Annotated in this window: 37 protein-coding genes and 3 tRNA genes; 31 read left to right on the plus strand and 9 right to left on the minus strand. The window is 42.7% G+C overall.

Annotation, left to right across the window (positions count from 1 at the left end; genetic code table 11):
- Positions 1–125: 125 nt before the first annotated feature.
- From B5F91_RS12245 to B5F91_RS12270, 6 genes are all read left to right on the plus strand, one after another.
- On the plus strand, positions 126–551 hold the full coding sequence (locus B5F91_RS12245; RefSeq protein WP_343210842.1) for a glycosyltransferase: 426 nt from the start codon (positions 126–128) through the stop codon (positions 549–551).
- Positions 552–681: 130 nt separating this feature from the next.
- On the plus strand, positions 682–1,137 hold the full coding sequence (locus B5F91_RS12250; protein WP_239416428.1) for an acyltransferase: 456 nt from the start codon (positions 682–684) through the stop codon (positions 1,135–1,137).
- 5 nt (positions 1,138–1,142) lie between these two features.
- Complete coding sequence (locus B5F91_RS12255) at positions 1,143–1,967, plus strand: glycosyltransferase family 2 protein (protein WP_087429364.1); 825 nt, start codon at positions 1,143–1,145, stop codon at positions 1,965–1,967.
- A 34-nt stretch (positions 1,968–2,001) separates the two neighbouring features.
- Positions 2,002–3,108 carry a glycosyltransferase gene (locus B5F91_RS12260; RefSeq protein ID WP_087429365.1) on the plus strand — a complete coding sequence of 369 codons (1,107 nt, stop codon included), beginning with the start codon at positions 2,002–2,004 and terminating at the stop codon, positions 3,106–3,108.
- Complete coding sequence (locus tag B5F91_RS12265; protein WP_239416429.1) at positions 3,105–3,668, plus strand: DapH/DapD/GlmU-related protein; 564 nt, start codon at positions 3,105–3,107, stop codon at positions 3,666–3,668. Before B5F91_RS12260 ends, B5F91_RS12265 begins: the two co-directional genes overlap by 4 nt.
- A gap of 1 nt (position 3,669) precedes the next feature.
- Positions 3,670–4,428 carry a glycosyltransferase family 2 protein gene (locus B5F91_RS12270; RefSeq protein ID WP_087429366.1) on the plus strand — a complete coding sequence of 253 codons (759 nt, stop codon included), beginning with the start codon at positions 3,670–3,672 and terminating at the stop codon, positions 4,426–4,428.
- Positions 4,429–4,443: 15 nt separating this feature from the next.
- Here B5F91_RS12270 and B5F91_RS12275 read toward each other — a convergent pair whose 3' ends face one another.
- Positions 4,444–6,045, minus strand: coding sequence for an IS1182 family transposase (locus tag B5F91_RS12275; RefSeq protein WP_087429367.1), 1,602 nt, complete (start codon positions 6,043–6,045; stop codon positions 4,444–4,446).
- Between the two features lie 155 nt (positions 6,046–6,200).
- Here B5F91_RS12275 and B5F91_RS15225 point away from each other — a divergent pair, with 155 nt between their 5' ends.
- The 14 genes from B5F91_RS15225 (at position 6,201) to B5F91_RS12345 (ending at position 22,407) form a co-directional block, all read left to right on the plus strand.
- On the plus strand, positions 6,201–6,626 hold the full coding sequence (locus B5F91_RS15225) for a hypothetical protein (protein ID WP_158099919.1): 426 nt from the start codon (positions 6,201–6,203) through the stop codon (positions 6,624–6,626).
- Between the two features lie 5 nt (positions 6,627–6,631).
- Complete coding sequence (locus B5F91_RS12285; RefSeq protein ID WP_087429396.1) at positions 6,632–7,879, plus strand: glycosyltransferase; 1,248 nt, start codon at positions 6,632–6,634, stop codon at positions 7,877–7,879.
- Positions 7,863–8,948, plus strand: coding sequence for a hypothetical protein (locus B5F91_RS12290; RefSeq protein ID WP_087429369.1), 1,086 nt, complete (start codon positions 7,863–7,865; stop codon positions 8,946–8,948). Before B5F91_RS12285 ends, B5F91_RS12290 begins: the two co-directional genes overlap by 17 nt.
- Positions 8,949–9,045: 97 nt before the next feature.
- Positions 9,046–10,341, plus strand: a complete 1,296-nt coding sequence (locus tag B5F91_RS12295; protein ID WP_158099920.1) for an AAA family ATPase — start codon at positions 9,046–9,048, stop codon at positions 10,339–10,341.
- Positions 10,328–11,023 (plus strand): hypothetical protein, encoded by a 696-nt coding sequence (locus tag B5F91_RS12300; protein ID WP_087429371.1) that lies wholly within the window; start codon positions 10,328–10,330, stop codon positions 11,021–11,023. Before B5F91_RS12295 ends, B5F91_RS12300 begins: the two co-directional genes overlap by 14 nt.
- Positions 11,024–11,224: 201 nt before the next feature.
- A complete protein-coding gene (locus tag B5F91_RS12305) occupies positions 11,225–11,953 on the plus strand; it encodes a WecB/TagA/CpsF family glycosyltransferase (protein WP_087429372.1) in 729 nt (242 codons plus the stop codon).
- Between the two features lie 249 nt (positions 11,954–12,202).
- Complete coding sequence (locus B5F91_RS12310) at positions 12,203–12,865, plus strand: YjbH domain-containing protein (RefSeq protein WP_162611710.1); 663 nt, start codon at positions 12,203–12,205, stop codon at positions 12,863–12,865.
- An 11-nt stretch (positions 12,866–12,876) separates the two neighbouring features.
- Positions 12,877–14,109: a hypothetical protein gene (locus tag B5F91_RS12315; RefSeq protein ID WP_239416430.1), complete on the plus strand. Its 1,233-nt coding sequence runs from the start codon at positions 12,877–12,879 to the stop codon at positions 14,107–14,109.
- A gap of 37 nt (positions 14,110–14,146) precedes the next feature.
- Positions 14,147–15,373, plus strand: a complete 1,227-nt coding sequence (locus B5F91_RS12320) for a hypothetical protein (RefSeq protein ID WP_087429375.1) — start codon at positions 14,147–14,149, stop codon at positions 15,371–15,373.
- 132 nt (positions 15,374–15,505) lie between these two features.
- On the plus strand, positions 15,506–16,594 hold the full coding sequence (gmd, locus tag B5F91_RS12325) for a GDP-mannose 4,6-dehydratase (protein WP_087429376.1): 1,089 nt from the start codon (positions 15,506–15,508) through the stop codon (positions 16,592–16,594).
- A gap of 103 nt (positions 16,595–16,697) precedes the next feature.
- Positions 16,698–17,798, plus strand: a complete 1,101-nt coding sequence (locus B5F91_RS12330) for a GDP-L-fucose synthase (protein ID WP_087429377.1) — start codon at positions 16,698–16,700, stop codon at positions 17,796–17,798.
- Positions 17,799–18,311, plus strand: coding sequence for a UpxY family transcription antiterminator (locus tag B5F91_RS12335; protein ID WP_087429378.1), 513 nt, complete (start codon positions 17,799–17,801; stop codon positions 18,309–18,311). It abuts the gene before it with no gap.
- A 2-nt stretch (positions 18,312–18,313) separates the two neighbouring features.
- A complete protein-coding gene (locus tag B5F91_RS12340; protein ID WP_087429379.1) occupies positions 18,314–21,193 on the plus strand; it encodes a bifunctional fucokinase/fucose-1-phosphate guanylyltransferase in 2,880 nt (959 codons plus the stop codon).
- A gap of 5 nt (positions 21,194–21,198) precedes the next feature.
- Positions 21,199–22,407, plus strand: a complete 1,209-nt coding sequence (locus B5F91_RS12345) for a sugar MFS transporter (RefSeq protein WP_087429380.1) — start codon at positions 21,199–21,201, stop codon at positions 22,405–22,407.
- On the opposite strand, the gene pflA is transcribed toward B5F91_RS12345, so the two are convergent.
- Together pflA and pflB are read right to left on the minus strand one after the other, a co-directional pair.
- Positions 22,404–23,132 carry a pyruvate formate-lyase-activating protein gene (gene pflA, locus B5F91_RS12350; RefSeq protein ID WP_087429381.1) on the minus strand — a complete coding sequence of 243 codons (729 nt, stop codon included), beginning with the start codon at positions 23,130–23,132 and terminating at the stop codon, positions 22,404–22,406. The genes B5F91_RS12345 and pflA overlap by 4 nt on opposite strands.
- A 170-nt stretch (positions 23,133–23,302) precedes the next feature.
- Complete coding sequence (pflB, locus tag B5F91_RS12355) at positions 23,303–25,519, minus strand: formate C-acetyltransferase (RefSeq protein ID WP_087429397.1); 2,217 nt, start codon at positions 25,517–25,519, stop codon at positions 23,303–23,305.
- Between the two features lie 354 nt (positions 25,520–25,873).
- Between pflB and B5F91_RS12360 the strand changes: the two genes are divergently transcribed.
- The 3 genes from B5F91_RS12360 (at position 25,874) to B5F91_RS12370 (ending at position 26,156) form a co-directional block, all read left to right on the plus strand.
- A tRNA-Ser gene (locus B5F91_RS12360) sits at positions 25,874–25,960 on the plus strand.
- A gap of 23 nt (positions 25,961–25,983) precedes the next feature.
- Positions 25,984–26,056, plus strand: a tRNA-Glu gene (locus B5F91_RS12365).
- A gap of 13 nt (positions 26,057–26,069) precedes the next feature.
- A tRNA-Ser gene (locus tag B5F91_RS12370) sits at positions 26,070–26,156 on the plus strand.
- 103 nt (positions 26,157–26,259) lie between these two features.
- Here B5F91_RS12370 and B5F91_RS12375 read toward each other — a convergent pair.
- From B5F91_RS12375 to B5F91_RS12400, 6 genes are all read right to left on the minus strand, one after another.
- On the minus strand, positions 26,260–26,676 hold the full coding sequence (locus tag B5F91_RS12375; protein ID WP_087429382.1) for an amino acid-binding protein: 417 nt from the start codon (positions 26,674–26,676) through the stop codon (positions 26,260–26,262).
- An 88-nt stretch (positions 26,677–26,764) separates the two neighbouring features.
- Positions 26,765–28,078 (minus strand): phenylacetate--CoA ligase, encoded by a 1,314-nt coding sequence (locus B5F91_RS12380; protein WP_087429383.1) that lies wholly within the window; start codon positions 28,076–28,078, stop codon positions 26,765–26,767.
- A 96-nt stretch (positions 28,079–28,174) separates the two neighbouring features.
- Entirely contained in the window at positions 28,175–29,500 is a 1,326-nt protein-coding gene (locus tag B5F91_RS12385; protein ID WP_087429384.1) for a pyridoxal phosphate-dependent aminotransferase, read from the minus strand.
- Between the two features lie 177 nt (positions 29,501–29,677).
- Positions 29,678–30,271: an indolepyruvate oxidoreductase subunit beta gene (locus B5F91_RS12390; RefSeq protein WP_087429385.1), complete on the minus strand. Its 594-nt coding sequence runs from the start codon at positions 30,269–30,271 to the stop codon at positions 29,678–29,680.
- Positions 30,268–31,887: an indolepyruvate ferredoxin oxidoreductase subunit alpha gene (locus B5F91_RS12395; protein ID WP_087429386.1), complete on the minus strand. Its 1,620-nt coding sequence runs from the start codon at positions 31,885–31,887 to the stop codon at positions 30,268–30,270. The genes B5F91_RS12390 and B5F91_RS12395 overlap by 4 nt, the downstream gene beginning before the upstream one ends.
- 112 nt (positions 31,888–31,999) lie before the next feature.
- Complete coding sequence (locus tag B5F91_RS12400; protein WP_087429398.1) at positions 32,000–32,761, minus strand: amidohydrolase; 762 nt, start codon at positions 32,759–32,761, stop codon at positions 32,000–32,002.
- 393 nt (positions 32,762–33,154) lie between these two features.
- Between B5F91_RS12400 and lysS the strand changes: the two genes are divergently transcribed.
- The 8 genes from lysS (at position 33,155) to B5F91_RS12440 (ending at position 42,159) form a co-directional block, all read left to right on the plus strand.
- Positions 33,155–34,885: a lysine--tRNA ligase gene (gene lysS / locus B5F91_RS12405; protein WP_087429387.1), complete on the plus strand. Its 1,731-nt coding sequence runs from the start codon at positions 33,155–33,157 to the stop codon at positions 34,883–34,885.
- A gap of 13 nt (positions 34,886–34,898) precedes the next feature.
- Positions 34,899–35,894 carry an NAD(P)H-dependent glycerol-3-phosphate dehydrogenase gene (locus B5F91_RS12410; protein ID WP_087429388.1) on the plus strand — a complete coding sequence of 332 codons (996 nt, stop codon included), beginning with the start codon at positions 34,899–34,901 and terminating at the stop codon, positions 35,892–35,894.
- A gap of 14 nt (positions 35,895–35,908) precedes the next feature.
- Positions 35,909–37,258, plus strand: coding sequence for a glucose-6-phosphate isomerase (locus B5F91_RS12415; protein ID WP_087429389.1), 1,350 nt, complete (start codon positions 35,909–35,911; stop codon positions 37,256–37,258).
- A gap of 4 nt (positions 37,259–37,262) precedes the next feature.
- A complete protein-coding gene (locus tag B5F91_RS12420) occupies positions 37,263–37,991 on the plus strand; it encodes an HAD-IA family hydrolase (protein ID WP_087429390.1) in 729 nt (242 codons plus the stop codon).
- Positions 37,992–38,495: 504 nt separating this feature from the next.
- The gene (locus tag B5F91_RS14995; RefSeq protein ID WP_144025117.1) at positions 38,496–38,780 is read left to right on the plus strand and encodes a hypothetical protein; all 285 of its coding nucleotides are present in this window, start codon (positions 38,496–38,498) and stop codon (positions 38,778–38,780) included.
- Positions 38,781–39,194: 414 nt separating this feature from the next.
- Positions 39,195–39,416, plus strand: coding sequence for a DUF6140 family protein (locus B5F91_RS12430; protein WP_087429392.1), 222 nt, complete (start codon positions 39,195–39,197; stop codon positions 39,414–39,416).
- A 17-nt stretch (positions 39,417–39,433) separates the two neighbouring features.
- Positions 39,434–41,575 (plus strand): hypothetical protein, encoded by a 2,142-nt coding sequence (locus tag B5F91_RS12435; protein WP_087429393.1) that lies wholly within the window; start codon positions 39,434–39,436, stop codon positions 41,573–41,575.
- Positions 41,572–42,159 carry a DUF4112 domain-containing protein gene (locus tag B5F91_RS12440; protein ID WP_087429394.1) on the plus strand — a complete coding sequence of 196 codons (588 nt, stop codon included), beginning with the start codon at positions 41,572–41,574 and terminating at the stop codon, positions 42,157–42,159. The genes B5F91_RS12435 and B5F91_RS12440 overlap by 4 nt, the downstream gene beginning before the upstream one ends.
- The last annotated feature ends 188 nt before the right edge of the window (positions 42,160–42,347 follow it).

Below are 42,347 nucleotides of genomic sequence, written 5' to 3' on the forward strand. Positions count from 1 at the left end.
TATAGTTTGGTACCTTTAAAGATATAACATTTTTCCAATTGGCCTGCTGATTTCAAATTTTAAGGAGACTGTAACATTATTCTTGAATCAATTCAAAACAGTTTCTTAATGGCTTTGCCAATTACATAAAACATCTGATAGAGAAATATAAAATCCAAGATCATATCCAATTTTTAGGCTTATTAGATGAAACAAAAATGGCAACTCAATATGCTAAAGCACATGTATTCATTTGTCCATCAGCCATTGAAAACAGCCCAAATTCGGTAGGAGAAGCACAACTAGTAGGAACTCCATGTATAGCCTCTTATGTAGGAGGTACAATGGATATGATTACAGATGGCTATACAGGATTCCTCTATAGATTCGAAGAAACAGCCATGCTGGCAAAAAAAGTATGCAACCTTTTCAACAATGAAAAACTATGTAAACAAATATCTAAACAAGAAAAATCCGTTGCCCAAATCAGACATGACCAAAAGACCAATGACAAACGTTTGAATGAAATATACCTATCCATATTGCATCATGATAATAAACTTGATATATAAATCCTTACGGAGAATCTATAATTATATCTGCCAAATAACTGATCATTTAATCTGTTGGTGGCTGTTCAAGGGAAATAATGCTCACGTAAAAAGTTTCCGCACTATAGGTACCCCATATGTAATGGTAGCAATGGAAGGAAAACTGCTCATCGGAAATAATTTCTCCATGAACAATGGTATTAAAGGAAATCCCATCGGTTGTTACAGCAAATGTACATTTTTCGTAGACAGAAATGCTACACTTATTATTGGAAACAATGTGGGTATTTCACAAACAGCATTAATTTGCCATAAAAGCATTACTATTGGGAATTTCGTAAAGATCGGAGGAGGAGTAAAAATCTATGATACTGATTTTCATTCTTTAAATTCTAAGATTCGGAAAAGTAAAGACGATTTAAATAATAGGATTGAAAAATCTGTAATCATTCATGACAATGTATTTATAGGTGCCTATTCTATCATTCTAAAAGGAGTAGTAATAGGCGAAAATTCTATCATTGGTGCAGGATCTGTTGTGACAAAATCAATCCCCGCAAACCAAATTTGGGCAGGAAATCCGGCAAAATTCATTAGAAATATTTAAATATTATGCAAACCATTGCAATTCTACTTACCGTCTACAACCGCAAAAAAGAAACGCTAAGCTGTTTGGACTATTTATATAAGCAACAGTCTCTAACTGATTACAGTATCGATATTTATTTAACCAACGACGGATGTACTGATGGTACTCCAGAAGCCATTAAAAAGCAATATCCAAAGGTAATTATCATAAAAGGAGACGGCAATCTGTTTTGGAACAGAGGAATGTACACGGCTTGGAAGAAAGCAGCAGAAACCAAAGACTACGACTTCTATCTTTGGCTAAATGATGATACTTTTACATATCCCAACATGTTAGCAAGTCTACTAAAATCTTCCAAAAGCAAAAACGATAAAGCCATCATAGTAGGAGCTACACAATCAGTTAATCACAATAAAATCACATACGGAGGACGGTTGGATAACGGGAAAATTCCGATACCCAACGGAACATTGACCGAAGTCACTCATTTCAACGGAAACATTGTTTTAATTCCTCAATATGTATATCATATTTTAGGTAATCTAGACTATTACTTTACCCATAGTAAAGGAGACTTTGATTATGGACTGAGAGCCCAAAAGAAAGGAATCAAAATGTTTCAAGTTGGAGAAGTTCTTGGAGAATGTGATTTACATGAAACACTCGATAAATGGTGCGACCCTGATATTCCTTTCAAACAAAGATGGAAAGCTTTACATCGCCCTAATGGTATGCCACCCAAAGAAACTTTCCATTTAGAAAAAAGACATTATGGATTAATAACCGCCTTATTTCATTATTGCACCATTTATTTGAGATGTATATTCCCACAAATATGGATAAAATGATATTATCCTAAACTTTTAGTTTTATTACGATAATATGAATAAGCCTAAAGCGTTAGTTTTTTACCAATATCTTCCCCCATGGAGAATTGATGTATTTAATGAAATGGGGAAATATTACGATATGACAATAGCCTTCACTAATGCCGAATGTGAAGGATTTACCTATAATAGAAAAGAGTTATTAGGAAAGCTGAAAAACATAAAAACAATTTTCCTCAATAAAGGACTTAAGATTGGAAATCGCCCACTTAGATGGGGGATTTTCAAACTAATTAAGTCCGAAAAGCCCGATGTCGTTTTTTCTCATGAATATTCACCTACTAGTATTTTAGTTGCATTATATAAACAATTAGGAATCTTCCACTATAAATATTATCTGACAACTTCTGATAATACGCAAATGGCAGAATCATCATCTGGTCTGAAAGCTAAGGCTAGAAGTTATGTTTTAAATCATAGTGATGGACTTATCGTATATAGTGATGCTGTAAAACAATGGTATAAAAAACATTTCAAACAGTTAAAAATCGAAATTTGCCCCAATATACAAGATCCGGATTCATTATTATCATACAGAAAAGACTTCTCTAAAATACACGAGAGGTATAAAAGACAATTCAAACTAGAAGGTAAGAATATCATTCTGTTTATGGGGAGATTAGTTGAAGTGAAAGGGCTTGACCTATTATTAAATGCCTTTGCGAAGTCACAAATAAATGATTACGTCTTGGTGATAGTAGGGGAAGGCAGATTAAAAGAAAAACTGATAGAACAATCCCAGCAACTAAACATCCATAATAAAGTTATATTTGCCGGGTTCTATTCAGGAGTTGATCTATATGCATGGTATGACTTAGCAAACTTTTTCATCCTTCCAAGCAGGTATGAACCGTTTGGAGCTGTAGTAAATGAAGCTTTAGTTTATGGTTGCCCAGTAATTGCCAGTAAATATATTGGAGCTGTTGATTTTATTACACAAAACAACGGAAAGCTATTCGACCCACTGAATGAAAAAGAATTTATAACAACATTACAATCCATATGTAAAAAATACAAGACAATTCCTATGAGTAAAATCAACTTAATGCCTTGTACATTTAATGAGTACGTCTCAGCCTTCTACAAAATAAATCAGCAATGAAAATTGACTATCACAACATGCCGCAAGGCTCCAGCAAAACAAAATTTGCCTTACGATATATCATGAACATAATACGGACGTGGTATTTGTTCCACATAAAATACCCTTGGGTGAAATACAATGGTTTTATACGCGTGATGCCGCATACAACTTTTGCAAAGGGCATGAAAATTAAGATTGGACATAATGTGCAATTCGGACCTTATTGCAACATTGCTACAGATGTCACATTTGGGAACAATATTCTTATGGCAGGAAGAGTCTGCTTCGTAGGAAAAAATGACCATCAATTTCAAGTTCCAAGACTATTAATATGGAATAGCCAAAGAGGAAATAACGGAATAACAATCATTGAAGATGACGTTTGGATTGGTCATAACTCAACCATTGTAGGTGGGCTTACTATAGGCAAAGGCTCCATCATTGCCGCCGGTGCCGTAGTCACCCAAAACATCCCTCCCTGTGAAATTTGGGGTGGTGTACCAGCGAAAAAAATAAAAAATAGGTTTAAATCAGCGGAAGATACACACGAGCATTTGAATTTCTTAAATACTTTATAATATGAACTATAAACTAAGTATTATATTACCTTGCTATAATATAGGGAAATATATAGACAAATGTATTACGTCTATCCTTTTACAGGAATCCATTAACAAAAAAACGACACAAAGCATTATTAATCAATCATTTGAAATAATAATTATTGATGATGGAAGTACTGATAATTTACCCCAACTATGCCGCAAGTGGACACAAAACGAAAATATTACATTCATCCATTATGAAAATTCCGGTGTCTCAACAGCTAGGAACAGAGGTATTTATCACGCAAAAGGAGAATACATTTGGTTCATCGATCCAGATGATTATATTACGCCAAATGCTTTAAGTATAATATTTAAACAACTAGAAGACAATCCTGATTTACTGTTGTTCAACTTTAATATCTTGTTTGAGAAGAACAATTCAACAACTACTATAAAGAATTTTCTGACAAACAGTTCAGAAGTTAAAATTATAAACGACAAACAATTAATTAGAGATTACATTCCTTATATAATCGGTTACTCACAAGACAATATAAACCGAATGTATAAAGGGATGAAAATACAAACAAAAGATGGATTCATGCATGGTGCAGTATGGCATTACATATTCAAACGGGAAATTATCAATAAAGAGAACATTTGGTTTTCGAGGGTGTGTCAAAATGATGCATCCTCTTTTCGTTATATAATCATCGGTTTCTCATTTTTCATAGAGTATGATTTCTATATTTCCGTATTATCCCTATCTCCATGCTTTCAAGTAGTATAATCGGCTGTAGATGGCTTATGCCACTCTTATATTTTGATAATTTTTGTCTGTCATCTTCTGATTTTTGATTTTAGCACACATTTTCTTTATATTAAAAGCAATGGCAAAGAAGGCAAAGTCCATTGTGACCTTGTCTTTTCCAAAATGCCTGAACCTTTTGTATCCCATGTCGTATTTTATTTGTCCAAAGACAGCTTCAGGTTCTATGCATCTTTGCCTTCTATGTTTTATGCCTTTCTCTGAGGTAAGTCTTTCACGCGCTTTTTGTTTATATTCTTTCAGCCTGTGATTGACTTCTATGGTACGTCTTTGTGATTTTGATCTGAAACACATACATCTGAGAGGACATCCCTCACATCTTGCAACACTATAGGCGATACTTTCTGTAACATATCCACTTTCAGTTCTAGAATGCCGTACACCTGTCCGCTCCATGTGTTGCCCCATGGGACAAACATAATAGTCTTTCTCCTTGTTATAATACAGGTTTTCCTGTTTGAAAGGATTTGTCACATATTTGTCTGCTCTCTGCTCCTTATGAAAGAAATTGTACTTGACATATGCCTCTATTCCGTTTTCGTCCATAAAGCGATAGTTCTCTTCCGAACCATAACCGGAATCGGTAACATCTTCTAATGGGAAACGGTTGTAACGTTCATGAAACGAATTTTCGAACGGGATCAATGTAAGAGTGTCTGTAGGATTTGGGAAGAGTCCAAAATCGAGCATAAACTGGTTTTCGGTTCCGATTTGTAGGTTATATCCCGGTTTTAATTGCCCGTTCCCCATAGGGTCTTCCTTCATATGCATAAATGTAGCATCAGGATCTGTTTTGGAATAAGAATTCCGTTTGCCTAGTATTTTCATGTGCATGTTATATTCGGCAAGTTTGTCACGTTGTGACTCCAATTGTCTGATTTGCCTTGCCTTTTGTTTATTTGCTTTCTTCTCTTCCTTATCCGATGTGGTTTGGGCATTCTCAAGAGAGGCTTTTAACTCTGATATCATATCCGTCAGCATGGAAGGGGTAAACTCGGTAGCAGTATTTTCAATGCAGGCATTATCCTGTGCCACGACATCATCAATTTGTTGTAGAAGAATACGTATCTTCTCAAGAAGCCTGGTGCGGTTACGTTCTACGTTCTTACGCCATACAAATGTGTATCTGTTGGCTTTTGATTCAATCTTTGTGCCGTCAATATATTCAACATCAAGACTTATGAATCCTTTGGATGCAAGGATGAGGACTATTTGTGTGAATATTCCGTTTATCTCATCCTTGACACGGTTACGGAAACGGTTTATAGTCCGGTAATCCGGCTTCTCATAACCGGCAAGCCAAATGAAATGAATGTCACGCAGCAGGGATTTTTCTATCTTACGACAGGAATAGATATTGTTCATATAGGCATACAAAACAGCTTTAAGCATCATTCGTGGGTGATAGGGAGAACGGCCCAGCTCTTTGTATAACTTGTGAAAGGAACTGAGGTCAAGGTTATCTACCATAGCATTCAGGATGCGTACAGGATCGTCTGATGGAATATTTTCATCTATCCGCTGAGGAAAAAGGACGATTTGGTTGGGATTGTAAGAACGAAAATGTATCTTTGCCATATTAGTTTTGATTATGCTTAAAGATACAAAATCTTTAGGACATAACAAAGCCTCGGCTTGGGAAAGTCGAGGCTTTGTCATAAAAAAAAGAGGGCATGCATTTTGACACATCCTCCACAATGTTTACTCTACAATATTTATGCTATGTAAACAGAATGAAAGCACTCCCCTACAGTTTATACAACTATATGTTCAGATCATCAGGCTCCATGCATGGTATATTAGCAAATGCTGAAAACTTATTCCAATCTAAAATACATCTTGCTGAAGAAAGGGAGAGAATTAACTCTTTGTACAAAACAAAGCACCAAGTCGATTTGAGACGTTACTATGCAGGTTCATTATTACTTTCTGCTTTAGAACTAGGAATCAAGTTATCCAAACAATGGCGCAACATAAAATTATTCAAACAATACTCTAATAACCAAATTGTCAGAAAAGCAATTAATTCAATCACTACACAGCATGCCCCTTTAAAGTTTAAAATACCTATCATATTATTAAAGAAAAAACAATACAATATACTCTACGCTATATTTTTCTTATTAAATAAGATTGGTTATCAAACCAAAATTCATTAATGGCTATGCTATCCATCCTTATCAACGCATACGCCTGCTCCCCCAATATGGGAAGCGAGCCCGGAATGGCGTGGAACTGGTGCGTGAACCTTGCCAATCATTGTGAACTGCACATCATCACCGAAGGTGAGTTCCGTGACAAAATAGAAGCAGTACTCCCTGCCCTGCCCCAAGGTAAGAACATGCACTTCTACTATAATCCTGTATCGGAAGAAATCAGAAAAATGTGCTGGAATCAGGGGGACTGGCGGTTCTATAAGTATTATCGGGAATGGCAATGGAAAACGTATGAGATGGCAAAAGACATCTGCCAACATACGCACATCGACATACTACACCAACTGAACATGATCGGTTTCCGTGAGCCGGGATACTTGTGGAAAATTCCAAAAATTCCTTTTGTCTGGGGACCCATCGGAGGACTAAAGCAATTTCCGGAAGCATATCTGAAAGACGCAGGTTTGAAAATGAAACTGTTTAATAAGCTGAAGAACAGAATCAATATCTATCAGATAAAACATGACAAAAGAGTGACAGAAGCCCTGCACCATGCCTCTTTACTTATCAGCTCCATTCCCGATTCATATAAATCCATAAAGAAATACCAACATCTGGAATCTGTCATTATCCCCGAAACAGGATGTTTCCCTTCGGAAGACCTATCTGCCGAACGTTTCGACTCAAAAGAATTTCATGCAATGTGGGTGGGAAAATTTGATTTCAGAAAACAATTGCCATTAGCTTTACGGGCAATCGCTGAAACGAAGAACCATAATATCATATTGGATGTTTATGGTACGGGAAATGAAGAACAAATATTCTCAGCCAAACAGCTTGCTGCAGAACTTGGTATTGAAAAACAAATCGTATGGCATGGAAATCAGCCCAACCGCATAGTAATGGATGCGATGAGAAAGACCCAAGTCTTCTTCTTCACCAGCATAAGCGAAGATACGTCTACTGTGGTATTGGAAGCCATCAGTAACCGTCTGCCTGTACTCTGTTTCAATGCCTGTGGCATGGCAGCCGTCATTGACAAAAAAGTCGGACAAACGGTTGAACTTTCCAATCCGCAGCAATCCATCTATGATTTTGCAACAACCTTGAACTGCTTTGAAAAGGACAGGAATTTATTGAAAGAATGCTCACAAAACTGCAAAGCCAGACAACAGGAACTCTCATGGGAAAACAAAGCCAAACAAATGGTGGAACTTTATCAAAAAACAATAGAACAATATGACCAAAAAAAATAATTCAAAAATAACAACTATACTAATCTATTTATCCTTCATTCTTGTCGTATTTAGCTTTATAGCTCCTGTCATATTCACCCGTGATAGCATTTTCCCTGAAATAGATTTTACAAATAAAGGAGAAATTGGTGATACGATAGGCGGTATCATGAACCCATTTATAGCTATAGCAGGAGTCATAACTACCTTTCTTGCTTTTTTAATGCAAGTAAGAGCCAACAGAATTCAAAGAGAACAATTTTTGGTTTCACTACAAAATGAAAACAGGAAAGAAGAAATGGATAGTTTTTATAACCTGCAAATCTTAAAACTTGATTTAGATAATATCATCAATAATATTACCTCAAACATCAATAGCCTGGATGAATTCATTCAAGAGACAAGACAGAATCCTTATGCAATGTGTAGGCTGAACAGGACTTCACTTAAACATTATGACAGAATAAGGCAAATCCCTAGAAAGATGGTATTCAGAGGTTTTCAACTTTACATAAGTCCCATTAATAAAGAATGGACAAAAAAGTTTAATCAATTATACAACGCAATAGATTTTGCTTCAGATGGTTTTGAGAATATTTATGCTATTGAGAAACATCATCAAGATGAATGTTTCAGCATAAAAATTCAAATAAAAGAAGAACTTATTGAAGTTGAAAGAAAAGGTGAAATAATCCTTAGTTCTATGGATAACTTTCCAAACAAAGACTTTAAGCATAATGTCAGTCTGCTACTTACAGAATATGAGGAAGAGCTTAAAAACAGTAATGACGAAAGAAAAGAAGGCAACTTCTTACGCATCAAAGAAATACTCACCAAATTTATATGGAGCGTACAATATAACACAGGAGTCAAAAATTGTTATGATACTGAATATAAATACATTGAAAAAGTCACAAACATCATCAAAAAATTGAATGATATAGAACAAGGTACCAGTCAACTCATCCCGAATCTTGAACTATTTAAAAATAACATGTATGACAAAACAGATTCCTGTGTAAACAAAATTAAAGAAATAAATAACCTGATAGACCAAGCTATACAAAAAACAAATAAACACTCTCTATAACAAAAGTCCCAAAAGTTCCAAAAACTCAGACACTCAAATTTTGATTTATAATAAAAGATGCCTATCTTTGCTTTAGAATTCATACTTTATCATGCACATGAAAAAGCTTAAAATACATATAGAAGAACTGGGACCTATTAGGAATGCAGATATCGAACTGGCACCAATAATGATTTTTACAGGAGCATCCAATTTGGGAAAGAGTTATACGAATTTCCTTGCTTACTACGTATTTTATTTATTTTCAAGCAATCGGCTGTTAGAGTTTTTCCAGACAAAAGTAACCGAAAGAATGGAAAACGGAAAATCATTTTCTTTTTCTTTCAACTGTAAAGAATTAACAACATGGATGGAAACAGACGCGAGAAATTTCTTCATCTACCTGCTGAACTATCCGAATGTTCCCTGCAAAGTGAATTTTTATTTTGAGGGAAACCCCACTTTTAATATACAAATAAAGGAAGCTCAAAACCCAAGGATTAGTTTCGGAGAAGGCTCGGAACTCCAACTTACCTCCGTAACAATCAATGGAACTACAAAGAATATATTTTCTAACAGAAATGATATTTTAAAAGACCTTACCCCTTTTATTGCTACGCAAGTAGAAATGATATTATTAGACACGCAAATACGGCACGCTTATTTGCTTCCTCCAGGAAGGGCTTCACTTTTGAACGAAAGTTTTTCTATCAAGAAAGAGGTGAGCAACACAGGTATGTATGATATCTTCTTGAATGATTTCGACTTTATTAACAATTGGCGGATGAGAGAAAATCCGGCAAGAAAAAATAACCGATTGGATAACACTATCAACCAAATATCCAAACGGATTATAGACGGCAAATTAGAAAGTAATAAGGATGGCATTACACTAAAAATCAACGGACAAGAGGATCAAACCGTACCCATCAGTGCCGCAGCCTCATCTATAAAAGAACTCAGTCCTTTATTGCTATGGGCTGAAACAGGCTATATAGAAAATGATTCGCTTTGCATTGAAGAACCGGAAGCACACGCCCACCCTGAAATGCAATATAAAATAGCCGACTTACTGGCTGCATGTGCCATGAAAGGGACATTTATGCAGATTACCACACACAGCGATTATCTATTGGCAAGGCTGAACCAATTAATCAGATTGCATACCCTAAAAACGCAAGATTCCTCCAATTTTGAAAAATTATGCAACGATAACAACATAAATAGAGAATTGACATTGGATAAAGACCTTATTAATGCATATTATTTTCAAAAAGACGAGACATCACATCAAATTATCATCCGCAAGCTGAATACAGATAAAGGCATTCCTTTTGAAACTTTCGCAAATGCCGTACAAGAACAAATAGACTGGAATCAAATTTTTGACGAGCAAGACGATGAAAATTTATGATGATTTGACAAAAATATTCAGCGATAATTGGTTTCACAGGAAATACCATGGAGGTATTTTTGAAATTGAGGAAGAAGGGAAACAAGCTACTGTAAAAAAAGTAGAATTGGAATATCACGGACAACTGATGAGTATCGACAACGCCATTCTTACTAAAACAGACTTCTTATTCCCGACTGATGAAAATACAATATCGGGAATGCCCAAATTGCAACATGGTTGCGACAGGGTATTAATAATAGAACAAAAAGAGCAAAAGTATATTGTTTTCATCGAATTGAAATCGGATTATACGAAAGAAAATATCCGAAAAGCAGAGAGGCAGCTTTGTGCAAGTTACTTACGTGTTATGGTACTATTAAATTGCTTGAATGACTTTGATTTGCATCAATATAAAAAATGTGGCATTATCATATCTCACCCAATAGACAAGGAAACTATCACACGTATTCAAAAAACAAACAATGTAAATAAAAAATTAACGAGATATGAAAAGCAATGCCTGGTTTTTGCAAGTAGCAAACCGAAAAATTTTCCAATAAGCAAAACCTATTCGTTATTAGGGAAACTCCCCATTAAAGACTGTTTATGTTTTGATGCTCTACCGACTTTTCACTTTAATATAAACCAAGAAGCTTCTTCCGGGCGTTTCAACCTAAATGAAGTTCTTGACAAACTATAAATGTAATATACATAGCAGCTATCAAATAAAAAGCTGACTTTCTGCACATACCCACAAAAAACCATTCATTTTACATTATACTCACGAGGCTAAAACCTAACACATCCTCTGAAACGTTGTCTCTTGTTCATACATGAAACAAGGGGCAATTTTTTGTGTCTTTCCGAGACACTCTTTCACTATATCTTATTCTAAAAAAACATGCTGATATTGAAATCTTTGTCCATCGTGGAAAGCATGGACGCACTGAAAGCATTGCCGGAAGGCAAACTGCTGATTAATACCATTAATGCGCATTCGTATAACACGGCACAAAAAGACAAATTGTTTGCCGAAGCACTGGTAAATGGAGACGCTTTGATTCCAGACGGCGCCAGTATTGTAAAAGCCTGCAAATGGCTGAATGCACAATCGAAACCGAAAGAGCGGATTGCCGGTTGGGATTTATTCGTCATGGAAATGGAAAAACTGAATGCACGGGGAGGAACTTGTTTCTTTATGGGCAGCAGCGAAAAAGTATTGGAATTGATAAAGAAACGTGCCGCCCTGGAATATCCTCGGATAAGGATAGAAACGTATTCGCCTCCCTATAAGCCTGAATTTTCTCCCGAAGAAAACAAAGCTATCATTGATGCCATCAACCGGGCTAATCCAGACTTACTATGGATTGGAATGACGGCTCCCAAACAGGAGAAATGGACTTATTTGCACTGGAATGAACTAAACATCCATTGCCATACCGGCACTATCGGTGCTGTATTCGACTTTTTTGCAGGAACAGTAAAAAGAGCACCGCTCGAATGGCAAAAGCACAGTTTGGAGTGGCTTTACCGACTGCTGAAAGAACCAAAACGGATGTGGAAACGTTATATCATCGGAAATAGCTTGTTTTTGCTAAACGTAATGAAAGAGAGAAAAAAGGAAAAATAAAATTCAAAACATTTTCCTTGCTCTTTTTGAAGAAAATAATACAAAATGTATTATCTTTGCGATGTTTTGTTGTATTTATGGAAAAGAAACAGTCCACAAAGACAACAGGCAAAGAGAACAATGACATCTGGACAAGGAATACCGAGAGTTTCGGACCTGTGTATGGATGTTAGTTATAAAATAAGGTAACGAACGCTATACATGGGAAAAAAAACATTGAAAGGACTGATAGGCACGCTACTGCTGGTAATGGGAAGCCTGACGGCTCACGCACAATATAGTTTGGGTACTGTGGGAGGGCTGAATATTCCTACTGCTGAGATGAATGAAACGGGTACCCTTATGGTGGGAGGCAACTTCCTGCCCGACCGGATGAATCCGTTCGGCTATAATACGGGTAACTATTTTGCAAACTTTACGTTGTTTTCTTTTGTGGAACTAACTTACAGGGAAACGCTATTGAAAACAAGGTATATGACACGGAAACCGAAATTCAACCAGCAAGACCGTTCTTACTCAATACGTGTAAGACTGCTGAAAGAAAAAAAATATATGCCTGCTATTGTAATCGGGACAAATGATCCGTTTAAAGACTTAGGCAAAAACTATTTTCAATGCATCTATGGTGTGGTAACGAAACATATAGACCTAAAAGGGCATGAATTAGGAGCTACCCTCGGATATATGGGTTGGACGGGTGACCGGAATGTGTTGAGGAACGGAATCTTCGGAGGAATTTCTTACCGACCGGCTTTCTGCAAACCGCTATGCGTAATTGCTGAATATGATACCTGTAATTTCAATATTGGACTGACTGCTAAGTTATGGAATCATGTTTCGCTTTGTGCATATACTTCGGAGTTTGACTGTATTGCAGGAGGAGTGCGGTTTGAATGTACATTAATTCATTAAGCGGAGGAACTATGGCAAGGTATACAGCTAAACGAATCATACTATTAGGGCTATGCTGGATGTATGCACTCCTATTACATGCCCAATTGGCTGAACGGTTCTCGCGCTTAGGAATGGAAAATATCCGGACTGTATCGAATGCGGAAAAACAAATCATCGCATACGAAGACAGGGTATATAGAAACTCGTATGAAGGGGTAAAAAAAGCAATTGAAACTGCTTTAGACGGAAACGAAACAAAAACCATTTGTTTGATAATTCTGGACGAGAACGGCATACCGCAATTAAAAATTGAAATTCCTGCTGAGTTGAGCAGACGTTTCCATAGAAAAGAATGCACTCTTTATGATGTTTATGCTGAAATGAAAATGGGAACCCAAGCTGACGAAGAACTGGAATTGTTGAAAGGGAAAGAAACCATACAACGCAGCAATTGGCGACCGGACTTGACAGTTTATCCTCAATTGTTTTTGGAAAATTCAAGTTTCAACAAGCTTTACCGATATTATATCTCTTTGGCTCCAGCTTTAGAGATGCCTTTATGGAAAGGGGCAGAACTGACCGCACAAGTCATTTTCCCAATTGTCGGCAACCAAAAAGGAGAACTGAAACAGATAAGACCGGGAATTGTGGCTATCAGTCAAGGGTTCTATCTAGGACGCAACGTATATCTGAAAGCAACGGGCGGGCAATTTACCAATCATCGGCTAGGCGGACAGGTCTCAGGATATTGGAGAAACAAAAACGGACGATGGGAAGCCGGTGCCAAGCTCGGGTTGACTATTTATTCGATTTTCGACAATGCCGGTTGGACCGTAAACCGTAGTAAGCCAAAAGTCAACGCTTCGATTTACGGAAGAACTTATTTGCCGCAATGGAATACGGAAATAACAGTGGAAGCTGCCCGATTTGTTTATGGCGATTATGGCATACAAGGTGAACTGGTAAGGCATTTCGGCGAATATACCGTGGGGCTTTACGGGGTATATACCGGAGGAGACGCCAATGCGGGATTTTCATTCGCAGTCCCGCTTCCTGGAAAAAAATACAAGCGGTGGAAAGGTATGCGACTTAAACCTGCAGATTATTTCAACTATAGATACAAAATGACTGTATGGGGCGAATACGTAGACCGAAAATTGGGACATACTTACAACACTGTTCCTGGAGAAAACCGAAGCAAAGGGTTTTACCAACCTGACTACATACGGTATTTCTTAATGAAGACTACAAAAACTAGATAATGAAAAATGAGAAGTGTTTTTTAAACAAAAAAAGAAAATGAAAACAAGTAAAATCTTAACATGGGCATTGTTGCTTTCGGCAACAACGCTGGGCATGAGTTCTTGCTCAGATGATGACGAAGAAAGAACTCCGGAAATTGTAACAGACCCGATTGCTGAAAATGTAACATATTACATCGTAGGCCGTACTATGGAAGGAACAACTCCACTAAGTGGCGTTACCGTCTCTGTGGATGGACAAGAACCTGTAGAAACAGACAATTCAGGATTGTTCCGGATATCAGTAAGCGGCAAGCAAACGTACACAGTAAAAGCAACCAAGGACAATTACTTGGGTATGACCGCTACTGTAAGTATTCCTAACAATGCAGAAAACCGTTCGAGCGTTACGGCAAACTTCGTTCTGACCCCCAAAGCGGCAGCAGCAACATTACCAGCCAATAATGAAGAAGCCGTAATCGATGAAACAGGAGAAGTAGAAGCCATCGCCGACATCGAAGAAGCCGGTATCCAAGTGCCAGCCAACAAAGTAGATACTAATACGGACGTAACCGTAACTCCGTATGTGGCATCGAATAGCGCAACCACTTCGATTATGAATATGTATATCGAAACTAGTAACGAAGTACAAGCTAACGCTATTAAATTAGCTGTGAGAAATGCATCGTCCCAATATAACTTCACAAATGTAGAAGTATATAAGGAATCAGACATGTCTCGTGCGGAATCACGATTAGGCGAAGCTGACTACGATGCAGAAACCCGGACTTACCAATATAACCTGCAAGAAGGGACACTTGAAGGCGACTATTCTTTCCGGGTAAATGCAGCGCGCCAGGAAGGCGGTGAACAAGACGAACCGATCGAAGGTGCTGAAAATACTGTAGACAACAGTGGCAACTTCAATGCGATGAACAACATCACTATCAGTTATTCGGCTCCTATGGGTTGGGAATATGTTACTGCACCGGAAAGTACAGTGGTAGGAAATGACCCGATCAGCGAGCAAATCAATAATGCGATTGTTGCCAGTGAAGGACCTCAAGGAGTATACAACGTAAATTTCTCAGAACAAACCAATATCAGCGGAAACCACATTTTATATTGGAATGTGGAAAGCACTTATAAAACAATTAATTATACATTTAATCTGAATAACGGACAAACGGTAACCGTAACTGTTAAGAAATATACAGGCACTAAATTTGACTATCGAATTGAAGATGCCAACGGACATTCTGGAGGAGGCAGTCAAGTCGGCTAACCATAACCAATGTAACCTTAAAGCCAGGTTATTATCATTTTAAGCAAAAAGAAAAGGTTGTCTCAAGATAAAACTCTGCTTTCATTTTGAGACGACCTCTTTCTACAACACCTATTAATAATAAAACCCAACATGAGAAAAGTTGCATTAATTACCGGAATCACCGGACAAGATGGCTCTTATCTTGCCGAATTCTTAATAGAAAAAGGATATGAAGTACACGGCATCTTGCGCCGCTCTTCTTCTTTCAATACAGGCAGAATCGAACATTTATACTTGGATGAATGGGTGCGTGACATGAAAAAAAGCCGTCTGGTAAACCTTCATTGGGGAGATATGACGGATTCCAGTTCACTCATCCGCATCATCAGCGACATTCATCCTACAGAAATCTATAATTTGGCAGCGCAAAGCCATGTAAAAGTATCATTCGATGTACCCGAATATACAGCAGAAGCCGATGCTATCGGTACACTTCGCCTGCTGGAAGCTGTACGCATCTGCGGACTAGACAAGACCTGCCGCATTTATCAAGCTTCTACATCAGAACTCTTCGGTAAGGTACAAGAAATACCTCAAAAGGAAACTACACCCTTCTATCCACGTTCACCGTACGGCGTAGCCAAACAATACGGGTTTTGGATCACCAAGAATTACCGCGAAAGTTATGGGATGTTCGCTGTAAACGGTATACTCTTCAACCATGAAAGCGAACGCCGCGGAGAAACATTTGTAACTAGAAAAATCACATTGGCAGCCGCACGTATCAAACAAGGATTCCAAGACAAGTTGTATTTGGGAAACCTTGATGCCAAACGCGACTGGGGATATGCCAAAGACTATGTGGAATGTATGTGGCTTATCCTGCAAAACGAAACACCGGAAGATTTTGTCATTGCTACAGGAGAAATGCATACAGTACGCGAATTCTGTACGTTGACCTTCAAATATCTGGACATTGAACTGGAATGGCAAGGCAGCGGCGTAGATGAAAAAGGCATTGATAAAGCTACCGGACGAGTATTAGTAGAAGTAGACCCGAAATATTTCCGCCCATGTGAGGTAGAACAACTTTTAGGTGACCCGACAAAAGCTAAGACGATGTTAGGATGGAATCCGACCAAGACCTCATTCCCGGAATTGGTACGTATCATGGTAGAACACGATATGCGATTCGTAAAAAAACTGCATCTGAAAGCGGAAATGGATAAAACGGAATAAATTTCATTAAACACAGAGACACCAAGACACCGAGATATTAATCAATGATAAATAAAAAGACTCTGTGTCTTTGTGTCTCTGTGTTCAAATAAACCGATACACAATGTTAGACAAATCAGCAAAAATATATGTGGCAGGACATCACGGATTGGTGGGTTCTGCCATTTGGAACAATCTCCTGCAAAGAGGATATACCAATTTAGTAGGAAAAAGCCACAAAGAATTGGACTTACTGGACGGTGTTGCCGTCAAACGGTTCTTCGATGAAGAACAACCGGAAGCTGTAGTATTGGCAGCTGCCCACGTAGGAGGCATTATGGCTAACCTGCAATACCGTGCCGACTTTATTTACCAAAACTTACAGATACAGCAAAACGTTATTGGTGAAAGTTTCCGTCACGGAGTAAAGAAACTGCTCTTTTTGGGAAGCACGTGTATCTATCCGCGTGAAGCCCCCCAACCGATGAAAGAAGAAGTTCTCCTCACCTCCCCCTTGGAATATACCAACGAGCCGTATGCCATTGCGAAGATAGCCGGTCTGAAAATGTGCGAAAGCTTTAACCTGCAATACGGTACAAATTATATTGCGGTAATGCCAACCAATCTCTACGGTCCGAACGATAATTTCCACTTGGAAAACAGTCATGTCCTTCCGGCAATGATTCGAAAAGTTTATCTAGCCAAATGTCTGAATGAAAATAACTGGAATGCGGTACGCAAAGACATTGATTTACGTCCGGTAGAAGGCGTAAACGGAAGCAACAGCAATGAAGAAATATTAGCAAAACTAGCAAAATTCGGCATTACTCCTGAAGCAGTCACACTTTGGGGAACAGGAAAACCATTGCGCGAATTCCTATGGAGCGAAGAAATGGCAGACGCCAGTGTCCATGTATTATTGAATGTCGATTTCAAAAATACTTATAAAGAAGGAGAAAAAGAAATCCGAAACTGCCACATTAATGTGGGCACAGGCAAGGAATTAAGCATCCGCGAACTTGCCGAGAAGATTGTAAAGGAAATCGGATTCAAAGGTGAATTATGCTGGGATGCATCCAAACCCGATGGTACAATGCGTAAATTGACCGACGTAACCAAACTACACAATCTAGGCTGGCATCACAAGGTAGAAATAGACGAAGGTATCCACAGATTGTATGAATGGTATCTGAAAGGAATTTGTATCAATCATCAGACGGCATAAATGAAGCCTCAAAACTGGTATGCACTGTATGTACGAATGCATCATGAAAAGAAAACGGCACAAACTTTAGAACAAATGGGAATCTCCTATTATCTTCCAATTCAAGAAGTGATAAGACAATGGAGTGACCGAAAGAAAAAAGTACAAGCAGTAGTAATTCCAATGATGATTTTCGTACATACAGACAACACGACTCGCATCAACTTGATGCAACAAATTCCGGCAATCACCGGTACACTGACAGACCGTTGTACACATAGTCCTGCCATTATCCGTGATAGCGATATGGAGCGTTTCCGTTTTATGCTGGACTTTTCAGAACAAACCGTTTCATTTGTTAATGAACCATTGCAAAAAGGAGAAACGGTAGAAGTAATAAAAGGTCCTTTGACCGGACTAAAAGGAGAATTGGTTCAACTGAACGGAAAATCACAAGTAACGGTACGCATCGAACAATTAGGCTGCGCCATTGTAGAAATACCCATAGGTTATCTTGAAAAAGTTAAAGTATAATCATGAAGAAACTATTATCATTACCGCCAAATTTGGTGAATTGTTTCCACGACATCACTTATACTGACCCTGAAGAATGGTTTTGCACTTCAGACCCCATAGGAAGTAAATTGGGCTCGGGAGGAGGCACAGCATGGCTATTGCAAGCCTGCCGAAACGAGGAAAAAAAAGATGCAATGTCTGCTGACCCGAATTACCAGATTACAGCAGACTTAAACGAATGGGTCGGGAGAGAAAAACGCATCTTGCTGCATGCCGGGGGACAAAGCCGCCGGCTTCCAGCCTACGCACCTTCCGGCAAAATCCTTACGCCTATCCCTGTATTCCGCTGGGGACGCGGACAACGGCTGACACAGAATCTGCTTTCACTTCAAATTCCGTTGTATGAGGAAATCATGCAAAAAGCGCCCGAAAGCCTGCATACGCTCATTGCCAGCGGAGATGTATATATCCGTGCTTCAAAAGCACTACAAGACATACCCGAAGCTGATGTCGTATGTTATGGATTGTGGGTAGACCCGGAACTTGCCAAAAATCATGGTGTCTTTGTATCTTCACGTAAAAATCCCGACCAATTAGCCTTTATGCTGCAAAAGCCAAGTGTAGAGAAGTTGGGCGAGCTCATGCAGGATTACCTATTTCTAATGGATATAGGCATTTGGTTACTGAGTGACCGTGCCGTCGATCTGCTTGTAAAACGTTCTGTAGATAACGGCAAACTGAAATTCTATGACCTGTATTCTGATTTTGGACGTGCATTAGGCACACACCCTCAAGTAGAAGACCCGGAATTGAATCAACTTACCGTGGCTATACTTCCTTTACCCGGCGGCGAGTTTCATCATTACGGCACCAGCCGCGAAATGATTTCATCCACGTTAGCCATTCAAAACTGCGTGATAGACCAGCGGATGATTATGCACAAGAAAGTAAAGCCTCATCCTGCTATCTTCATCCAAAACGCGATAACCCATTGTCCGTTGACTGCCGAAAATTCAAATGTATGGATTGAAAACAGCTATATCGGGGCTAAATGGAATTTGCATGCCCAAAATATTCTGACGGGTATTCCCATGAACAATTGGACCTTGAACGTTCCTGAAGGTTGCTGCATTGATATTGTCCCAATTGGCGAAAATGACTATGCTGCACGCCCATACGGATTCAACGATGCATTCAGAGGCGCATTAAATCAGGCAGAAACCCTTTATCAAGGCACATCTATTACAAAATGGCTGACAGACAGAGGACTAAATGCCGAAATGATTGCCCATAACGAAGATTTACAATCTGCCCAGCTCTTCCCGGTTTGCCATTCAACCGAAGAATTGGAAACAGTACTACGCTGGATGATAAATGAGCCGGATTCTGCAAATGGAAAAGAAATATGGAGCAAAGCGAAAAAACTATCGGCAGACGAACTATCGGCAGACGCCAACTTGAAGCGTCTCACACAACAGCGGGAAACGTTTAGGAAAGACGGTTGGACCTCATTATCAAAAAACTACGAACGAAGCGTATTCTATCAGCTGAACCTGCAAGAAGCAGCCGAAGAGTTTGCCCGATTCAACTTGCCTCTTCCCCAACCTCTTCCAGAGTCAACCCCGCTAATAACCCGTATCAGCGATGCGATGTTCCGAGCTAAAGCACTGCAATTACAGGGAGCAAATGCGGAACAAGTCAAACATGAAGAAGACACAGCATTCCGCCTCATGCGGGAAGGACTGACTTCGACCGTAAATCACCGGCAAGCTCCTAGCCTATCAATCTATGCAGACCAAATCGTATGGGGACGAAGCCCGGTACGGATAGACCTTGCCGGAGGCTGGACAGACACGCCTCCCTACAGCCTAATGGAGGGAGGCAATGTAGTAAATATAGCGATTGAACTGAATGGGCAACCGCCTCTCCAAGTCTATGTCAAACCTTCGAAAACATACAATATCACCTTGCGCTCTATTGACTTAGGTGCTATGGAAACGGTTTCCACCTACGATGAATTGCGTACATTCAACCGGGTGGGTTCTCCATTTTCCATTCCGAAAGCGGCATTGGTTCTCGCCGGATTTCATCCGGATTTCTCCATTGAGCATTTCAATACGCTCGAAAAACAGCTTCAATCATTCGGAGCAGGCATCGAAGTGACCTTGCTTTCTGCCATACCTGCAGGTTCGGGATTAGGCACAAGCTCTATTCTGGCTTCAACTGTCTTAGGAGCCATCAATGACTTCTGTGGACTGAACTGGGACAAGCAGGAAATAGGAAGCCGGACGCTAATTTTAGAGCAACTGCTCACCACCGGAGGCGGTTGGCAAGACCAATACGGAGGAGTCTTACAAGGAGTGAAATTACTTCAGACACAACCGGGCTGGAATCAAGAACCAATGGTACGCTGGTTGCCCGAACATCTTTTCACTAACGATGAATACCGGAAATGCCACCTGTTATATTATACGGGCATTACCCGTACCGCTAAAGGCATCTTAGCGGAAATCGTCCGCAGCATGTTCTTAAATTCAACCGAACATCTCCAACTGTTAGGACAAATGAAACAACATGCTCTTGATTTATACGATGCTATCCTGCGCAATAATTTCGAAGAGACCGGAAGACTGATACGCAAGACTTGGAAACAGAACCAACAGCTTGATGCAGGAACTAACCCCGAATCCGTAGCGGCATTGACGCAAAAAGTAGACGACCTCTGCTTAGGCTACAAACTGCCCGGAGCAGGAGGAGGTGGTTATCTGTATATGGTGGCAAAAGACCCGGAAGCAGCCCTTCGCATCCGGAAGATACTCATGCAAAATCCGCCTAACAACCGTGCCCGTTTCGTTGAAATGAGCTTATCAGACAAAGGATTGGAAGTAAGTAGAAGCTAACATTTATGAAACCGAAAACAAAACTCGTACAGACAGCCAATGGGACGAACTACCTCGTTCCATTCGTATTGATAACCACCCTTTTCTTTCTATGGGGATTTGCCCATAGCATTCTTGACGTACTGAACAAGCACTTTCAAGACGCTCTAAGCATCTCGAAAACACATTCGGCACTGATACAAGCCGTTGTTTATGGCGGCTATTTCTTAATGGCAATGCCTGCCGGAGAAATTATCCGGCGTTACGGATACCGGACTGGAGTTATTACAGGACTGATATTGTACGGAATAGGTGCCTTACTGTTTATTCCCGGAGAGCAAATCATGTCTTTCCCTTTTTTCCTATTTTCTCTATTCGTAATCGGATGTGGACTGACTTGTCTGGAAACTGCCGCCAATCCCTATGTTACCGTACTTGGAGAAAAAGAATCGGCAGAACGGCGCATTAATTTAGCACAGTCATTCAACGGATTGGGCTGGATATGCGGTCCGTTGGTGGGCGGCTTGTTCATCTTCACCACCAATAAAGAAGAAAGCAGTGTAGCCATCCCCTACGCCATTATCGGTACACTTGTATTATTGGCTGCAATCCTATTTTCACGCATCCGGTTACCGGAAATCAAGACAGAAGAACCTGTTACCGCTGCACAAACAGCTACAAAACGTTCTTTGTGGAGCCACGGCAACTTTGTATTCGGACTGATTGCCCTCTTCTTCTATGTCGCCGCACAAACAGGAATCAATAGTTTCTTTATTAATTATGTCACCGAACAAACCACTATATCCGCACGCGAAGCGGCACTGTGGCTCTCTTTTGTAGGCATGGGACTATTTATGGCTGGACGCATGACAGGCAGTTGGGTAATGGGATTCGTCCGCTCCGAACGGTTATTGGCTTCCGTAGCTATCGGAGGTATCCTATCCATGATAATAGTCATAGCGGGTCTTGGAAAAATTTCTATAGGAGCCTTTTTCTTCTGCTTCCTTTGCGAGTCTATCATGTTCCCAACGATCTTTGCCCTTGCTATCCGAGGAGTAGGCGAACATACAAAACGGGCTTCATCTTATCTGATTATGAGCATTGTAGGCGGAGCAGTCGCCCCATTAATTATGGGCTATATAGCCGATACCGTAAACACCGCCACCGGCTTTATCGTGCCCTTGATTTGTTTTGCAATCATTACAGTCTTTGCTTTGTATCTGCAAAAACACTAATTTACATATACCTTATTAAAATAAGTTTCAAACAACGTCCGAGCAACTTCCAATTGTTCGGGCGTGTTTTGCTCTACATCTTTCAACTGATAATCCAAACCCATTGCTTCATACTTATGGACTCCCAAGGTATGATAAGGCAGAATCTCTACCCGCTCTATCATCTGATAACCTTCGAAATGTTTGCCCAAAGCCTCTATGTCCTCACGAAAAGCACTATAGCCCGGCACCAATACGTAGCGCAACCAGAAAGGCTTTCCGTTGGCTTCCAGCCATGCTGCAGTCTGCAAAGTCTGCACATTGCTGCGCGAAGTCAACAGGCGATGGCGTTCATCGTTGAACTCTTTCACATCGAGCAACACCAAATCAGCAAGCGTAAACAGTTCCTTCACATTCTCGTTCCAAATGCTTCCGTTCGTATCTACACAAATATGGATACCCGCCTCTTTCAGCATTCGGAACAACGGAATCAATGCCTTCGCCTGCACCGTAGGCTCTCCGCCACTGAACGTGATTCCTCCCTTTTTGCCAAAGAAAGGTTTCTGACTAACCGCCATACGAAGAATCTCTTCAGGAGAAGTTTCCTTGCTTTCCCCTTTACAATCAATGGTATCGGGATTGGCGCAATACAAGCATCTGAAATTGCATCCTTGCAGGAAAACGACAAGCCGGATACCCGGCCCGTCGTATGTACCTAATGACTCGTAAGAATGTACCCTAATCATATAGTATTGTTCTTATCAAACGCAGAGACGCAAAAGCGCAGAGAAATAATTTTAGAGGAAGTAAAAGACACGGAGATTCTAAAATTCAAATTAAGATTATCCACTCTCTTACGTACTTTGCTCCCTTTCTCTAAAATGATTCTTTGCGTTTCTGCGTTTTATTTTAATAATTACATCCGCTCGTGGAAGCTGCGCGAGATAACCTCTAACTGATGCTCACGGCTCAACTTGATGAAGTTTACCGCATAACCGGATACACGGATAGTCAGTTGCGGATATTTCTCCGGATGTTCCATGGCATCTTCTAACATCTCACGGTTTAAAACGTTCACATTCAGATGATGCGCACCTTTCACGAAATAACCGTCCATAAGCGTAACTAAATTTTCAATGCGGCTTTCACGGTCTACCCCTAACGATTTCGGAACAATAGAGAAGGTATTGCTGATACCGTCCTGCGAATCACGGTAACGCAATTTCGCTACTGAACTCAACGAAGCAACCGCACCGTTCTTGTCACGTCCGTGCATCGGATTGGCACCCGGAGCAAAAGCCACACCTTTGGCACGTCCGTCGGGAGTAGCCCCTGTCTTCTTTCCATACATCACATTCGAGGTAATGGTAAGAATAGACAATGTAGGTTTCGCATGCTTATAAACCGGAAGTTTCTTCAATTCTTCATCGAAATAATAAATCAAGTCTACCGCTAAATGGTCTACACGGTCATCATCGTTTCCGAAGCATGGAAACTCGCCCTCGATATCGAAACCTTCGGTCAGACCAATGTCATTGCGGCGTGCTTTCACTTTCGCATATTTGATAGCCGAAAGCGAATCGACCGCAATCGACATGCCCGCTACTCCGTATGCTAAATTGATTTCAGGATTTGTGTCTACAAATGCCATTTGTGCCTTTTCGTAATAATATTTGTCGTGCATGTAGTGAATGATGTTCATCGCATCATTATATACACGCGCCATTTCCTTCAGCACTTTCTTGTAATTGGCAAGCACTTCCTCGAAATTCAGTTCATCGCTGCTCAATACCGGAATACCCTTCACCATTACCGTACCGGTATTTTCGCATCGACCGCCATTGATGGCAAGCAGAAGCGCTTTTGCCAGATTACAACGCGCTCCGAAGAACTGGATATGACGACCTATGTCCTGATAAGACACACAACAAGCGATTCCATAATCGTCCGAACCGCGCACTTCACGCATCAAATCATCGTTTTCATACTGAATAGAAGAAGTATCAATGGAAACCTGCGCACAAAAGTCCTTAAAACCTTCGGGCAATTGAGGGCTCCACAACACCGTTAAGTTCGGTTCGGGAGAAGGACCTAGATTATACAATGTTTGCAAGAAACGGAACGAAGTCTTCGTCACCTTCATCCGTCCGTCATTGAAACGCCCGCCAATAGATTCAGTTACCCAAGTCGGGTCTCCGGCAAAGATATCGGTATATGCCTGCATACGCAAATGGCGCACCATACGCAGTTTAATCACAAACTGGTCTATCAATTCCTGTGCATGAATCTCGTCCAACGTGCCATGTGCCATGTCATATTCAATGTATATATCAAGAAACGAAGATACATTACCCAACGACATTGCCGCACCGTCTTGTTCTTTCACCGCAGCCAGATAAGCCATATATACCCATTGCACGGCTTCTTGAGCGGTTTCTGCCGGACGGCTCAAATCGAGACCGTATTGTTCACCCAATATCTTGATTTCTTTCAAAGCCTTGATCTGTTCTGCCACTTCTTCACGCAGACGAATCCGGTCATCAGTCATCGGGCTGGTCAAATGACGTAAATCATTCTGTTTGGCTTCAATCAGTCTGTCAAGACCATATAAAGCCAAACGGCGGTAATCGCCGATAATGCGTCCACGAGCATAATTATCAGGCAAGCCTGTCAAGAATCCCAACGAACGGAACGAACGGATTTCCTCGGTATAAGCGTCGAACACACCGTCATTATGCGTCTTGCGGTAATGCGTAAAAATATCTTTTACTTTCGGGTCAACTTCCATGCCATTCTCACGACAAGCCTTTTCCACCACTTTAATGCCTCCAAAAGGCTTAATGGCACGGCGCAGTAATTCATCGGTCTGCAAACCGACAATCACTTCATTTTCTTTATCAATATATCCCGGTGCAAACGAAGTAATGGTTGAAACCGTTGAAGGGTCAAGCGAGCGTACACCATTATTGGCACGTTCTTCCGCCAAAGCCTCCAAACACTTATTCCATACAGCTTTCGTACGTTCAGTAGGACCTGTCAGAAAAGAAGCATCGCCTTCATAAGGGGTAATGTTTGTCTTCACGAAATCGGTAACGTTGATTTCATACTTCCAATGTCCTTCTTTGAAATTCATCATACACAAAAAATTTAAGTGGTTTATACTGATTTTAAAAACGAGGTGCAAAGGTACGGAAAATATAGATACGGTACAATACTTTCAATGAATCAGATTCTCAAATTAAACTTATTACAATTCCGAAGTCATTTTTCCTCGTTTATTCCTATAACAATTTAATAATATGATGTGTTCATGGATTTATCAAATTTCCCCGCATCATCGTAACTGTTTTACTATCAAAAAGGTGCGCCTCATCAAGCAGACATAGTTACAAAAAAGTAAGGGAAAAGTTTGCACAAGTCAAAAAGTCAACCTATATTTGCACCGCATTTGAGAGAAAACGCATTTCCAAAGCAAAATCGAAAGACTGGAAGTTTGGGTGAGTGGCTGAAACCAGCAGTTTGCTAAACTGCCGTACGGGTTACCGTACCGGGGGTTCGAATCCCCCAGCTTCCGCTGTTCTTTCAACAAAATAACATGGCGCTTTCGTCTAGTGGCCTAGGACGCGGCCCTCTCACGGCTGAAACACGGGTTCGATTCCCGTATGCGCTACAATCAGTTTACTGGAAGTTTGGGTGAGTGGCTGAAACCAGCAGTTTGCTAAACTGCCGTACGGGTTACCGTACCGGGGGTTCGAATCCCCCAGCTTCCGCAAATTCTAAAACAAAATCAAAATTCAATTCAATTCTTGAATAAAAAATAGCTCATGAAAAGAGAAAACAAAATCTTTCATGAGCTATTTTTTATCAATCATTTTAAAGTTTTTCGTTTGTCAAAACGTCACAATGATGTGCTTGAAGCACTTCCAAACAACGACTTAAATCATTAGGCTTGATAACCACATGTGCCCGGTCGTTTTGAGCAAAAGCGTACATATATTCAATGAAAATCTGTTCTTTTGCCAAATATTCCAAAATAACAGCTAATGACCCTGGCACATTGTCGCAACTTAAGCAGACTACATCGGTAGACATCACTGCAAAATCGTGGGCACGAAGCACCTCTATCGCCTTGTCTACATCTGAAACAATCAAGCGAAGGATACCAAAATCTGCTGTTTCTGCCATACTAAACGCATGCATGTTGATACTACTTGCGCCTAATGTGCGCACTACTTCATTAATACGTCCGGTTTTATTTTCCAAGAAAACCGATAATTGTCTGATTGTCATATATCCAACTAATTAATAGTTAATAATTAACAGTTAATAATCAATAGTTAATGACAAAACGTAAACATCCGCCATTGTTCATTATTCACTATTCATTATTAACTAAATAAGTCCGCTTGTCTATTACCCGTTGCGACTTGCCTTGGCTGCGCTGGATGCTATTCGGCTCCATCAATTTCACATCGGCACTGATAGACAAGACACTCTTTAATTTATCCGACAAAAGCTTCTTCAAATTCAACATCGAAGCGATGTCGTCGCTGAAATAGTCACGCCGCACTTCTACCTGGACTTGCAAGGTGTCGAGGTTGTTCACGCGGTCTACCACCAACATGTAGCGCGGCTCGAACTCTTTCATGCTCAAGATTACGCTTTCCACTTGAGACGGGAATACGTTAATGCCTCGGATAATCAGCATATCGTCGCTGCGTCCCATAATCGGAGTCATCCGCACGCTGGTGCGCCCGCAGGGGCATACGCCGGGCATCAGCGAGGTCAGGTCTTTCGTGCGGTAACGGAGCAAGGGCATGCCTTCCTTGGTGAGGGTGGTGAACACCAGTTCGCCTTGTTGCCCGTAGGGGAGCGGAGCCAACGTGTTCGGGTCGATGATTTCGGGATAGAAATGGTCTTCGTGGATGTGCGAGCCGTTCTGCTCCTGGCACTCGCACGACACGCCCGGCCCCATTATCTCGCTCAAGCCATACAGGTTATACCCTTTCAAGCCCAGGCGTTCCTGAATCTCCTGACGCATGTTCTCGGTCCATGGCTCGGCTCCGAAAGCACCGATGCGGAGGCTCAGCTCGTTTTTATCGATGCCCATCTTGTCTACCGTCTCCGCTAAATAAAGGGCATACGAGGGGGTGCAGGCGATGCCCGTGATGTGCAGGTCGCGAATCAGGCGCACGTGTTTCTCGGTATTGCCCGTAGAGGCGGGTATCACCGTAGCGCCTAAGTTCTCCACGCCGTAATGCGCTCCCAAACCTCCGGTAAACAAGCCGTATCCATAACTTACCGAGAACGTATCTTCACGGGTCACGCCGTATGCCGAAAGGCAACGCGACATCACTTCCGACCATACCGCCAAGTCTTTGCGCGTATATCCTACAATCGTCGGATTGCCCGTTGTGCCCGATGAAGCATGCACCCGCACGACTTCCGATTTGGGGGCAGCCATCAGCCCGTAGGGATAATTGTCGCGCAAGTCTTGCTTGGTGGTGAAAGGCAGTTTCACTATATCGTCGATGCTCCGGATGTCTTCTGGCATCAGGTCCATTTCTTGCATCTTGTGCCGGTAGAAGGGCACATTGTGGTAAACGTAAGCGACTAATTTCTGCAACCGCTTACCTTGCAGCTCGCGCAACTGTTCGCGCGGCATGCATTCTTTGTTGGGATTCCAAATCATGTCATCAGTTAATAATTAATAGTTAATAATTAATAGTGTACAAAACGAGTGTACCTTATCTATTATAATTATTCATTGCTAACTATTCATTGTTACTTATTCATTGTTAACTATCGGGTGGTCCTCATGGAACGCTTTCATCCGCTCTTCCAGTACGGGATAAAGCTCGTCGCGCATCCGCGAGGTGCAGGCACGCACCCCTTGCTGCTCGCTTCCCGTGGTGGAGAGCGAAATGCTGCTCACTCCGTAATACATCAATTCGAGGAGTAATTCGCCTCCCGTCATGCCCGGATAGCCAAGAGTGAAGAAGAAGCCGTCGCCCACCTGACGGGTCACATCGCGGTCGTAGACGATGGTGAAGCCGTTATCGGTGAATATCTTCTTCATCCGGCTGGCACGGCGTTCGTACTCGCGCACGTCTTCCACGAAGTTGATTTCGCCCGATACCGAACGTTCCAGCATCTCCGCCATGCCGTATTGGGTGGTGGCTGTACATCCCGATGTAATCATATACAGGATGGAAGCGATGAACGTGGGGCCGAATACGCCCGAATCTTCGTAGCGTTTTGCCAACGCCGGATATTGCTTGTCGAAAAGCTTATCGGATATGCAAGCCAAGGCAATGCGCTGGCCCGCATAGCTGAATATCTTCGAAGCGGAAAGCATGAGGATGTAATTATCGGTATAGCGCGCCACGGTAGGCACGAAAGGCGGCTGGCAGGGACGCCCGTACTTATGACGGAAATCCATACAGAAATACGCCTGGTCTTCCATCACCACCACGTCATATCGGGTGGCAAGCTCGCCGATAATCTTCAGTTCTTCTTCTTCCAAGCATATCCATGCGGGATTGTTCGGATTGGAATAGACCACGGCTGCAATGTCTCCCTTTGCCATATAGCTTTCTAATTTTGCCCGAAGCGGCTCTCCCCGGAAATCGTGGATGTCGAAATACTCCCACCCGATGCCTAAGATGCGCAACTGGGATTTTTGGATAGGGAAACCCGGGTCGATGAAAAGCACCTTATTCTTCCCCGGAATGCGTTGCGTACAAGCTATAAATGCCCCGAACGAGGCGGATACAGAGCCTGTAGTAGGCACACAGGCACGGGGGGAAATATCGATGTCTATAAACGCTTTCACAAAACGGGACGCAGCCTCTTTGAGTTCGGGCACTCCAGCCGCGGCAGGATATTGCGCTCCCACACCCGCGTCTAACGCCCTTTTCTCGGCTTCGATACCTACCTTATTGGCAGGCAATCCGGGCGACCCTTGATCCATGCGGATGAACGGGATGCCCGTCTGCTCTTCCAAGCGGGAAGCCACCAAAAGCACATCGCCGATGGTGGCGTTTTGCAGGTCGGCCACTTTCATCTCGCGCGCCACGCCCGCCACCTGTTCTTTACTGAATACACTGCTCATAAATCTTTTGTTGATAAAACATAGCACACAGATGACACAGACGGGCACAGAAGAACACGGATTTTTATTTTAATGTGCCAATACGCCAATAAGATTAACACATTAGCACATTATTTATCAGCACATTAAATTTCTGTGTAAAACTGTGTCTTTCTGTGTTATCTGTGTGCCATTAAATTAATACTCACGGTTCAAGTTTTTCACATAATCGCGCCCGATGTCGAAAGCACGGTAGTTCATTTCCACCACCTCTTCCCCTTTCGAGGCAAAGATGCGCCCTATGCTTTCGCGCAAGGCATCGACATCCAATATTTTAAGGAAAGCCGCCGCCGCTCCCAACAAAATGACATTCGCCGAGCGAGGCACATGGTTTTCCTTTGCCAGCCTTTCCACGTCAAGCGAAACCACATGGGGCTGGGCGTTCAATTCATCCGCCAAAGCCCGCTCGTCGGGATAATTGGGGATATTCTTAAACGGCGCGGACGAAGTGATAATCCATCCGTCTTCCGCCAGATAAGGCAAATAACGCAACGCCTCCATCGGCTCCAAGGAAAGAATCATGTCTGCCGTGCCCAAGGCGATGAGGTCGGAAGCGATGGGAGTATCCGAAAGGCGGAGATTGGATTGCACGTCTCCCCCGCGCTGGCTCATCCCGTGCACTTCGGCTTGTTTCAAGGTCAGCCCCATGCGGGTGGCTGCTTCCCCGATGATGGTAGCTATGGACAAGATTCCTTGCCCGCCTACCCCTGAAAGTATGATGTCTGTTTTCATTTCTTCTCGGCTTTTTTCTTTTTCAACTTACGGTTTAATGTCTGTATGCACTCGCGGCGCGGGATAATGACCGACACGCCCCGGTATTCGATTTCCTCGCGGATGACACGGGTAATCTCTTCCATGTTCTTCGGAAGGGGCACCACCACGCGCACGTGTTCAGGCTCTACGCCTAAGCCCAAGCAAATGGCTTCGAACTTATTGGTGCCCGCCGAATCTTGCCCGCCCGTCATGGCGGTGGTCAGGTTGTCCGAGATAACCACGGTGATGTTCGCCTTGTCGTTCACCGCGTCCAGCAATCCCGTCATGCCCGAATGGGTAAAGGTGGAGTCTCCGATGATAGCAATGGCAGGGAATTGCCCGGCATCCGCCGCTCCCTTCGCCATGGTGATGGACGCACCCATATCCACACAACTGTTCAAAGCACGGAAAGGAGGCAACGCGCCCAAGGTGTAACACCCGATGTCGCCGAATATCTTCGCGCCGGGATATTCCGCCGCTACCCGGTTCAGGGCATCGTACACATCCCGGTGCCCGCATCCCACGCACAAGGCAGGCGGACGGGGAACCATGTTCTGAGCCGGAGCATAAACCTCCGCACTGGGAATGCCTAAAGCCGCCTTTACGCTATCGGGAGTCAATTCTCCGGTACGGGGCAAATCTCCGCTCAGGCGTCCTTTCACGATGTATTTCGTCGGGAGCAACCCTTTTAATTGTTCCTCTACGAAGGGCTGGCCGTCTTCTACCACCAGCACCTCCTTGCACGAATCCGCCAAGCGGGTCAATTGCTCCATCGGAAGCGGATATTGCGAGACCTTCACAAGCGGGAACGGACATCCGGCAGGGTAATTCTCCATTACATAATTATATCCGATGCCGCACGCCACGATGCCCCGTTCGGCAATGTCTGCCCCAAGTTCCGCCTTATTAAAAGGAGAAGATTCGGAGAGAGCCAATAATTGAGGTTGCGCAGAAATCACTTCCAAATAACGCCGGCGCGCATTGGCTGGAAGCAACACCCAGTCCGCCGGAACAGATTCCCGTCCCGTACAAGTGACTTCATTGAACTCCGTCTTCACCCGGACCGCCGCGCGCGAATGAGCCAAGCGAGTAACGATACGCATCAGGACGGGAAGTTTTTCCCGTTCCGACAATTCGTATGCATATTCCATCATGTCATACGCCTCTTGTTGCGAGGAAGGTTCGAGGACAGGCACCATGGCAAACTTGCCATAGAAGCGCGAATCTTGCTCGTTTTGAGAAGAATGCATCGTAGGGTCATCCGCCGCCAGCACCACGATTCCTCCGTTAACACCCGTAATTGCCGAATTGACAAACGCATCGGCGCATACATTCATACCTACATGCTTCATACAGACCAATGCCCGCTTGCCCATGTACGACACACCCAAAGCCGCTTCCATAGCGGTCTTCTCGTTCGTGCACCAGCTGCTGTGCAAACCTCTCGCCCGTGCTAAGGGCGAATCCTGTATGTATTCGGTTATCTCGGTCGAGGGAGTCCCCGGATAGGCATATACCCCCGAGATTCCCGCATGAATGGCGCCCAAGGCTATCGCCTGGTCGCCCAATAATAAAAGTTTATCGCTGCTATTCATAATTCTTAAACTTATGTTTTTATGAAACGCAGATTAACGCGGATTTACGCAAAAATTTATTTTTAATTATCATCTGCGAAAATCTGCGTTAATCCGCGTTTTTAAAATCCAACTACATCAACGCAAAGCCATCCGCATCGTCCAATACGGGGAACTTCTTGCGGAACGCTTCCAATTCCTCCATACTAACCGTAGCTTCGGCACATTCCTCGCACCCGTCGGTACATGCCGCAAGCGTATGCCCGTATGGGTCGATAACGGCACTTCCTCCGCAATAATCGCAATACGGGTCTTTCCCCGTACGGTTCACGGCTATCACGTAACACTGGTTCTCGATGGCACGGGCACGGAGCAATGCCTTCCATGCTTCCACGCGCGGTGTGGGCCAGCTTGCCACGTAAAGAATGGCATCGTAATCGCCCCGGTTGCGTGACCAGACGGGGAAACGCAGGTCATAACACACCTCAAGCAAGAAACGCACGCCCCGGAAGCTGGCCACCACACGCTCGTTGCCGGGCGTATAATGCTTATCCTCGCCTCCATACGTAAACAAGTGCTTCTTATTATACCAACGCACCTGCCCGTCAGGGGTCACAAAATAAAAACGATTGTAATACTTTCCTTCTTCTTCAACGGCTATGCTCCCCGCCAAAGCGCAATCTTTTTCCTTAGCTTTCCGCTTCATCCATTGCAGGGTTTCACTATCCGCGGGCTCCGCAACCCCTTCGGGCTGAGTGCAGAATCCGGTAGAAAACATTTCAGGGAAGACATACAGGTCTGCACCTGATTGGGCATCCAACATCTCGTCCAAATGCACCCGGTTTGCCTCCGGATTCGCCCAACAAATATCTGTTTGTAGAATGATTACTTTCATGCTTTTCATATTTAGAAACGCCCAAAGGTAGCAAAATAATCGTTATACCCCAATAATACGAGCAAAATATTACTCTTTCCTCTCATAAAAATTCCAAATTGCACTTTTTTGTATTTCCGTCATCCTTTTTTCTTCTCCCAAATCCTGTCAAAAAGGCAGCCGATTGCTGACAAAAATGCATACGGATTCATCGGCCAACACACTAGGCTTCATCAGCCAACGAACCCTGCTTCATCGGGCATCGAAGCCTAGTGCATTCAGGCACCCACCTATATGCCCAAACCGGAATTAACGGAAATTTTGAACCGACACTTAGAAAAGACGCAAAGATATAGGGCAAGTTTGCAAAAAGTTTTTTATTTTTGTAGCGAAATTGAGTTAATGTATTAACAAATGAACGTATTAGAACTAAGTGAACAGGAGATTATCAGACGCAATAGTCTGAATGAGCTGAGAGCGATGGGCATCAATCCGTACCCTGCTGCCGAGTATGTAACCAATGCATTTTCGACTGACATAAAAGCCGAATTCAAGGAAGACGAGGCAGAACCGCGCAAAGTATCGGTTGCGGGACGTATGATGTCGCGCCGCGTAATGGGTAAGGCTTCTTTCATTGAGTTACAAGACTCCAAAGGACGTATCCAAGTATACATCACCCGCGACGACATTTGTCCGGATGAAAACAAAGACTTATATAATGTAGTGTTCAAACGCCTGCTCGACCTGGGCGACTTCATCGGCATCGAAGGGTTTGTCTTCCGTACCCAAGCGGGAGAAATCTCTATCCACGCCCAGAAGCTGACCGTACTGGCAAAATCGCTTCGCCCGCTCCCGATTGTAAAATACAAAGACGGAGTGGCATACGATAAGTTTGAAGACCCCGAACTGCGTTACCGCCAGCGGTATGTAGACTTGGTGGTAAACGACGGGGTGAAAGACATTTTCCTGCAACGTGCTACGGTAATCCGCACAATCCGCCGCGTGCTCGATGAAGCAGGATATACAGAAGTGGAAACCCCTACTCTGCAAAACATTGCAGGCGGGGCAAGCGCCAAACCCTTCATCACCCACTTCAATGCCCTCGATACCGATATGTATATGCGTATCGCTACCGAACTTTACTTGAAACGGCTCATTGTGGGCGGATTCGAAGGCGTATACGAAATCGGGAAGAACTTCCGAAACGAAGGTATGGACCGCAACCACAATCCGGAATTCACTTGCATGGAATTGTACGTGCAATACAAGGACTACAACTGGATGATGTCGTTCACCGAGAAACTGCTCGAAGCTGTCTGCATCGCCGTAAACGGCAAGCCCGAACGCGAAATCGACGGCACCGTTATCAGTTTCAAGGCTCCTTACAGACGTCTCCCGATTCTGGATGCCATCAAGGAAAAGACCGGTTATGACCTCAACGGCATGGACGAGGCACAAATCCGCGAAGTATGCCAAAAGCTGGGTATGGAAATCGACGACACCATGGGCAAAGGCAAGCTGATAGACGAAATCTTCGGCGAGTTCTGCGAAGGCACGTTCATCCAGCCTACATTCATCACCGACTATCCTGTAGAGATGTCGCCGCTCACCAAGATGCATCGCTCGAAACCCGGACTGACCGAACGTTTCGAACTAATGGTAAACGGAAAAGAGCTGGCAAATGCCTACTCGGAATTAAACGACCCGATAGACCAGGAAGAACGCTTCAAAGAACAGATGCGCTTAGCTGATAAAGGCGATGATGAAGCGATGATTATCGACCAAGACTTCTTGCGTGCCCTGCAATACGGTATGCCTCCGACCAGCGGAATCGGCATCGGTATCGACCGTCTGGTAATGCTTATGACGGGCAAGACTTACATTCAGGAGGTATTGTTCTTCCCGCAGATGCGCCCCGAAAAGGTAACACCGAAAGACAACGCATCGAAGTATATGGAACTGGGCATCCCCGAAGAATGGGTTCCCCTCATTCAAAAAGCAGGGTATAATTTGGTTTCAGACATGAAAGAAGTCAACCCGCAGAAACTGCACATGGATATTTGCGGGGTGAACAAGAAATATAAATTGGGACTGACCAATCCGAGTGTTGACGAAGTCACAACATGGATAAGTAAAATCATGTAAGTAAAAAGCAGACATGAAATTACCCGGGAAAATAGCAATCATGGGTGGAGGAAGCTGGGCTACGGCTATCGCAAAGATTGTGCTTGCCCAAGCCGGAACAATAAACTGGTATATGCGCCGAGACGACCGCATTGAAGACTTCAAGCGGCTCGGGCATAATCCGGCTTATTTGACCAGCGTGCGCTTCAACATCAAATGCATCAACTTTTCATCGGATATAAATAAAGTAGTAAGAGAATCGGATACGTTGATTTTCGTCACTCCCTCGCCTTACCTGAAATCACACTTGAAAAAGCTGAAGACCAAGCTGAAAGACAAATTCATCGTAACGGCTATCAAAGGAATCGTACCCGATGAGAACATGATTATATCCGATTATTTCCACAAGATGTATGATGTGCCCGAAGACAATATTGCCGTACTTGCCGGTCCGTGCCATGCGGAAGAAGTGGCATTGGAACGCCTCTCCTACCTTACCGTAGGATGCAAAGACATCGAAAAGGCAAAAATGTTTGCCCGCCAACTGTCCGGACAATACATCAAGACTTCGGTCAATACGGACGTAGCAGGCATTGAATATGCTTCGGTTTTGAAAAACGTATATGCCATAGCGGCAGGGATTTGCAGCGGTCTGAAGTATGGAGATAATTTCCAGGCAGTATTGGTATCAAATGCCTTACAAGAAATGAACCGCTTTCTAAACACGGTACATCCGGTAGACAGATGCACAAATGACTCCGCTTATTTGGGCGACCTGCTGGTTACCTCCTATTCTAACTTCAGCCGTAACCGTGTGTTCGGCACGATGATAGGGAAAGGATACTCTGTAAAAAGTGCACAGATTGAAATGGAAATGATTGCCGAAGGCTATTACGGCACCAAGTGTATCAAAGAACTGAACAAACACTTGCATGTGAACATGCCGATAGTCGATGCCGTCTATAACATTCTGTACGAACGGATTTCCCCCATGATTGAGATTAAACTACTGACTGATTCATTCAGATAAATACATATATTATTATGGAAAATATCAAACTTAACATCGAAAAGACTTTAGGATTTATTTCTAAAGAGAAATTGGCATCTTACGAACCCAAAGTAAGAGCTTGTATGGAAACTTTGGAAAAAGGCACCGGCCTTGGAAACGATTTCTTAGGATGGCTGCACTTGCCTTCTTCTATTACTCAAGAACACCTGAATGACTTGAAAGCTACGGCTCAGGTATTGCGTGAAAATTGTGAAGTGGTAGTTGTTGCCGGTATTGGCGGAAGCTATTTAGGTGCCCGTGCCGTTATCGAAGCAATGTCTGACAGTTTTGCATGGCTAAAGGAGAAAAAAGCAGGACAACCTGTTATCTTGTTTGCCGGACATAACATCGGAGAAGATTATCTGTACGAGCTGACCACCTACCTGCAAGATAAAAAGTTTGGTATCATCAATATCTCCAAATCAGGAACGACAACCGAAACTGCTCTTGCTTTCCGTCTGCTGAAAGAACAATGCGAAAGACAACGCGGTAAAGAAATGGCACGCAAAGTTATTGTTGCCGTAACAGACGCCAAGAAAGGCGCAGCCCGCACTACCGCCGACAAGGAAGGATACAAATCATTTATCATTCCAGACAATGTAGGAGGACGTTTCTCTGTACTGACTCCGGTAGGCCTGCTCCCCATTGCCGTTGCCGGATTTGATATCGAGCAATTAGTAAACGGCGCACGTGAAATGGAAAAAGTATGCGCTAATGAGAACCTGATGGAAAACCCGTCTGCCCTCTATGCTGCTACCCGCAACGAATTGTATCAAAACGGAAAGAAAATCGAAATCCTAGTCAACTTCCAACCCAAACTCCATTATTTCATGGAATGGTGGAAACAGCTGTATGGCGAATCGGAAGGAAAAGACAATAAAGGCATTTACCCCAGCTCGGTAGACTTCTCTACAGATTTGCACTCAATGGGCCAATGGATTCAAGAAGGCGAACGTACTATTTATGAAACCGTGGTATCTATCGAAACTCCGAACCATGAATTGAAAGTGCCTACCGATGCAGAGAACTTGGACGGTTTGAATTTCCTTGCCGGAAAACGCATTGACGAAGTCAATAAGATGGCTGAATTAGGAACTCAACTGGCACACGTAGACGGAGGAGTACCCAATATGCGTATCAGTGTTCCGAAACTGGATGAATTCTATTTGGGAGAATTGATTTATTTCTTCGAGAAAGCCTGCGGTATCAGCGGTTATCTGCTCGAAGTCAATCCGTTCAATCAACCGGGTGTAGAAGCTTATAAGAAGAATATGTTCGCCCTGTTGAACAAACCGGGATACGAAGCTGAATCTAAAGCCATCCAAGCTCGTTTGAACCAATAAGCCTATGTTCGAAGAAGCTATTTGTTCTTATCTGCAAACACATCGCTTCGAGTCACTCAACCTGAAAGCTGTTCTATTCGACATGGACGGCGTATTATTTGATTCGATGAAGAATCATGCGGCAGCGTGGCACGAAGCGATGAAACGTTACAACCTGCAAATGACTCCAGAAGAAGCTTATTTGCACGAAGGACGTACAGGAGCAGATACTATCAATATCATAAGCACCCGCCAACGGAAAACAGAAGCGACAGCAGAAGAAATTGAAAAAATCTACCAGACAAAATCCGAGATTTTCAATACTTTGCCCAAAGCAGAACGTATGCCGGGTGCATACGAATTATTACAAAAAATAAAAGCAGAAGGATTAACTCCAGTCATTGTAACAGGTTCAGGACAAAAATCATTATTGGAACGTCTAAACAAAAACTTTCCAGGCATTTTCAAACCTGAATTAATGGTGACGGCTTTTGACGTTAAACATGGAAAGCCCAATCCAGAACCTTATTTGATGGGACTTCAGAAAGCAGGAGTAAAAGCCAATGAAGCAATTGTTGTAGAAAATGCTCCATTAGGAGTAAAAGCAGGAGTTGCAGCAGGCATTTTTACAGTAGCTGTAAATACCGGTCCCTTACCTGATGAGGTCTTAAAACAGGCAGGAGCCAACCTTCTTTTCCCTTCAATGATGAATTTCAATAATAATTGGGCAAGTTTTTATCATGTAATCAAATAAAAGTCGTATCTTTGCAACATAGCATTTACAATTGCTTATACTAACACTAACAAATTCAAATTGGATATTGAAAAGACTGCTTCGTGAGAAGCGGTCTTTTTTATTACATCACAACTTATAAAAAGACAAACAGTCAAGCATGCCTTTTGATGAACATAAGTGAGTTGGCCGTTTCACATAAGTAACTCGGGCGTTTAACATAAGTGAGTCAGCCTTATCACTTATGTTCATCTTTTCTCTGTATTGCCTATGTGTCTTATCGGACACCAATATAAGATTATTAATCTTACACCAGACAAGGTTATCTGTGCTGGATCGTGATATCAACCAAACGCACAAATCCATACTACACATCGTATAATTGTAATGAAAATAAACAACCGTCCCTACGGTCATTTGTAAAATTTGTAAAATACGGTCATTCAGCTAAAATTATTCCGTGTTGTGCCTTGATGTGGCATATCTTCCTTCTAACTTTGCCTGCGTATCTAAAAAGAAATGCTTATGAACGGAATGTACCCAAACCGGATAACCCTCTACTTGCGCACCACCAACTGGACCATGGGATATTGTCTACACCTCAAGTCGTTCAATCTGTCCCGTTGCCTATCCCTTTGGAAATTGGATTGCAGCTTATGTACATCGCTCGCCCGACTGGGAGTGAACAAACGCTCTTCCCTACGTGAAATGGACTACGAAAATACAGCGTGCGCCAGAAAAGGGAAAAACACCAGCTCCATATCACACAACAAATGGAGGGCGTATATCCCTTATTTGAATGATGACTGAAAAAACACCTAAAAAGCACAAGCAGCCCATGATATATCTGCCGTTTATCTTTGGCGTTCTAAAAAAATTTCGTAGTTTTGTAGAAATTACAAAGCTAAGAAAACAACGCAACGATAGATTAAAAGACATATTACATAACTTGCTGGCATATTATCAGACCTGGTTAAATCTGGAAAATTTACAAATGGAGTCTACGATAATAAGTCAAAGCCTGTTCTGTATCCTTCACCGAAGGACATGGACTGCTTTTTCTTATTCCGACTCCAAGGTTTTTCCAGAACCCAACCAGACGAATGAGAAAAATATAAGGACATGTCCTTTTTTTTATTCCTATGCAATACATTGGCATACCGTCTGCTTAATTTTGCCACATCTAAACAATTGAAAAAGTTAAACCTAAAACACTGATCCACTATGTCAAAAGTATTCCAAATCATTCCCAAACACACCAAACGGGTGAACGGAACCACCCTCACCCCGGAAATGACAATTATCGTCACTACCCAATCGCACACTACAACTCCTTTCTACAACGGTGCGAAAGAAGTACAAGAAGCCTACATGCGCCTATATGGTTTCGACTATAAGAAAGCCTGCTGCTCGGCAGACGATTTTGATTTCAAAAAACTGGACTAACCTTTACTACAAAGACTATGGACAACAACCGGATTTATCAGAAGATATACGACATTGCCAGCCAACTGCTGAAAGAAAATGCCGTCTATACACGTGCCGACCTGGCATACGAATTACAGGATTTCGGTATCAAAGCGGATTCGTTCGAAATAGGTATGCTGGTATGGAAAGCCTACAAATATTTCAACGACAACGAAGCCATCCGGCACTCTTTCTACGATAATGAAAAGAAAGACCCGCTGGTAGACGAATACCGGACAGATTATCTGATAGAGACGAATGACAACACTTCGCTCTTCCCTTTGCTCCAGCAAAAGTTGGCCAAGGGAAATCAGGCGTTGAACCAATTGGAAAACATTGTAACGCAAACCTTGCGGGAACAAACCGTTAGCGGAAGTATCGGTGCGCTCAATACCCTTACGGGCACACAGGGGGTTGTTAAAGTAAAAAACGAAGCTACCGCCGTATTCAACCTTTACTCGGAATTGGTCGGCAACTATGATGATGCCAAGCATCAAATCCAAGCAGTCACGACCGACTTTGTAAAACTGCGGGGACAAATCTGCGATACATACCGCCAATATGCCCTTGTACTGACCGATGCCTTCGGCGATTCCATCAAAACGGTCAGTCCCAAACTGTTCGACTTCGATTCCATCGAATGGCTTGACGTACACGGGATGCTGCAAAACGTAAAGTTAGACTACGACAAGATAAACGAAAAATGTTCCACTCTGATGAGCAGCATTACCGATAGTTTTGCCCAATCACTGAAAACGGCAAGCCAATCGTATAAAGCAGCGGGCAGCAAGCAAATCGGGCTGGTACTCGCCGGGCTTAACATGGTGTCGCACTACATCGATGCCGGACAGAAAACCGCCGAATTGAAACAAGACCTGCTCACGTTGAAAAACAGCGTGAAACATGATGTAACCCTCATCAAAGGAGACATGGGAAGGCTATTCGTCATTTACAAAACCCTGAACGACCTGTACATCCCGCAAGCCGAAGCCTTCTGCCGGTTCAGCAAACAGGTCCTTTCAGGCGAATGGCAACAATTGACCCAAGCCCTCTATGCCGATACGGATATACAATCGCTAAAAGAAGAAAGAGACGAAGCACTCGAATCTTATAAAACCCTTGAACGGGAAATGACCGACGAGCAACTGAACATCGACTATTACACTACCCGTATCGAGGAATGCCGCCAACTGTTAGACGGAATGCAAACCCAATGCCAACAAGCCCAAGCAAGCAAACCCAAAAAACCGTTCTTCTTGACCAACCTGCTCACATTGGGCTCCGCCAAGCAAAAATACAACCGGAACATCTACGACTGGAATCAAGCCTGTGCGCCTGTCATTTCCCAATACGAAGAAATGCAGACCGATATGAAATTGGATAGTGACGAACTGGAACAACTCCAACAACACTTGAACGAAAACAAACGGACGCATCAGCTGCTGAAAGAAAAACTGCATCGCCTCAACCGGGAAATAATGAACAATATAAACGTAAGCCCCGCCCTGCAAATGAAGCTGCTGCCCCACTTGGAATCAATGGTCAAGCTGTTGCGCATTGCCAGAGAAATAGCAAACAGCAAATTAGATAACAAATTGGTAAAAACCGTATCTATCACCCGGCAAAATACCGAACTGCCCCAAGAATTGAAACAAAATCTTCAGCTTTTCGCTGATACCCTAAGAGAACATGCGTCTATTGATTATGAAACAGCTAAAAATTCCTTCTATGCCGTATCAGACGAATACCCGACCGACTCCAGACAATCAACTTCAGACGGAAATGTGACCGAAGCAGATTTCGCACAATTATCGGATGCAGAAAATACAGCGATACAAAACACGGTAAACCTGCTCGAATCGTGGAGCCGACTGAAAGCGATGCAAGAGCAAAGCGCAATAGCCCATCAGACATACGACAAGGAATTGGAAAAACTTCAGGAAGCATTCCGAAACAACTTAGCCGACATTGATAACCGAGGTGTTATCTTGCGCGAAAGCCTGAAGAAAATCAATACCGCCACCAGCGAAGAAGAGCTGAAAGAAGGCTTATTATCGCTGGCACAAAAAGAAGGCGAATCCTTCAGCAAAGAAGAATGGAACGAATTTTTAAACGGAACTAAAACCATCGAACTATGAGCGAACTGCAAAGCAACCGGAGACGTCAGGCTCAAAAAGAACTGGGCCTGACCGATGAACACGAACAGGCACAGATAGAACGTGCCATGAAGCAAGAAGAAGAACGGAAAAAGAAAAAAGAACTGAGACGCATGGAGATAGAAGAATCCTCTTCCTACCGCGCCACCCAGACCATAGCCAAATGGATGGACAAGTATTTCATCGACCCGATACTGGGCTTCATCCTGCCTGCCGGGACCGGAGATGCCTTGACCTCCCTATTCGTAATACCATATATTTATGTCGCAGCCTGCAAGGTACGTTCGCTCCCGCTGACCTTAGCTGTGATATTCAACGTGCTCCGTGATGTAGCTATCGGACTGATACCGTTATGGATTGGCGACATCGTAGATGTATTCAACCGATCCTACGTACAAAACGCCCGGCTGATTGTAGGCTTCGTAGAAGATGACAAAGAAATTATTGAGGAAGTAAACCGGAAAGCCTTTTGGACGGGAGTGCTTATCCTCATTTTCTGTGCTATCATCTACCTGCTGGTCAGGCTTGCCGTACAAATTGTAGAATGGATAGGAAGCTTTTTCTAATTTAAGAAGTTGTTTTGAATTTATCGTGCGATGAATTCCCTTCTACCTTCTGTTAAAAAATATAAAACCTATTGTGACATAAGAAGCTGTTTTGATTTCATTCGATAAATCTGTTAAGCATGATTTGGATGAATGCAATCTGTACCATAGCTTCTGCGGTTTCAGCAAGGAATTCATAATCGATGGTC

It is taken from the genome of Bacteroides sp. An322 (genome assembly GCF_002161765.1).
Taxonomy (GTDB): Bacteria; Bacteroidota; Bacteroidia; order Bacteroidales; family Bacteroidaceae; genus Phocaeicola; species Phocaeicola merdavium.

Excerpts from the sequence above, each read along its gene's own strand:
- B5F91_RS12250 (WP_239416428.1), top strand. The coding sequence starts at position 682 with ATGGAAGGAAAACTGCTCATCGGAAATAATTTCTCCATGAACAATGGT.
- B5F91_RS12255 (WP_087429364.1), top strand. The coding sequence starts at position 1,143 with ATGCAAACCATTGCAATTCTACTTACCGTCTACAACCGCAAAAAAGAA.
- B5F91_RS12260 (WP_087429365.1), top strand. The coding sequence starts at position 2,002 with ATGAATAAGCCTAAAGCGTTAGTTTTTTACCAATATCTTCCCCCATGG.
- B5F91_RS12265 (WP_239416429.1), top strand. The coding sequence starts at position 3,105 with ATGAAAATTGACTATCACAACATGCCGCAAGGCTCCAGCAAAACAAAA.
- B5F91_RS12270 (WP_087429366.1), top strand. The coding sequence starts at position 3,670 with ATGAACTATAAACTAAGTATTATATTACCTTGCTATAATATAGGGAAA.
- B5F91_RS12275 (WP_087429367.1), bottom strand. The coding sequence starts at position 6,045 with ATGGCAAAGATACATTTTCGTTCTTACAATCCCAACCAAATCGTCCTT.
- B5F91_RS15225 (WP_158099919.1), top strand. The coding sequence starts at position 6,201 with ATGAAAGCACTCCCCTACAGTTTATACAACTATATGTTCAGATCATCA.
- B5F91_RS12285 (WP_087429396.1), top strand. The coding sequence starts at position 6,632 with ATGCTATCCATCCTTATCAACGCATACGCCTGCTCCCCCAATATGGGA.
- B5F91_RS12290 (WP_087429369.1), top strand. The coding sequence starts at position 7,863 with ATGACCAAAAAAAATAATTCAAAAATAACAACTATACTAATCTATTTA.
- B5F91_RS12295 (WP_158099920.1), top strand. The coding sequence starts at position 9,046 with ATGAAAAAGCTTAAAATACATATAGAAGAACTGGGACCTATTAGGAAT.
- B5F91_RS12300 (WP_087429371.1), top strand. The coding sequence starts at position 10,328 with ATGAAAATTTATGATGATTTGACAAAAATATTCAGCGATAATTGGTTT.
- B5F91_RS12305 (WP_087429372.1), top strand. The coding sequence starts at position 11,225 with ATGCTGATATTGAAATCTTTGTCCATCGTGGAAAGCATGGACGCACTG.
- B5F91_RS12310 (WP_162611710.1), top strand. The coding sequence starts at position 12,203 with ATGGGAAGCCTGACGGCTCACGCACAATATAGTTTGGGTACTGTGGGA.
- B5F91_RS12315 (WP_239416430.1), top strand. The coding sequence starts at position 12,877 with ATGGCAAGGTATACAGCTAAACGAATCATACTATTAGGGCTATGCTGG.
- B5F91_RS12320 (WP_087429375.1), top strand. The coding sequence starts at position 14,147 with ATGAAAACAAGTAAAATCTTAACATGGGCATTGTTGCTTTCGGCAACA.
- gmd (WP_087429376.1), top strand. The coding sequence starts at position 15,506 with ATGAGAAAAGTTGCATTAATTACCGGAATCACCGGACAAGATGGCTCT.
- B5F91_RS12330 (WP_087429377.1), top strand. The coding sequence starts at position 16,698 with ATGTTAGACAAATCAGCAAAAATATATGTGGCAGGACATCACGGATTG.
- B5F91_RS12335 (WP_087429378.1), top strand. The coding sequence starts at position 17,799 with ATGAAGCCTCAAAACTGGTATGCACTGTATGTACGAATGCATCATGAA.
- B5F91_RS12340 (WP_087429379.1), top strand. The coding sequence starts at position 18,314 with ATGAAGAAACTATTATCATTACCGCCAAATTTGGTGAATTGTTTCCAC.
- B5F91_RS12345 (WP_087429380.1), top strand. The coding sequence starts at position 21,199 with ATGAAACCGAAAACAAAACTCGTACAGACAGCCAATGGGACGAACTAC.
- pflA (WP_087429381.1), bottom strand. The coding sequence starts at position 23,132 with ATGATTAGGGTACATTCTTACGAGTCATTAGGTACATACGACGGGCCG.
- pflB (WP_087429397.1), bottom strand. The coding sequence starts at position 25,519 with ATGAATTTCAAAGAAGGACATTGGAAGTATGAAATCAACGTTACCGAT.
- B5F91_RS12375 (WP_087429382.1), bottom strand. The coding sequence starts at position 26,676 with ATGACAATCAGACAATTATCGGTTTTCTTGGAAAATAAAACCGGACGT.
- B5F91_RS12380 (WP_087429383.1), bottom strand. The coding sequence starts at position 28,078 with ATGATTTGGAATCCCAACAAAGAATGCATGCCGCGCGAACAGTTGCGC.
- B5F91_RS12385 (WP_087429384.1), bottom strand. The coding sequence starts at position 29,500 with ATGAGCAGTGTATTCAGTAAAGAACAGGTGGCGGGCGTGGCGCGCGAG.
- B5F91_RS12390 (WP_087429385.1), bottom strand. The coding sequence starts at position 30,271 with ATGAAAACAGACATCATACTTTCAGGGGTAGGCGGGCAAGGAATCTTG.
- B5F91_RS12395 (WP_087429386.1), bottom strand. The coding sequence starts at position 31,887 with ATGAATAGCAGCGATAAACTTTTATTATTGGGCGACCAGGCGATAGCC.
- B5F91_RS12400 (WP_087429398.1), bottom strand. The coding sequence starts at position 32,761 with ATGAAAGTAATCATTCTACAAACAGATATTTGTTGGGCGAATCCGGAG.
- lysS (WP_087429387.1), top strand. The coding sequence starts at position 33,155 with ATGAACGTATTAGAACTAAGTGAACAGGAGATTATCAGACGCAATAGT.
- B5F91_RS12410 (WP_087429388.1), top strand. The coding sequence starts at position 34,899 with ATGAAATTACCCGGGAAAATAGCAATCATGGGTGGAGGAAGCTGGGCT.
- B5F91_RS12415 (WP_087429389.1), top strand. The coding sequence starts at position 35,909 with ATGGAAAATATCAAACTTAACATCGAAAAGACTTTAGGATTTATTTCT.
- B5F91_RS12420 (WP_087429390.1), top strand. The coding sequence starts at position 37,263 with ATGTTCGAAGAAGCTATTTGTTCTTATCTGCAAACACATCGCTTCGAG.
- B5F91_RS14995 (WP_144025117.1), top strand. The coding sequence starts at position 38,496 with ATGAACGGAATGTACCCAAACCGGATAACCCTCTACTTGCGCACCACC.
- B5F91_RS12430 (WP_087429392.1), top strand. The coding sequence starts at position 39,195 with ATGTCAAAAGTATTCCAAATCATTCCCAAACACACCAAACGGGTGAAC.
- B5F91_RS12435 (WP_087429393.1), top strand. The coding sequence starts at position 39,434 with ATGGACAACAACCGGATTTATCAGAAGATATACGACATTGCCAGCCAA.
- B5F91_RS12440 (WP_087429394.1), top strand. The coding sequence starts at position 41,572 with ATGAGCGAACTGCAAAGCAACCGGAGACGTCAGGCTCAAAAAGAACTG.